Genomic DNA, 54,462 nt, shown 5'->3' with positions numbered 1-54,462 from the left:
CGGATAGGAGTGATGTCGATGTTCATGGCTTGCGCCTTGAGGTCATTGCTGATTCGCAGTTCCTGTGCGACATTGTAGACCTCTGTGCCAACCAAAAAATGATGAACGCGATTACCGCAAGGAGGATTTCTTTCATCCTAGCTGTCTCCAAGTAACTGGTTTAAGTAACTTTTAAATTATACATAAAAATATGTAAATGTCAATGGGCTACCTGCAGTATAGGCATTGCAAAAAAGCACTATTTCTTGTAGTATAGCGCCCACATATGGCAACAGAAACAACCAACACCGCACCATTTGCTGTGATCGCTACTGGCGGGAAGCAGTATGTCGTGCGCGAGGGCGATACTTTGCTGGTTGAACTCCTTGGTGAGCATCAGGAGGGCGACAAGATCGAGTTTGACTCTGTCCTCATGACTGACGACGGTTCATCAGCTAAGATCGGTACGCCAACTACTGGTACCAAGGTGAAGGCTACCTACCTGGGCGAGAAGAAGGGCAAGAAATTGACCATCGTTCGCTACAAGGCTAAGAGTAACCGCGACCGACGCATTGGTCATCGTCAGCACTACGCTGAGATCAAGATTGACTCTATTAAGTAAGTAGTCTACAAAACCTCCCACACGGGAGGTTTTTGTTATACTAATATCAAATGAGTATTGAATCAGGTTCAGAGAAGGGGTCAGATATATCTAGAGCGATAGATCACGCCTTTGAGAGAATATACAGAGACGTCGCGCTTCTGAAGCAGTTTGAGAATGAGCGAAGAGGTTTCTTGTTGTATCTAGAGGACCAGATCGTTGAGGCTGGTTATGATGGGACCGACGCAGAAAAGGTCGAAGCGTGGTGGGAGTTGCAACAAGGAACGCCGCCTGATGATTGGGTCTCGGTTGAGAACTCTCGCTTAACAGAGATCGTCCACAAACACATCATCATTTTCTTGGATGATTTTCTGGCGCGACATGGCTTGTAGTTAGGTGTGTGAGGCGCGGTTCTGGAGAGCGTTCTTGATGGTTTCTGGATCAGCGTATTCGAGCTCGCTGCCGGTAGAAAGGCCGCGACCAAGATAGGAGAGCTTCACTTCGGTGCCTTCGAGTACCGGATCAAGTACTGACTCGACGAAGCGAGCTGTATTCTCGCCGTCTGGATTGATCGAGAAGCCGAGAATGATCTCGGAGAGTCCTTCGGGGAGGCGAGTCTCCACGGTAGCTTTGAGCGCGCCGGCGCGGAGCTTGGTATTTTCGCCTTGGTTGAGGAGTGGTGCGGTGCCTCCGAGGATAAAATACAGTCCATCATACACGCCGGCGCGCTCAATCGCCTGCACATCGCTATCGCGCTCTACCACCAGGAGACGGTTGTGATCACGATTGGCTGAGGTGCAGATCGAGCAAGTATCGCCTTGCTGGGTAGCATAAAAGCGATGACAGCTCACACACTCTACGACACTGCCTTTAAGCTCTGCTACGAGTCGCGAGAGCTCTTTTGAGTCGGCTTCGGGCATGGTGAGCACATGAAACGCAAAACGCTTCGCTTGCCGCGCACCGACACCCGGGAAGGATTCAAAGAGGGAGATGAGCTTGTCGAGGTTGTTCATGAATGCCTATTGTATCAAAAAGGAAACAAAAAAGCCGCGTTTATATTGCGGCTTTTTCTGGTCATGAGCTGATAAGTTTTTGCACGTATTCAGAATATTCATCGGTGTATGGTTTGATATCTCCGTACAGCTTGAGTTTGAATTCGGTGATTCCGTGTTTTTTGATTTCTAGAGCGATTCGCAGGCAACTTAGCTGCAGCCCGCTTCTGTTTTGTTGAACATGCTTTTCTCTATCGTGGATGTACCAGAAAGTGAAGAGTCTGTTATCAAAAAGACCCTGATGTAAGGCAAAGACGTGAAAGGTAACCATCAGTCCTCCTGTCCGGATGTTCTAACTCCAAAACTCAAAGTATCACTAGTTTAATAATTGTCAACTAGAAATCATCGCCGCCACCTGGCGCTGCGGCGTGGTGTGTATCGAGGTTGAGAAAGCGGACGTGTTGGCCGTCGAAGTACAGCTCAGCCATGCCAACGGCACCGTTACGGTGCTTCTCGACGAGGATCTCGGCGATGTTTGGTCGCTCAGCTTCTTTGTCTTTGTTCATTTTGTCCTCGCGGTGGATGAACATCACCACGTCGGCGTCCTGTTCAATAGAACCAGAGTCACGGAGGTCAGAGAGACGTGGCTTACCGCCACGCTGCTCCACGGCACGCGAAAGCTGCGAGAGAGCGATGACCGGAATCTCCATTTCCTTCGCGAGTATCTTGAGTGAGCGGGAAATTTCAGTGATCTGTTGCACCATGCTGTCGGAGCCCTTCGTGAGAGTAGGGGACATGAGCTGGAGATAGTCCACGATGAGCATGTCGAGTCCGTGTTCGTTTTTGAGTCGGCGAGCAGCAGAACGCATCTTTACGATATTCATGGCCGCCTCGTCGATGATGTGGATCGGGGCTTTGGCAAGCTTGGTCATTGCTCCTTGCAGGGCTTCGTATTCTGAGTCATTGGAGAGGCGGCCAGTGCGGAGTTTCCATGAGTCTACTCCCGCCTCGGCTGCGAGCATACGATCGACGAGCTGCTGGTCGGACATTTCAAGCGAAAAGATACCGACTGATGCGCCGTGTAGAAGGGCAGCGTTGCGAGCCAGGTCGAGCGCAAATGTAGTCTTACCCATCGAAGGTCGGGCGGCCAGGATCACGAGGTCAGACTTCTGGAAGCCAGCGAGGAGATTATCAAGGGCGGTAAAGCCAGACGGAACACCGCGCTTGTCTTGCGGGTTTTCAGCCAGGTGCTCGAAGCGCTCCCAAGCCTCGGTCAGAGCGCTGCCGATCGGACGAAACTTCTGCGCTGATGGAGCCTGGGTAGCCTGAAAGATCTTTTTCTCTGCTTGGTCGAGTGCTTCGTCGACCGTCTCTGGATCGGAGTAGCCGATCTCGGCGATATCATCGGCAGCGTGAATGAGGTTGCGCAGCGTGGCTTTGTTCTGTACTTGGTTGGCGTAGTACATGGCGTTGCCAGCAGCAGGTACGGTTTCGATCAGTTCGGTGATGTATGATGCACCGCCGACTCGGTCGAGTTGGTTCATGTCTTTCAGCTTTGTGACGACCGACACCGTATCGATCGGATCACCGCCAGAAAAGATCGCTGAGATCGCCTGAAAGATCTTCGCGTGCTTGTCAGCATAGAAACTCTCCGGCCAAATGGTGACCGAGATGTCGTGCATCACGTCAGGTTTGAGAATAATCGCACCAAGGAGCGCCTTTTCAGCGTCGATGTTGCTTGGAGGTGTGCGCAGTGCTCGATTGTGCTCAACGGACATAGTAAGGGCATTCTATCACGCAACGTTGCTTGACTGCTCTGTATGCAAATTGTGCATAGTGTGGAAAGAGGGGATAAGTTGCGTGCTAGACTCGAAACATGAGTGTAACGGTCCTTGTTGTATTTTTCATAAATTCATATGTAATACCGTTTCTCACGTATGGTATTTGTTTACCACTTTTGCTTGCTTGGTTGTACAGATGGTGGAAGGATAAACAGCTTAAAAACAAATACCTGCTTTACTTTTTGATATCTTTTGTGATCGTTGTAGTGTGGTGGTTTGTGTTCAATGTATTCTTTATCAATTCCGTCACTCTCATTTAAATTATGAATGAAACCGTTTTAGTGTCACTCCTCTACATTGTTTCAATAATCATCTCCTGGGTTTTACCATTGCGCTTTGTTAAGGCAAGGTTCGTTCTCCTTCCACATCATTTGTTGCTACGTAGGCGACCAGCAGGTGCTCACCTGAAAACCGGACCACTCACTGTTGCTTTCTCAATTGTCATATGGGCTGTGCTCCAAATGCTGACGAGTACAACCTGCGATGTCTCCTGTATAGATTAGGTGCAGAAGATCTGTCTTGTGCACAGCCGTGTACGAAAAGAAGTAATTCGCGTGCTATTTTTAAAATTAAATAAGACATGAATCAAGCACTGAAGTCAGATAGTATGTCGAAGGGGAGGGTGGTCTGCTATGGTGTTGTCTTCTTCATGGAAGTGTTTTTTGCGGTGCTGTATGTATTTCTGCAAAAGACCCATGTTTCACATCAGTATTCAGGAGATGTCGGTGGGGTGCTCTGTTTGCCGAGTTACTTTTTCGTCTTTCAGTACTGGAAGGCATTCAACATGTTTGTAATTGTTGTCAGCCTGCTCTTTTTGTTTGCCGGATTGTATAAGTGGGCAAGAAAACAGCAATCAGTGCATTTGTTTAAAATGGCCTTTACTCCATTGTTCATATTGGCCTGTATCGGTATCGGTTATCTTATGTCTACGAGCACAGGTGGTGGTTGTTAGTTGTGTAAAAGCGCGGCGGCCCTTCGGGCCGCCGCGTTTTTATGTGATCTGTTACACTTTCGTCACCTTCGGGCCAAGCGGAGTATCTTCAAGTTCATAGCCTTCGAGCTTGAGCTTATCGCGGAGCGCATCGGCCATTTCCCAGTTGCGAGCGATGCGGGCGGCTTCGCGTTCGTCGATAAGGGCCTGAATTTTTTCTGGCAGATCGTCATGAGCAACGACGCCAAGTGAACGCTGGCCGTCATAGAGATCATCAGAAAGACCAATATCGAGTACTTCGTCCATTGACATGAGCGTGCCGCACTTTACTTTCGCATCGAGCTTCTTGTCGTTCACCATATCCCAGAGGGTCGCGATCGCACCTGGGGTGTCGAGGTCGTTGGCGAGGCAGGTGTCAAAGCGGTCGAGGTAGGTTTGGTCGGGTGTTGCTGTCTTTTGTTTGAATTCCTCGTATACATAGCGCTTCAAGCGGAAGAGTGCTTGCTTGGCAGCCTTGAGCGCTTCCCAGGAGAAGTTAGCAGGGGAGCGATAGTGCGCGGTGAGGAGCCAGTAGCGGTAATCATCACCCGAAAAGCCGCGGTCGCGTAAGTGTCGCATAGTGATGGAATTGCCAAGAGATTTTGCGATCTTGGTGCTATCAATCGTGATAAATGCATTGTGCATCCAGTACTTCACAAACTGCTTGCCGGTGGCGGCTTCACTCTGGCAGATCTCAGCGTTGTGGTGGACAGGGATGTGATCGATGCCACCAGTGTGGATATCGATCTGCTTACCAAGTGTGTCCATTGCCATGGCAGAACACTCAACGTGCCAGCCTGGGAAACCTTTGCCCCATTTGCTATCCCAACCAAGTTCACTTTTCTTCCAAACCGCGAAGTCAGCCGGATGCTTCTTTTCAGTATTCACTTCCACCCGAGCACCGCTTTTTAGTTTCTTGAGATTGATCTTGCCAAGTCGGCCATAGGTAGGGAATTTTGAGATATCAAAATACAATCCGTCACTTGTTTCATACGTAAAGCCTTTTTCATCAAGCGTCTTGATCAAACTGATCTGCTTGTTGACATACTCGCTGGCACGCGCCCAGGTATCTGGTGGCATGATGCGGAGTTCATCAAAATCATCTTTGAATGCCTTGATGTAGCGGTCAGACAACTGTCGCATGGCATCGAGTGTCACCGGGAGGCCTTCACGCTTGAGACCCTTCATCATTTTGTCTTCACCAGCATCACCGTCGTCAGTCAGGTGACCAAAGTCGGTGAAGTTGATCGTATGCTTCACAATATAGCCATTGCGGATCAAGACACGCTTGAGGATATCGGCAAATACATACGAGCGGAGATTACCTACATGCGCGTAGTCGTAGACGGTTGGCCCACAACTGTACATCTTTACTTCCTTGTCACTTAAAGGAACAAAGATCTCAGGCTCACCTGATTCGGTGTTATACAACGTGATGTCGCGCATGTGAACGGGGGTGTTACGGCCAAATAAACTAGAAAACATAAGCAAATATGTTTCCGTAGTGTATCAGAAAAGCTTTTATTCCGGTACCAGGTAAGTTTTAGACAGGGGTTGTTTTGGTTTGCCGAGCAGTCTGTGCGATAATGCTTGGAATGTCAGAAGAAGAGCTTTCTAACGCCACGTACAATACTGGGCCAGGCTGGAAGGTTGGTCTAGCGATCACGTTAGCTTTTGTGTTTGCCGCTGGTGCGTTTATTTCAGGTATTCAGTTAGGGAAGGGTTTGTCAGTCGGTGATACGCAGACGGCTGGTTTGTTTAGTTTCTTATCGCATGAGCCTGCTACTGAGACAACAGAGGGTGAGCCAGATCTCACAGAATTTTGGCGAGTGTGGGACTTACTTGAAGAGAAGTTTGTGTCAGGAAGTACTACCAAGGTGTCTGCGAAAGATCGAGTACAGGGTGCGATCGAAGGCTTAGTTGATTCATACGGCGATCCGTACACAGTGTACTTACCGCCAACCGAAGCAGAGGCATTCAATGAAAATATTTCAGGCAATTTCAGTGGTGTTGGAATGGAAGTTGGTTTGCGTAATGGATTCGTGACAGTGATTGCGCCACTTCCAGATACACCAGCTGAGCGAGCGGGAGTTTTGGCAGGGGATGTGGTTGTTGAGATCGATGGCAAGTCGACCGAAGATATGGGTGTTGATGCGGCGGTAAAACTGATCCGTGGTGAACGTGGCACCGAGGTGGTGCTTAAGATGTACCGTGAAGGCGAAATGGAATTCATTGAGATCCCGATCGTTCGTGACACGATCGATATTCCGACTGTGAAGACAGAACAGATCGATGATACGTTCATCATTGCACTCTACAGCTTCAATGCGATCGCTGAGGAACAAGTGTTTAACGCACTTCGTGAGTACCAAAAGAGTGGAGTTGAGAATCTAGTGCTCGATCTACGTGGTAATCCGGGTGGTTTCTTGCAGGGCGCTGTTGGTATTGCAAGTTACTTCTTGCCAGCAGGTAAGGTAGTGGTACGCGAGCAGGTCAGTTTTGGCACCGATGACGAAGTTTTCCGAAGTCGAGGTAAACAAGTACAACTCTTTGATCCTGAGCATCTCGTGGTATTGGTAGATAATGGCTCTGCGTCTGCGGCAGAGATCTTGGCTGGTGCGCTCCAAGATCATGGCGTAGCAACGGTGATGGGGTCGCAGACTTTTGGTAAAGGTTCTGTACAGGAGCTAGTGAAGCTTGATGAGGGTTCTTCGCTTAAGGTGACCATTGCCCGCTGGCTGACACCAAATGGCACCTCTATATCAGATGGTGGCCTTACTCCAAACATCGTGATCAATCGCACGCCAGCGCAGCGTCTCGCCGGCGAGGATCCTCAAAAAGATGCTGCTGTGCGGTTCCTCGCCGGCGAAGAGGTGGTCAGCGAGACCTACGAAGACCAAGTGGCTGCCGACAAGTCTGCCAGTTCAACAGAGACTGGAGAATAAAGGCTACTTTTGGTATGATGCCTGCACTATGTACAGTTTCGTACATCCTTTTGTAACTAATATAACCGTATGAAAGTAATTCTTCTTCAAGATGTAGCAAAGATCGGTCGTCGATCACAGATCGTAGAGGTGCCAGATGGGTACGCACTCAATCAGCTTATTCCAAAGCGTATGGCAGAGCCAGCAACCACAGCTAATCTTAAGCGAATTGAGCGACAACAGGCACAGGTCGCACAAGGAGTGGCGGCCGGAAGTGAGCGATTTGCAAAAGCACTTGAGGCACTTAGTGCGACTACGCTACAAGTGGCGGCTGATGCAAATGAGCAAGATCATCTCTTCCAGGCGGTGCATGAGAAAGAGATCGTCGCAGCTGCTGAGGCAGCGGGTGTCAGTATTGATGCTGCAATGATCACCATCAGTACACCGATCAAGGAGCTCGGGCAGCATACCGTTGGTCTTGCCACTGGTGCTGAAAAGGGAACATTTACCATTGAAGTAATTAAGAAGTAACATCATGAAGAACAGTCAGCTCTTTGAGCAAGCAAAGCCAGTGATCATCCTGTTGGTCGTATGTGCTGTGCTCGTCGGTGGTATTCTGTATTTGATGAACATGGGTACTAATTCGGCAGAGATCAAGCTTACTGGCGAAGATGAATTGTCAGCACCGCTTAAAGCTGAAGCGCTTAAGGCGTATGATGTAGATATTGATAATGATATGAATCCTGTTGCAGTTTTAAACACAAACATGGGGACGATCGAGATCGAACTCTTTGAAGATTACATGCCAATCACGGCTGGTAACTTTGCGAAGTTGGTAGAAGAAGGGTACTACGATGGTATCAAGTTCCACCGGGTGATCGATGGCTTTATGGTCCAGGGTGGTGACCCGATCACGAAGACGAATGAAGTGTTGCGATATGGTACTGGTGGACCAGGCTACGCGATCCCAGATGAACACATTAAGGGTGATCATCTCACCAATGTGCGCGGGACTATCTCAATGGCAAATAGTGGTCCAAACTCAGGTGGGAGTCAGTTCTTTATCAATCTCGTAGACAACACCAATCTCGACTTTGATAAACCGCCGCTAACCTCGAAGCATCCAGTATTTGGTCAGGTTGTGGCCGGTATGGATGTGGTTGATGCGATCGGACATGTGGAGACCAATATGAACGATCTACCGCTTGAAGATGTGGTGATCGAATCTGCTACGATCCGACGGAACTAAATAAAAAGAAAGGCCGGGCGCGAAGCGCCCGGCCTTTCTTTTTATGCAACTTACGCTGCCTGGAGTACGTCTACTGCCTTCTTAGTCTTGGTCTTGCCAGTGAAGTCAGTCTTTCGCATGTTTCGGAATGATACGACACCGTCGATCATTGCAAAGAGTGTGTGGTCTTTTCCAGCCTTTACACCCTTACCAGCTTCAATTTTGGTGCCGCGCTGGCGGACGATGATTTCGCCGGTCTTCACCATTTGACCGTCTGCGCGCTTCACTCCAAGGTATTTTGGTTGTGAATCGCGCAGGTTTTTGGCGGTTCCGCCAGCTTTTTTGGTTGCCATACGATTATTGAATAAATGGTATTATGTAACGGCGAAGAGTATACGATATATGAACGAAAAACTCAAGTCCTGGTTGGCCGATGATAGCCTTTATTTTGTAACACTTTTGATACTGGTGGGTATTGTTTCTTTTGGGTTAGGTCAGCGCTCGGTAGCAGGGGAGTTGCGGCCGGCTTCGCCGGCCGCGGGAGTTATCTTCTCTGAGGCACCTCCTATGACTGAGATTGTCACTGAATCTACTCAAAGCACCACCCAGGTGGTCGCGTCTCGTTCTGGCACTAAGTATCATTTGCTTGATTGTCCTGGAGTGGCGCAGATCAAGGAAGAAAATAAAGTGTATTTTGAATCTTTTGCACTTGCCGAGGCGGCCGGCTACACGCCGGCCGCCAACTGCCCGGGTCTGTAATAGAAAATGGCCGGATCCCTTTAGGGATCCGGCCGATGTGCTGTTACACCAGTCGTTCCAGATTGGCACGTGCTCGTGCCTCCAGATGCTGGAAGTATTCAGTCTGAAAGATCTTGTCTCGCGCGAGAAATCCAGCGGCCCATTTTGACCGACCAGCATCAAACTCATCACGCGTGTATACCGGCTGATGCTCTAGCCAGACGAGTTCGCTTGCACGGTCGAATTTCCCAGGTGTGTCACCGAGGCCGGCCAGGTCAAGGTCGATCATGAGAGCTGCAACCTTTTGACGATGTTGGTGCACAAGAGTTAACCGGTGATCAATAGTTGCCTCAATTGACTCTATAACGATACGTATGATCTCGTAATCTTGGCTACCTCGTCGAAAGCTAATATCATTTTGAGCCTGTAGTGCACTTGATATCTCATTAAAGCCTGGACTGCTTCTGCCTATTTTATACACGACATCGTGATACAAAATGGCCAGGCGGAGCGCCGTCATCTCGTCTGCTGACAGGTTGAGGTCTCGCAAGGATCGCAGGGCCTGGAGCAGGCTTGTGATGTGGTCCAAGGTATGATATTGACGCCACGGTTCAGAATATGCCAGCACCACTTGATGAAATGCTTCCTCAGAAATGAGGCGTAGCGCATCCTGCCCGACCAGGGAACGCAGTCGATGCCATGTGGTTGATTCGCAAGGGATCGAGTTTGGTAGTACAAATCGCATCTGTAAAGAACCTCCGTATTGGTGATGCTGTCAGAAGACTAGCATAAAAATCGACCAAAGGAAGGCGCCGGCCAACTTTGCTATACTATGTCCATGCTTATTTTAGACATTGAAGGCTCTGGCACAAACTACGAAAAACACTCGATCGTCTCTATTGGTGCAATTGATATGGACGATCCAACCAATCGCTTCTATGGCGAGTGTCGGATATGGGATGGGGCACATATTATGGAAGGTGCGCTTGAGGTGAACGGTTTTACTGAAGCTGAGGTGACCGATCCAAATAAAATGACCGAAGCTGAGTTGGTGCGAAACTTCATGGCTTGGTCAGAGCCGATCAAAGATCGGACGCTGACTGGCCAAAATGTGTCATTTGATCGCGATATGTTGAAGGCCGGAGTTGAGCGTGCGGGCATGAATTGGGACATGGCATATCGAACACTCGATACACATACCATGTGCTGGATGCATATGATCAAGGCTGGTTTTACGCCACCAATTGACAAAGAGCGAAAGCGAAGCGCGCTCAACCTAGACGCCGTCCTCAATTACTGCGGCATTCCAGCGGAGCCAGACCCACACAACGCACTCACCGGGGCGCTCTGCCACGCGGAGGTTACATCGCGTTTGTTATACGACAAGAAACTACTGCCAGAGTTTGATCAGTACGAGATACCTTGGTTGTAGAAGTCTGATTTTGTCCACTGCACGGGCCGCGGCTTCGCCGCGGCCCGTTTCATGGTGGTACAATACCAACATGTTTGGAAATAATAAACGGAACAAAACTAAAAAGGGAGCAGAGCAGTCACGTGTTGTAACTGAGCTGCTAGACCCAAAATGCGCTGATGGAGACGCGGTGCAATCATGGCGCGTGTTTCGCATTATGGCAGAGTTTGTGCAGGGCTTTGAGCTCTTACGTGAGCACGGCCTCGCTGCGACTTTCTGGGGCAGTGCGCGTACCAATCCTGAAGATAAGTACTACAAAGATGCTGAAGAGTTGGCTGCAAAGTTAGCAAAGAAAGGCTTCTCGATCATTTCAGGTGGCGGACCAGGTATCATGGAGGCGTCAAATGTCGGCGCCTTTAAGGTAGGCGGTAAGTCAGTTGGTCTTAATATCGAGCTTCCGTTTGAACAAAAGCTCAATCCGTATACCACCCAGTCACAAAGCTTTGAGTTCTTCTTTTCACGCAAAGTGATGCTCACGTTTGCATCAGAAGTGTATGTCTATTTTCCAGGTGGCTTCGGCACACTTGATGAATTCTTCGAAATCGTAACGCTCATCCAAACCAAAAAGATCGAACCGATCCCGGTTGTGCTCTACGGACGAGACTATTGGGAGCCGCTCATGCAGTTCTTCAAGAATGATCTTCTCAAAAAACATCAGACTATCAGCGCTGAGGATCTTCAGATCTTCCATATGGTTGATAGTGTTGATGAAGCGTTCAAGCATATTACGAATGAAGTTAAAAAGATTAAAAACGTCAGACAGATCTAACCATGTATTTTTCTTACTTTGACCGCGAGGCTGTGACACCTGTTGCGATAGACCGAGGAGTTAAGAAATTAAAAAAGTATCGCGCGCACGTACAAAGTGTAAAAGAGCATAACGACAGTGCAGCAAACGAGTATTCGCTCGTGCATGCACAGCAACCAGACTTGCACGACACGCTCGACACGATCAAGAAGCAGTTCAAGGGCATCCAACACCTGGTGCTGGTTGGTATCGGTGGGTCTGATCTTGGTACTAAAGCCATTCACGAAGCACTTGGTGAAGATAATGTGACACTGCATTCACTCGATACAATTTCTGTACACAACATGAGTATGCTACTTGCATCACTCAAGTCAGTTCGCTCGGCCAGTAAAGTTGCAGTTTGTGTGATCAGTAAATCTGGCAACACCGCTGAGACGCTGGTGAATGCTGGAGTGTTACTCGATGCACTAGAGCAAAAATTCAAGAAGGCGATCTACGCGCAAACAATTTTCATCGGCAATCCTGACACTGACTTCATGAAAACAGGGAAGCGGCTTGGTGTTACAACTGTCGCGATGCCGGAGATCGTTGGTGGTCGGTATTCGGTGGCGACAGAAGTTGGATTGGTACCGCTTGCGTTACTTGGACATGACACCGACGCCTTCATTTCTGGTGTGCTTGATGCGACAACCCTTGAGTTCGAGTCAGTGGTAGCGGAAAATGCTGCCAGAATCGCTGTGTATCTCAATAAGAACTATCGCAGTTACAACTTCTTCGCATTTGAACCGCGCCTCGCTACGCTCGGCGCCTGGTACCGCCAGCTCTTCGCAGAAAGTATTGGCAAAGAAAAAGATCGTAGTGGTAAGAAATTCACCAAAGGCGTGGTGCCAACCATCTCGACACCAACCGAGCTGCATTCAGTTGGACAACTATATCTCAGTGGATTTGCAGGAGTCTACACAGATTTTGTTACCTTTGACTACGATGATAATTACAGCGTGCCCAAAAAGGGTCTTGCCAAGCGGTACGGCAAGTTCGATATGCAGGAAGTCGCAACTGCGATATACGGCGGCGTCATTGGAGCGTATCAAGAGCGCGGTCTGTCACACCGAGCAACGATTTTCACTGAAGAGCTTCCGTATTCGCTTGGACTTTTCATGGGTATGCGGATGCTCGAAACTATGTATGTGGCAGAACTTCTGAATCTCAATGCCTTTGATCAACCAAACGTGGAGCTGTACAAGATCAAAACCCGTGGAATTCTCGGACTGTAAGATATGACTGAAGTGCACAATAAGATCATAGTTGTCGACGACAAGGATAATGAAATAGGGGTAATGGATATGATGGAGGCGAGAGCGGCCGGTCATATTCGCAGAGCTTCTCGAGTGTTTGTGTTCAATCAAGCCGGGCAGATCCTAGTGCAACGTCGTAGCGCAGAGGTACTCCACCCGTGTTTGCTTGATCAGTCGGTCGGAGGGCATGTCGATGAGGGCGAGACATATCTCGAAGCTGCAGTTCGTGAGATGACAGAAGAGCTCGGTATTTCAGATGTCCCACTCGATGAGATCGTAACGTCGTACCGTACAGAGTTTCATTTCAATGGTATTTACCGAACTGTAGTGGGTGATTCGGCTGAATTTACCTACAACAAGGATGAGGTTGATGAAGTGATCTGGTTTGATCCAGACGACCTGACTGCACACATGGAGCAGAATCCTGACGAATTCACCAGCTCATTTCCTGTCGTTTGGCGAGAACTTCGTGATAAAATTATCCCATGACTTACGTAGTATTTGATATCGGTGGCACCAAGACACGCGTGGCGGTTTCGAGTGACCTAGAAAAGCTTGATAAGAATGTTTCATTTAGTACGCCAAATGATTTTGAAAAAGGAGTAAAAAAGATCGCTGAAGCAGTCGCAGAGATGACTGATAAAAAACCAAAGGCGATCGCTGGTGGTATTCGTGGCCCACTCAATGAAGACAAGACAGGCATTCTTCATGATGGTGTGTTGACTAAGTGGGGAGGGAAGTCTGTGGCAGACGAGCTGATCGCGTACTTCGATGTGCCAGTAACACTAGAGAATGATGCTGCAATAGCTGGCGTTGGCGAAGCGGTATACGGCGCAGGTAAGGGGATGGAGATCGTTGCGTTTCATACGGTCAGTACGGGCGTAGGTGGAGTTAAGATCGAGAATGGGCAGATCGACTTGGCAAGTGTTGGGTTTGAACCAGGACATCAAGTGCTTGATATCGACCGCACTATTTTAGGTGAGGAAATCACACCAACGCTTGAAAATCTTGTTTCAGGGAACGCGGTTGAAGAACGATTTGGAGTAAAACCGTATGAGATCCCTCAAACAGACGTGCTCTGGGAAGAATTGGCAGAATACTTAGCACAAGGATTACGGAATACAATTTTGTATTGGTCGCCAGATGCGATTGTACTTGGTGGTTCGATGATCACCGGTGACCCACGGATCGAGATCGATGCGATCCGCAAATACACCGTTGAAGCACTCGATGGCTTTGTCGAAGCGCCACTTATCACTATGGCAAAGCTTGGCGACGAAGCTGGGCTCTACGGTGCAATGGGACTTCTCAAGCAAGCCAAGTAGGTGTACAGTACAGACACGTTATAAGCTTAATGCTTACATATGGAATTATTGACTATTGTTGTTATTGTCATTGTTCTTGCTGTCATCTTCTTGCGAGAAGTAAAGCAGTACGAACGAGGCGTGATGCTGACTATGGGTAGGTTTACCGGCATGAAAAACCCAGGTTGGCGGATCGTGGTGCCGGTTTTTCAAAGTTTGGAAAAAGTAGACTTACGCGTAAAGGCAGTTGATGTGCCTGATCAAAAGGTGATCACACGCGATAACGTTTCTGCCAGTATCAACGCTGTGATCTACTACAAAGTGGCAGATGCTGCTAAAGCAGTGCTTGAAGTAGAAAATTTCCGGTACGCTGTTTCGCAGCTCGCACAAACAACTATGCGTAATGTGGTGGGTAGCGCTGAGCTCGACGAAGTGCTAGCAGAGCGAGACAAACTTTCTGAACAGATCCGTACGATCATTGATACCGAGACGGATCAGTGGGGTATCAAGGTAGACAATGTAGAGTTGAAAGACTTTTTCTTGCCTGACGAGATGGAGCGAACCATTGCAAAGCAGGCTGAGGCTGAACGTGAACGTCGAGCGGTCATCATTAAGGCAGAAGGAGAAGTGGTTGCTGCTGAAAATATTACTAAAGCGGCTGCAATGCTCTCGAGTGCTCCAGGTGCACTACACTTGCGTACACTACAAACGCTCAATGATCTTTCATCAGATCAATCAAACACTGTCGTGTTTGCTACGCCGATCGAAGTATTGCGCGCAGTTGAGAGTATGAAGGATTGGCTTGAAGTGAGTACTGCAGAAAAAGCTGTAAAACAAGAGAAGTAGTTGGTATTAAGTGTTGTGAACGGGCGGCTCCCAAAGGGAGCCGCCCGTTCGTTGCATTTTTACAATTGTTCTGGCACTCTTCAAGATAGTGTTCTTACAACAAAACCAGTATCACGTGGAGGTGGTCTTATGGTTATGAATAGTCTTGGTGAAACAGATCAGTTTACCGTACCAGAGGACATATCAGATCCTCTGCTGACACTGCTTGGTGAATTGCGACTGCTCTCTTCGAGGGGAGGGAAGGCGGATGCGCGACGTGTATGTCCCATTGATGTACAGACGTTCGTCAAGATATTACCCTATCTGCGGACGCAAGCCACTCTGGCTGAGCTGTTGTGGGTCAATGTGATCATCAGTGAGCACGCTGCTGTTGGATCTGAGAACAAGCTGACAATGGAGCGTGCTGTTCTCGATCTGGCACTTAAACGAGCAGTAACGGCCGACGATAGGGAGCTGATTCACCGCCGCATGCCACCAGATCCGGCCTTACGCTCTCTTGAAGGGCAGATCGGTAGTGGGTTAGCCTCGTTTTGAGGCTCTAACAAAAGGCCCTGCGGGGCCTTTTTTATTCGTCAGAGATATAAATTGACAAAAACTGATAATTATGCTATTATATAAAAAATCCGCTGCGTATGCTATAGTTTTGCGGTTATCGGTGTCGCCCTGATCATTGATCGGCAGCGATTCTTCATACCGGTACTTAAAAGATAAGACCTTTGGCTTATTATATCGACTGTGATTCTCGCGTTGTTTACCGCAGCAACTGTCTCGACAGTAGCAGTAGAGGAAACAGCGTATGGACACATTGCAAGTACCGAGGATGTGGCAGTAGAGCAACAGGTTGCTACTGCTGGGCAGACTGAACAGATTGTCCGTGAATATTTTAGCGATATTCCGGTCATGATCGAAGTCGCTCGTTGTGAATCAACGTTCCGACACACTCTCGCAGATGGTTCGATCCTTCAGGGTCGAGTCGATCCCGCTGATACTGGGGTAATGCAAATCAACAAGCGTTACCACGAGTCTACAGCCGTTGCAATGGAATTGAATCTTGATGATATCTACGACAATATGGCGTACGCTCGTTATCTCTATGAGAAACAGGGTACCCAGCCGTGGAGTGCATCAATGCCATGTTGGGGCGGAGCTCTGGCGGCAAACTTCTAATACAAACCGGCCGGCCCCTTCGGGGCCGGCCGGTTTGTTTGTTGGTAAAAATGCTAATTTTGAAGGAGCTCGCGGTACAATTAGTTCATGCTTGAAGAACTCTTCTTTGAATTAGGTAAATCATGCTATGGTTGGTTTGGTTGTAGTTTCTCTTGGTATCTTTTAGTCGCAAGATTATTTTTGTGCGCGTCGTTTTTGTATTTTTGCTATACACTAGTTACTTATATTCATAAAAGGTTTAAAAAGATGTCAGTAAAGAAAAGAGGATTACTTGTATCGCTCCTTCTTATGCTCGTTGCATTTGTACTAAATATTATTACGAGCTATTTAGTCCAAGCAACTATATGAAATACTGGCTGATGAAAAGTGAACCGGATTGTTATTCGATCGACGATCTGAAACGAGAGAAGATAGGGATGTGGGACGGTGTCCGAAACTACCAAGTCCGCAATATGATGCGTGACGATATGAAGAAGGGTGACCTGGCGCTTTTTTACCATTCAAATGCTAAAGAGATCGGTGTCGCAGGGGTAATGGAAATTGTTAAAGAGGCCTACCCAGACCCGACGCAGTTTGATCCAAAAAGTGAACACCCAGACCCAAAGTCAGACCCTGAAAACCCTCGCTGGTTGTGTGTTGATGTACGATATAAGCGCACATTGCCTCGGATCGTGACCTTGGTCGAGATCAAGCAGCAGAAAAGTCTGTCTGATCTACCGCTTGTGCAGAAGGGTAGTCGCTTGTCTGTGATGGAAGTGAAAAAGTCGCATTTTGATCGGATTCTTAAGATGGCAGAAAAATAAGTATGGAACAACTAACACGAGTATTGCGTCGTCACCGACGACGCGTAGGGAAGAAGGGTGATGGTTTCGTTAAGTTGTTTATCTCAAAACGTCTGATCCAGGGTGCTGCCACGGCAATTCTTGGTATCTTTGTGCCGATCTTTCTATATGAAACTGCTGGAGAGCAATTTTATGTCGTTGGTATCTACTACGCAATATTGTCGCTGCTCTATGTGTTTCTGTTGGTGCCAGGGATGTTTATTGCCAACAGACTAGGATTCAGTCGCTCGTTGGTACTTGGTGGTATTTTTAGTGTCATTTTGTACAGCATGATGTATTTTCTTGATGCCGATAATATCTGGTACATTCTGCCACCGTTGGCACTAGTAATTGTTGGATTTCGGATCTTTCACTGGGTGCCGTATCACGTAGATTTCACTAAGTTTACTACCGATGGCGAACGGGGAAGGCAGGTGAGCTTATCCTTTGCGACTATAGCGTTTATGGGGGTGATCGGCCCGATTTTAGCAGGCTTTATCATCTCCAGAGCAGGCTATGATGCACTATTTGCTACTGCTGTGGCACTCTTGATCGCGGCTACTGTTTCGTATGCGTTTGTACCAGAGACTCGCACCAAGTATACGTGGAGCAATAAAAAGACGTGGAAGATGTTGTTTGCCAAAGAGACAAGAGGGCTCACAGTGGGTGAGTTCGCAAACGGTATGGAAGTGGTGGTGAGTACGTTAGTGTGGCCGATCTTTCTATATGAAATTTTAGATGGTGATGTATTCGAGATCGGGGCGGTCTCGACTATTGTAGTTGGCGCAACGATCGTCATTCAGTTGATGTTAGGTAAGCATCTTGATAAGGGGAGTGATTCAAAGGCGCGGACACTGAAGATCGGCAGCTCACTCTATGCGCTTGGATGGATATTCAAGATCTTCGTGCTTTCAGCTGCGCAGGTGTTCTTTGTTGGTTTGTACCACAATATTGTAAAGATCTTCACCAAGACGCCATTTCAGGCAATTCTCTATGATATGTCTGCTGAACAGGGAAGATACATAGATGAGTATACGGTCATGCGTGAAATGGCGGGACATTCTGGGCGCACGCTTGCGTTGCTGGCTGTTGCAGCTCTTTCTTTTTATATACCGATCGGTTGGACATTTGTTATTGCTGCGGTTGCTTCGATTGCGCTTAACATGGTATATCGGCTTGAGGTGCAAGGCTAACCCACAGTTTGTTGGTTGACTCTGATGAGATTCGTGTTACTTTTTGATCTGGCTGTACATTAATTTTTGTTCAAAAGATATAAGGGGGAGTGACTATATGTCACATGCGTTGTTAAAACAACAAGTAGAAGAAGAATTTGATCTCACGAGAGAATCAGAACAAGCTGAACAGATGCTTGAATTGTTGAGAGACAAGCTTTCTAGCAGAGCATCCGTCGGTATTTTTCATGACAAGATCTCTGTCGAGAAGAAGGACATCTTTGATTGTGGCGTCATCGAGGCAGGAATCGATGAGGTTTCTGGGAAGATATGGTTCACTTTCACTGGGAAGTGCGTGGAGAGTATCCAATGGGTGCTGCAGTCCGGTCCGAACACACACGGGAACGACTGGTATTTTGTTGCTAAAAAAGCAAAGTCACAGATGAGATTTCATCTTGTATTTGATTGAACTTCATCCCACAAACATGTCCTTGAACGGCGCTAGACGCCGTTCTTTTTATATTGACTAATTTTAAAAAAGTAGTACAGTTTTACTTAGCTTCTAACCTTGATCTTTTGGTGTATCCCATGAATGAAATGACTGAATCGATACAGCAGTCAACAGAGCCGTTGCAATTCGAATCGATCGACATGGCGATGGAATTTCTAGGCTTTCGCGACAGACACGTCCCAAGACAACTGATGGCTCGGGTAGAAGGCGAGCGTGGTGTTGCCTGGGTCTTAAGACCTGACACTTTCTCTCTTGAGCCAGGTCAGCAGAATGGCGTTGTACTTTTTAGGTGGCCGATAAGTGGTCCTACTCACGACTACCACCTGGTCGGGTCGATGGATGATCGTGCGGGTGTGGTGCAGCGCTTTAAGTTTTTTTGCGCGAAAACAAGTCAGAGGGTCTATGTGTCATTCCTGCCAAAACATGTACTTGCTGAGCTAAACAGCAAGAAAAGAGTGTAGCTACGGCTACACCTTTTTTGTTTGTGCAGTATAATCTAGCCACATGAAAATCGGTTTTTTTGATTCTGGACTCGGCGGACTGACAGTACTCAGGGCGGTAGTAAAGATGCTGCCAGAATACGACTACTCATTCTATGGTGATACTGCACACCTCCCGTACGGCGACAAAACTGAGCAAGAGATATATGAACTCACTAAGGAGGGGGTGCGTTATCTCTTTGAGGGTGGAGCAGTGCTAGTCATCATTGCGTGCAATACAGCTTCGGCAGAGACGGCGCGCCGACTCCAGAATGAGTTTCTGCCGGAGGAATACCCCGATCGCAAGATTCTCGGGATCATTGTGCCGACGATCGAGGAGCTGGAGTTCGGCGCGCCGACCACAGTAGCGCTGATTGGCACCAAACGAACCGTTGAGTCGGGTAAGTATCAGCTAGAACTCGATCATAAAGGAAACGGAAACACGAAGCTCGTGCAGATCGCGACGCCTGAGCTCGTACCACTCATTGAAATGAATGAACTTGAAGCTGCAGCCGTGCAGGCGATTTCGAGGCTAGAGGGGGAAGGAGGGGAGAGTGAGGTGGTTGTACTCGGGTGTACGCATTACACGCAGATCAAAGATGAGCTTCGAGCTCATTTTGGCAATAAGAAGCAGATCATTTCCCAGGATGAAATTATTCCAGAAAAATTGCAAAGCTATCTGGCTGCACATCCGGAGATAGAGTCTCGACTGACACGAGGGGGAGAGCGAACGATACATTTAACCGCACATCGGCCGGACTACGACCAGACTATGGGCCACTTCCTCGGTGGGGTGTATGTGGCAGAGGAATAGTAAGCTATTTCTTTTTATATTCCCTTACGTCGCACAATATATCTTTTGCGACATAATCAATATGGCAAATACGGCATATATTGCAATGCCGTATAACCCTTCTCTAGAGCCTATTTTGAATCTATGTATAGGTCTGTGTAGATATGAGCGTCCTTATGCAGCTTCAGTAGCTCAGCTGGCCGTTCATGCAGCTTTTTGGATTCAGTTACCAATGACTCCAGCATCTCAGCTTTGGATTCGCCAACTATGAACCCTAGGACCTGATCTACATGATCTAGGATCCAAGACGGAGTCAGCGAGGCTCTAGAATCGATTGTAAGGCCTTCGACGTGTACTGGGACGTAGGTAGAGTCGGGTCGGTAGATCTCTTGGAACACTTCTTCGGGCAACGGAAAAATTCCGGCTGTGTGCCCGTCTGGACCCATACCTAGGATCATGAATATTTTTGGATTCTGAAGCTGCGAAATTTTTTGCAAAAAAGTTTTTTCAATTCTAGCTGCAAAATCTTCCAAGGATTCGTTTTCCTCTGGAATGGTCTCTAGGAGCATGTGACTGACTGGATGGTTCGGATGCCGCGCGAGCAGTTGTAAGGTGTTGTTGATCTCAGGCTCCCTGCTCCCCCGTTCATCCCCCATCATGAATATTGTGCGACATTCAGGTTTATTCGAGTTACTTTCTGAAGTCTGGTCGACTGCCTGTAGGGATGCCCCCGCAGCAGAAATGTCATCTGCGAGGACCGGGCGATTCTCAGGTAGTCGACCAGGCGAACGTGTGATATTTATGTGCTCTACCACATCCAGCGCTGATCCGCCCGATAGCAAGCAGACCACGTCCCCGTCGTGTTCATTGATCGCTGTACTGATCGCCTGCCCCAGCTCCTTGGCTGGATTATCGCTGGTGTGGAGTTGCATGTTACTTCTCTTCTTTTTTAACAACTGCGTGGCCACCGAACTGATTCCGCATTGCTGAGAGTAAGGTGCCGATTCGTGATGGATTTCCTCGGGTCGCTTTGCGCTGTTCGACAGATGCTTCTAAAACTGGAGTCTTTCCTGCTTCAATAATGTATTCCATCTCCTCTTCTGTTTCGCCGCGTGGAACTTCTCCCGCAATTGCTTCGAGGTAGCCTTCAGTACGGTATGAGTCAGCCATCCAGTCCATGAGACTGCTGGTCACGATACTACCGTGTTGGTATGGATCGAGGACCTTTTGGATATCAATATCGAATTCTTCTTGACGGTCTTCAATGTAGCTGAGGCCTTCTGCAATCGCTCCCATCATGCCGTATTCGATGCCGTTGTGGACCATTTTTACAAAGTGACCAGCGCCGGTCTTACCGACATGTGCGTAGCCGTTTTCAATGGCGAGTGTAGTGAAGATCGGTTCGATCTCTGATACAACATCTTTTGGTCCGCCGACCATGAGAGCTGCGCCGTGGCGAGCACCGCGCATGCCACCGGAGGTGCCGCAGTCTACAAAATGAATATCGTCCTTAGCGAGCGCCTCGCCACGGCGCAGCGTATCTTTGAAGAATGAGTTACCGCCATCGATCACGATGTCTCCTGACTTGAGGAGAGGCTTCATTTCTGTGATCACCTCATCAACAAACTTCGATGGCACCATCAGCCACACGATCTTCTTCTCAGACATTTGTGCAAGTGTGTCAGTGAGGGTTGCTTGCACTTGTACACCTGCTTTAGCGGCCTCTTGGCGTGACGCTTCAGTGACATCAAAGCCATGCACAACAAAACCCTCTGCAACCAAATGTGCAGTCATGGCGAGTCCCATACGCCCAAGTCCAATGAAAATGAGTTCTTTCTCCATAGAAAAGTGTTACAGAATAATCGTCTGGTCCGGCCCAGTACTTCCTTTTGTATACGTATAGAGTGGCAGATCCTGCCACATGTCGATGATCGGTGTGATGTACTTCCAAGCAGCGAGCACTTCCTCGGTGCGCGTAAAGAGTGTTTGGTCACCGATGATCGAATCGTAGAGCACCTTCTCGTATGAGTTCTTGATCTCGACATCTCCTTTTTCGCAGACAAAGCGTAGATTACGGTCTTCGAGCTGAAACCCGAGACCTGGTTCTTTGGCATTGAGATTGATCTCGATCACTTGCTCGGGTGAGATGGTGAGCTTCACTACGTTACCCTTACTAAGACAGCTTTGCGTTTCAAACATGCCACTTGCGACATCTTTAAACTGTACGGTAATAGACACCTCCGCTTGATCAAGCGCTTTCCCAGAGCGGATGTAAAACGGCACGCCTTCCCACTCTGGCAGATTTACTTCTGCTCGTAGCTCGAAGTAGGTTTCGGTTTCTGAAGTATCTGGGATGTGTTCGTGAGTCTTGTAGTCGTCGTATTGGGCGCGAAGGACGGAGAGTTCGAGCTGGCTCTGATCGATCGGAACCAAGGCTTCAAGCACCTCGGTGCGGGCATCACGAATAGACTTCACCGTGAATTCTGCAGGTTCACGCATGGCGGTAAGGGCAAGCAGTTGAAGGAGATGATTCTGTCCAACATCGCGTAGTGCCCCGACGCCCTCGTAGAAATTGGTACGGTCTCCCACGTCAAGAGTCTCTGTCATGGTGATAGTGACTGATTCGATTGCGTCTTTATTCCAAGGTGCCTTAAGTAGTGTATTAGCAAAACGGAATGAAAGAATGTTTTGGACAGCCTCCTTCGCTAGATAATGATCGATGCGGAAGATTTGATCTTCGCGGTAGAGATCAGCAAGTTCTGCATCGAGTGCTTGAGCGGTTTCAAGGTTGTGGCCAAATGGCTTTTCTACCAAAATGTGCGTCCACTTTCCTTCGGCTTCTTCAGCTACGCCACTTCCCTTCAGATCGCGAAAGATCTGTCCGTAGAATTTTGGTGGTACTGCCAGGTAGAAAAGCCGGTTCGCCCTTCCCTCTTGTTCATCAAAATCACCCAGTGCTTTATGAAGTGATCCGTAGGTTGATTCTTCGTCGAATGAACCGCTGACATATGATACTCGATCACAAAAGTCTTTAAGGGTGCGGTGCTTCCCTTCTTTTGGTGTGACATGCTTCGTGAGCGCTTGCTGCACGAAAGTACGATAGTCTTCATCACTACGCTCGCTACGAGCAAGTCCAATAATATGAAAATTTACTGGAAGCATATCACGCAGATACAAGTCAAAAAGCGCCGGAAGCAACTTGCGCTGACTTAGATCTCCGCCACCACCTAAAATAACGATCTGCGTTGCTGAAGTGTCTGACATGTGTGTAACTATATCGCAATACAGAGACTTACTCAAAAAGAGTAAGTGTAGGTTCTAATATAAAAAAGGCCCCAGAAGCCCGCGCTTGGCGCGGGCTTCCATTCGGGTAAGTTCCTACGATGCACTGCATCGCACTTATATTTTACAGTTATTCCACAGAGTTATCCACTGAAATGTGCCAAGTTATCCCCAGTTTATAAAAACAGCCCTCAAATTATCTGAAGAAGGCTGCTCGTTTAGTTTATTTCAGGAAAAAGAAGACTAGGACGCTCAGTCCCCACATGGCATTTAGATCTTTGGTGACGTATACACCTACCGCAACCGCAATAGAAACGGCTGCACCAACCACTGCTTTCATCGTGTGTTCAGACATCTGCTCACCTCAACTAGTGCGTACTACCGAAAACGAATGTATCACGTTTTGAGATAAAATACAGCAGTTTAGTACGCTGGCAAATAGAGCATTGGATCTATGTATGCCTCGGTGGCGGCGACTGGTGTGGTGGCAGCGCCACAGCTCGTGACGGTCTTGATCTCATTGAACTTGCGGACACTTACACCGTCTTTGGCGTACACGGTGAAGTGAAGGTGTGGACCGGTTGAGTAGCCGGTGTTGCCTGAGTACCCAATGACCTCACCAGTGCTTACACGTTGACCAGGGCTCACAGCGATCACGTCTTGGTGAGCGTAGAGCGTGGTGAGTCCGTTGGCGTGATCGATAAGTGTCCACTTGCCCCACGAATAACAGCCAGGCACCGCGTCGGTGTTTCCGGTAGCTCGGACGGTACCGCTGAGTGGAGCTTTGATCGGCGTGCCGCGTGGTACGCCAAAGTCGACGCCTGGGTGGTAGGCTCGTCCGCCGTAGACGCTGGCGTTGCGTGCTGCAAACTCAGTTCCACCAAAGTACTGCGTGATGATGATGTTATCGAGCGGCCAGCTGAACACCGCAGTTCCAGGAGTTGGGATGGTGTTTGGGTCGAGGATAAACTGGAGCTTGGATTCGAATTCACGCATTTCTGCTTCGATCTCCTTTCGGGCTTGCTCCTTGCTGGCGAGCAGTTGCTGATAATTGCGTTCTTCACTCTTGGTCACCTCAAGGAGGTCAGCTTGTTCGCGTTTGTTGTTCTCGAGGACCATGTTTTGGTCAGTGTATTGGTTCTTCAGAGAACTCAGTCGGTCTCGCTTGGCTTGATTGTCATCACGCTGTTCCTCAAGCAGTGCCTTGAAGGTATCGAGCTCAGCGACCTTGCCCGCCATCGTATCGCGAAGGCTTTCGTGTGCTTCATAGCTGCTCCAAAACTCAGATAGTCGGTCATGTTGGAGGAGAAGTTCGATCAAACTATCTTCGCTTGCTTTGTATTCGGTGCGAATGATTGAAGCGATGGCTTTTTCGCTGGCGTTGATGTCTTTCTGAGTACGGTCGATCTCGAGGACGATTTTATTGATCTCAAGGTCAGTTGAGGTGATGAGATTCTCGGTCTTGGTGATCTCTGCGTTCACCTTCTTGCGTTCGAGTTCGAGCTGGCTGATGGCATTTTGGAGAGTCTTCTTCTCTGCTCCAACCTCCTTGAGTTGTGATTCAAACTGTGCGATCTCAGCTTCGATCTCAGCGAGACGGTTACTACGACTATCGATCTCGCGGCGGAGTTTATCTATCTCTGATTCAGCAAAAACATTCGGTGGTTGTACCAACAACAATTGCGGGATGAGGATCCCAAGTAAAAAGGCTACGAACAGGCGTTTTGGCATTACGCCTTAATTTTATCACAAGCTTCGGTGATGCGTGAAATGGTCTCGGCTTGTCCAAGTATGAACGCGAGAGTGAATGGGTCTGGTGAGCGTTCCTTTCCAGAAAGTGCTACTCGTAGTGGCCAAAGCACTTCCCCTTTTCCGGTTTCTTCTGCGTACGACCAAACACCCTCCTTCACAGTATCTAAGGTTGAAAAATCAGCTTGCGTAAGTAGCTCTGCAGCCTTCTCAAGACGTGGGAGTGCTTCGTCGATCGAAGGATCATTTTTCCATTTGAGAATAGCTCCGTCGTATTCTGGAGTGCTCTTCAGCCAGTCATACTCCCCTGCTGCTGCCGCTTCGTTTATCTCAGCGATGTTGTGTGTGCGCTCGAGGATGGTCTCGGTGAGTTTCTCTTGCCTAGCTTCAGCATACACGCCAGATAGTTCGGTCGGAATAGTGGTGCGTTTGATGTACGCAGACTTTTCTGCAGCTGAGAGCTTCTTGATGTGTTCTTTGTTCATCCACTTCAGCTTTTCTTCATTGAAGGCACCGCCAGAGCGATGGATCTTTTCGAGTGAAAAAGCCGCGGTGAGTTCGTCAGTGTTGTAGAAAAGCTCCTGGTCGCCGCCCGGATTCCAGCCAATGAGTGCCAAGAAGTTGCACATTGCCTCAGGCAAATAGCCATCTTTCTTGTAGTCGAGCAGGTCTTTGGCGCCGTCTCGTTTGCTGAGCTTCTTCTTACCGTCAGGGCCCATGATCGGTGGTAGGGTCACAAAGACCGGCCACGGGATCTCAAGCGCATCATAGATGCTGAGGAATTTTGGTGTGCTGGCAATGAATTCTTCACCGCGCATCACGTGCGTAACTCCCATTTCGAGATCGTCGATGATGTGCGCAAAGTTATAGGTTGGGTACCCGTCGGCTTTGATGAGAATGATATCATCGAGCATTTCTTCTCCAGCTGAGAGTTTGCCGCGGACCACATCGTGCCACTCGTAGCGTTTGAGCTCGGGTACTTTTAAGCGTAGCGGTTTCGTACCGTCCCAAGCTTCGAAGGTGTCTGGGCGGTGGTGGCGCATGAGAAACGGCCGCTTTTCGGTTTCGGCCTGCTCACGAAAAGCGGCCGTTTCTTCCGCGGTGTACGGATCTGGGTACGCTAGTCCTTTTTCAACGAGCTTTTCAGCGTATTTCTTATAGATATCGAGGCGGTCTGATTGTAAACAAGAGCCAAAGGGTCCTGGTTTGTCTGGTCCGTAGTCCCAGTTGATACCAAGCCATGCGAGTGAGTCTTGGATGTGCTGAATCGATCCCTCCACTTCGCGGTTTTTGTCAGTGTCTTCAATACGTAATATAAACGTACCCTGGTGCTTGCGGGCATAGAGATACGCGTAGAGTGCAGTGCGAACACCGCCGATGTGTAGAAAACCAGTTGGTGACGGCGCAAAGCGTGTCACGACGGGTTTAGAAGTATTATGATCCATGTTCTGTTCCGATTGAAATGAGTATATTGGCGATCTTGAGTGCTGCGTTATCGACAAACATTCCCTTGGCTGCCTGACTCATTGCGGCAGCTTTTGCTGGGTCACTGATAATAGTGTGAATTTCGTTTGCAAGCAAGTGCTCAGTGATGTTGTGTTCTTCCATCACTACTGCTGCGCCGCTACGACCGTAGGCGTAGGCGTTTGAGCGCTGGTCTCGACTAACATCTTCAGGGATCGGGATGACGATCGATGGCTTGGCGTGGTACGCGATCTCAAAGAGTGTGGTGCTGCCGGCGCGAGTGATAATGAGCGAAGCGGCTGCCATGAGTGCCGAAACAGTTTCTGGCGGGATGAGTCCTTCGAGGTAGTAGCTGTCTTCCAGACCGGTTCCTGTCAGCAGACTCTGGGCTGCAAGACGCATTTCGTCGAGATTGGCTTGGCCGGTCTGGTGGAAGATCCGATAGTGTGGCAACAGATCCTTGAGTAGGCGCAAGACGATATTATTGATGCGCTCTGCGCCGCTAGAGCCGCCGGTGATGTAGATCAGAGGTTTGTCGTTTGGAATACCCAGCTGTGAAAAAGGATCGGTTGGAATGTTTTTGATCTCTGGGCGCATTGGGATGCCGACGAGCGCAGTTTTTTCCTGCGGAAAAAACTGCGCGGCGTCATCGTACGCAACACCAATGTAACGTGCCTGTTTCATAGCGAGCTTATTCGCACGACCCGGGATCGCGTCCGATTCATGGATTACGACTGGTATGCGTAGGAACTTTGCTGCCACGAGAATAGGTACACTCGTGTAGCCACCTTTACTGAAGATCACGTCTGGATAGATGACGTAGAGTTTCCAAATGGCAACAAACACGCCAAAGAAATTACGAAATAGATCAAAGAAGTTTTGGATCGAGAAGTAGCGGCGCAGTTTACCTGCTGGACACTTTACCCACTTGATATCGTATTTTGTCAGCGCTGCTTCGTCATATGGTGATGGGCCAAAGTAAAAGAGCTCCGGCTGTGCATCGGAATGATTGAGTTCATATGCAACGGCAACGAGTGGATAGAAGTGTCCTCCGGATCCTCCACCAACAAAACCAATTCTCATACACCCAAGTGTAGCATGCTCAGTTTCGCAAAGTTCGATATTTCGACACGTTCAACACGATTCCGAGCGATGCGAGTGTGGCCATGAGTGCGGTACCGCCGTGGCTGATGAACGGGAGTGGTAGGCCTGAAAGCGGCGCAAGCGCAACCATGGCGCCAATATTCAAAAATGCTTGAGCAATGATAATGGTCATGAAACCAACTACCAGTAAGGTGCCAAAAATATCCTTCGCCTGGGTGGCGATCCGGTAGCCACGCAAGGTGAGAAATATGAGGGCGACGATAAGTAACATAGTCCCAAGAAAGCCAAATTCTTCTGCGTATACAGCAAAGATCGAGTCGCCAATTGGCTCCGGTAAGTACTGGAATTTCTGGATGCTTTGCCCGTATCCCCTACCAGTCAAACCACCGGATCCAACTGCAATGAGTGACTGTTGGATCTGATACCCGCTTCCAAGCGGGTCAGCGTCTGGATTCATAAAGGTGGTGAAACGATCCATGATGTATGGTCGCATGCTAGCAACCACCGCGAGCATCATGACACCGCCAAGAATGATGAGTGCGATATCTTGCCATTTGGCGCCAGCCGCCAGATACATTGCCATCCCTGCGAAAGCCATGATGAGGAAGGTGTCGGTGTCTGGCTGTAGTAGCATGACTGCTCCGACCACGCCGACGATCGCACCAAACGGCACAAGCCCAAAGCGCCAGTTGGTGATCTTGTGGTGAATACCAGAAAACCAGGTCGCAAGGTACACCACAAAACCGATCTTAAGGAACTCTGAAGGCTGGACCGTGGTGAAACCGAGGTCTAGCCAGCGCGTAGCGCCTGCGTGGGTCATGCCGATGCCAGGAATGAATACAGCGAGTGTCGCGAGCAGTGAGACCACAAAAAGATAAAAAGCGTACTTACGCCAGTTGCGATAGTAGACGTTGCTGATGAGGAGTAAGGTAATGCCGCCACCAACTATCCCAAAGAGAAATTGACTGAGTGCTACTGAGCCGAAGGTGGCACCATCGCGAGCCATAAGCCCGAGCGATGCAGATGAAAAAATAAGAAAACCGCCGGCTACCATGAGGCCGATCAGTATAAGTAGTACAGTATCGACAGACTTGGGTTTATTGCTCATGCCAAACTTGCGATGATCACTCCAATAACAGCGCAGAAGATACTGATGATCCAGTAGCGCATGGTCACTTTTGCTGACGGCCAGCCGATCGCTTCGAAGTGGTGGTGTAGTGGTGCAATACGGAAGAGCTTCTTGCCGGTGGTCTTTCTATATGTGATCTGTAATACGTTTGAGCAGACGGTAGCAATGAGGGGTAGACCGATGATCAAGAGCAGGCTGATACCGTTTCCGTCTCCAAGCGAGTCGGTCATAAATACCACTGCGGCGAGTGAGAGGGTGAGCGCCATTGAGCCAGTCTCAGTCATCCAGAAACGCGCTGGCGGCACGTTGAACCATAAAAACGCCATGATACCGCCGACGACTGTTGCGCAAAATACTGCCAGTTCAAATTGTTCTTGGATGACTGCTACCCCAGTATAGGCAGCAAAGATCGAAGCAAATACTCCACCCGAGAGGCCGTCAATGCCGTCGATCACGCCACTTGCGTAGAGCATAAGGGTAAGGAGAACAAAAAATGGGATGATGAGTATACCAAGCTCGAGACTGCCATCAAACGGGATGTTGATGCTTTCGACACCATTTTTGGCGTAGAACCACCAACCAGAGAAGCTCGCGAGCGCAGTGATCATGAGTAAGCGTGCGCGCAGTCGGAGGCCTTGACCACCGTGGGTTACATCGTAGAAATCGTTCAAAAAACCAATGAATGCGCCAGCGATCAGCATTGCAGCTGGGATGAGAGTTTGCTCTTGGCTCAAATAGTTTAGTTCAGCCAGAAATGTGTCTGGAAAGAGTACTGAGAGTACGTATGTACCAAACAGCGTGATGATCGCGCTGCTCCAAATGACAATGCCGCCCATGCGCGGCGTCTTGGTCTCCTCCCCTCCTTTGAGTCGATTGAACTCAGTTGCCTCCTGGCCACTCATGGCCACTTTGCCGCCCTGTTTCTTCCAGACGCGGAATTTGTACAGGTAGTGTGTCACTAAAGGTGTGATCAAAATACCGACCGTAAAGGAGGTTAGTGCAGGAATAAGGACGTTAAGTAAAAGAGAATCCATAATAATTATTGTACACCCACTGATTCTTGGACGGCTTTTACAAGGGTGAGCACGTCAGTAAAGCGTTCATCTCGAGTTGAGCCAAGGACAGTAATGATAATCGGACGGTTAAGTCCAGCATCAAACGCAATGGTCAGGTTGCCACCAGCTAGGTCGGTGTAGCCTGTCTTTGAACCGAGGAGATTCGGGACGTCAAGAACGATCTCGTTGGTGTTGTGTGCCTCGTGATACGCTCCGGCGGTGTTGTACACGAGAGTTTCTGCCTGCTTGGTTGGTGCGATGAGGTCTGGGTAGTGTGTGATGATGTATTCCATCAAGAAAGTAACATCACGAGCCGAGCCGGTGGCGCCGGGTTCAGTCTCTGAAATATCGAGCCCGGTTGTACTCTTGAATTCGAGTGTTTCAAGACCGAGTTCTGCTGCGCGGATGTTCATGCCGGCGATGAATTGGTTGGTTGGGTCATTATCGCCAAGAAGATTACCGACGCTCGCAGCAAGTGCGTACGCGGCATCATTAGAAGAAGAGATAAGTGCGAGCTCCTGGAGATCTTTGATCTCAAGCTCTTCGCCTGCAAACAAGCCGCTACTCCCTTCTTGGCGGATCGCGTTCAGCGAGACCACTGCAGCTTCATTGTCAGCAATGAGCTCATGTGCGAGAAGCGTCGTCATGAGTTTGGTGATCGACGCTAGCGGGAGTGGTTCACTGGCGTTTTTGTTGTAGAGCGCTCGCTGTCCGGTGACGTCCCAGACATAGGCAGCGGTAGCGCGGAGTTCAACATCCTCGATCTTTTGTGGTGGCAATGTTTGTTGCTTGATCTCAATGATCGGAGGGGGTGGGGTTTGGGTCACTGTTGGTTGTTGGCTATTGTCGCCAACTACATAGAGTGTGCCAAAGATGCCTGTCAACACAAAAGCAAGTACACCTAACTGTGCAACAATCGGAAAATGATTCTTGGTGCTCGGCGCATCATCGACAGTTTCGATCAGTTGTGGGAATTGGTCGTTCATGTTTCGGCGGTGTCAAATGCATCAATGGCGCCCATGAATTGTGAATAATTTGGTAGTGCGCGCTTGTCAGTTATACCAAGGTGTTGAAGTAGATTGGGGCTGATGCTGAAACGGTAGCCTTGTCCGGTGACTGAGTCGCGGGTGATAAGTCCTCGAGTAAGGAGGTTTCGAAGGATAAATGATGAATTCACGCCACGAATGCGGTCGATCTCACTGCGCGAGACTGGTTCTCTGTACAAGATGATCGCGAGGGTTTCGGCACCAGCTTTGCCGATGTCACCGGTGAGGTCTTGTTTACGGAGTGATTCGATGAACTCTGAGAGTTCCGGCGCGGTTACGAGTTGGATCTGATCGTCAGTCTCGATGAGTCGTGTAGCGCCGCTTTGCAGCCGTTCTTTCAGAACGGCCAAAGCGGCGCCAAATTCCTCCTCCCCCACCGCAAAAAGCTTCATGAGTTTTTGCTTGCTTTGAGGCGCTGCTTTATAAAAAAGCAGCGCCTCGATGAGAATATCCAAGGACATGCTGTCATAATAGCATGAAAAATATGGATTTTCAGGGGTGGTTGTGCGCAAAAGGCCGGTGCCGAAGGCACCGGCCTTTTTGCTTTTCTAGTAGTACCGCGGCGTATCCGCTCGCTCGAGTTCCATATGAATATCGTTAAATCTTCCTTCTTGCGTAATGAGGATGTTGCCCTGCTTGAAGAGTTCTAAGATCGCCAAAAAGCCAACGATCACATTCTTGTGCTCAGTCTCTCCGGCTCTGATCTCAGAGAACTTAGTTCTCATCTGTTGCTCGATCCGTCGTTGGAGTCGTTCCATCATGTCTTCAAGTGAGACAGTCGGACGGACCTTGGCGGTTGGTTTTGGTTCGTTCTTCGGTAGTCCGGCTAGCACCTCCTGCATGGCTACATTAAGTGAACTAACATTACAGTAGACGTCAGGCACAAAGAGTGGTTCGCGTGGTGGCACGTACTCTGGTTCGTACATATTGGTCTTGCCGAAGTACAGCTGCAGTTCAAGACTGGCGTCACGATAGAGCTGGTAGAGTTTCAGTCGTTGCTCAAGGTCATCAATACTAGCCTCCTCTTCAGAAGTGAGATCAAGGACCGGCAAGAGTGATTTTGATTTAATGAGGAGAAGTGTAGCGGCCAGAGTGATGAACTGGGCAGTGTTCGGGAGCGAGAGTTCCTGCATGGCGCTCACTGTCTGCATGTATTCGTCGGTCACAGAAGCGAGTGAAATGTCATTGATCAACAGCTTTCGTTTTTCAACGAGTTCAATGAGGAGTTCCATCGGACCTTCAAAGGTCTCTGTTTTAATAGCAAAAGCCGTTGTGGTGGTCACGCTACTAGTGTAGCACGTCAGTCTATGCCACATACTGGGTAATTGACTAAAGCATTAAGAGTGGTATATTTAGGGTAAGTTATTGAGCTACTCCAAGTGGCAGAATAGAAACCTAGATCTTTGACCTAACAAAAGGAGGTGCTTTATGAGCACTGAAAAAAGTACACAAGCACTCAATATTCTGCAGAGTTGCTATGGAGAAAACGGCGTTTGGGCGTCACCACACCGGTATCGGTACCAGTGTTGGACCAGGGATCTGGCGTTGGCTATCTTGCCGGCGCTGATTCGCTTTGGTGGCGAGCGTGGAGCTGGGCTTGCGCGGCGTCACCTCGAGGCACTGTCGGTCCGGATCCGTGAAGACGGTCGTGTGCCGATCTTGTTTGCCGATGATCTGTGGAAGATGCTCGGTGTCAAGGTAGAGGAAGCGGTCGATCGGCACAAGATCGGCTTTCCGCTCCGGCGCATGATCGAGGAAGGTGGCGAGGAAGGGTTGTATAACCTGACTCCCGGCACCAAGGACTCCGAGATCATGTACATCGTGGCGATGCTCGAGTATGCAAATCTGACTGGTGATCACACGTTGTTGATCAGATTCTATGGTCAGATCTTCCACGCGTACTGGTACGTCAAAGAGCACTTGCTCCGTGACGGGCTGGTGGTAGGTTGCGATTGGCGCGACACCATGGAGAAGGAGCTTGGCGACAAGACGCTTCTGACCAACAACAGTCTGTGGTACCACGCATTGTCCATGTTGGCGGAGTTTAGTACCGATTTGAATGGTGTTTGGCACAATGATGCTGAAGCTGCTTCACTCATCTACGGCGAGCAGTTTGCAGCGGAAGCAGCAGCTCTCAAAGACCTGATAAACGAGCGATTCTTCGTGAACGGTGCGTATCAGGATCGGCCTGAGGTGTTGCATATCGATCCGCTCGGGACATCGCTGGCGGTGCTGTATGGCATTGTGCCGCCGGAGCGGTATCTGGCTGTGGTGTCTGCACTCATGAATGTAAACACAAGCTACGGAGTGACCATCAGTTGCAGACATAATCCGCAGACCGAAGCGGAGGCCCTGGTGATCGAAGAGACTAACGGCGTGGTCGTATGGCCATTCATTGTTGGCTTCACTGTCATGGCACTGGCTCACATGGGAGAGTTTGGTCTCGCCCGGAATCAGTTTGCCAAACTTGAAAGCCACAGCGGCTTCTATGAGTACTACAATCCAGCCAATGGCTTTGCCATGGGTTCGGCTGATCAGTTGTGGAGCGCGGTCTTGTACCTGCGGGCAGCGGCTGCCATCGGTGAGCTGTCGCTAGAGCAGCAGGCAAGCTGAAGCTTTTTCCTTCTTTTGCAACAAAAGGTCCTGGAATGACCCAGGGCCTTTTTTAATATTCTTCTACAAATTTCACAAGCAGTCTGACTGGTTCACCAGTAGCACCTTTTGCGAGTTTATCGCTTGGGATACTGGTCATGCGTGGAGCGATGTCGAGGTGGGCCCATGGTGTCTTCTTGGGGGCAAAATGTGCTAGGAAGATACCGCCCTCAATACAACCACCGTAGCGGGAGAAGTTGCTCGCGATGTTGCTTAGGTCTGCGCGGTAGGTCTTGAGCATGGCTTTGTATTCGTCCCAGAGTGGGAGTGGCCACATGAGATCGCCAGCGTCTTCGCCGAGCTCGACGATCTGATCTGCCAAAGCTTTGTCTTTGGTGAGGACTGCCGAGGTGTGTTGACCGAGCGCGGCAAGCGAAGCTCCAGTCAGTGTCGCGGCGTCGAGCATAACGCGTGGCGAGTAGTACTTTTCGGCGTAGGTCATTGCATCAGCCAGTACCAGGCGACCTTCGGCGTCGGTGTGGAGGATCTCTACGGTCTTACCACTCATCGAAGTGGCAATGTCGCCAGCCCGCATACTATCGCGTGAGATGGAGTTTTCAGCGGCTGCTATTACTGCAATGACATTCTTCTTCACACCAAGCTTTGCGATCGCTCGCATGGTGCCGATCATGGCTGCGCCACCAGACATGTCCATGTGCATTTCGTGCATAAAGCCACCCGGCTTTACGTTGAGGCCCCCACTGTCGTAGGTGATGCCTTTGCCGATGAGGGCAATTGGCGCCTTGCTTTTATCTTTCTTGGTTGGCTTCCCGGCGCCCCAGTATTCCATCACGATCAAGCATGGCCCGTCAGCTGCACCCTTTCCAACTGCTTCAAGTAGCCCCATCCCCTCTTTTTTGATGGCTGCCATATTGAGGATCTTTACTGAAACCTTTGTCCCCTTCACCGCTTCTTTGGCTGCCTTGGCCAGCTCACTTGGGGTCATGTGTTCGCCAGTGGTGTTGGCGATGTCGCGAGTGAAGTTGGCTGACTGGCCGATCACCTGGCCGGCGGAAAAGCTTCGCTTTTCCGCCGCACTCATCCCACCACACACTAAAATCTCCTTGAGCCCCTTCTCTGACTTTTTGCGCGTCTTGTACTTGGTGAATTCGTAGTGTGCGAGCTCGAGGTTTTCAGCAATAGTGCGCACGACCCACTCGTCTCCGTACTCAGTTAGTTTTGGAAATGGAGAATTAGAAAATTGCACCGCGATGTGTTCGAGCTGATGCGCTTTTGCTGCCTGCACCACTGATCGTACTACTGTACGAAATGTACGTTGGTCTACATTCTTCCACTTTCCCACTCCCATACGGTACTCGAGCGAACCGTCAGCCGCTTTTACCAAACGATGCCAGCTTGGCTTGTCCTCAGTCAGAATAATGTGGGTGTATTTTTTTGGAATGTCAGCCAGGGTCTTTGGCGATGTGGTGATTTTAGTCATGGAGGAAGTATAACAAAAGCGGCAGAAGCTGAAAGCTTTCTGCCGCTGGTCACTTTTAAAGTCTAGGTAAGCAACTGCTTCAGTCACACAATAGCGAAACATCCGCAGCGACAATGTCAGGAGCGAGGACGTTGAGTCTTTGTGCGATTGATGCAGTTGTGTTGAGTTTTAGATTTCTGCACTCTCGCTCACATCCTTTGATGTAAAGGTATCAATACGGTTGATGTCGCGTGGGAAGAGGGTGGCTTCCTTTACGTTGTGTACACCACAGAATTTCTGTGTGAGACGCTCAAGCCCCATGCCCCAGCCGCCGTGTGGCGGAATGCCGTACTTGAAGGCTTGGAAGTAGAAGTCGAAGTTGCTCGCGTCCATCTTCTTCGCAGCGAGTTTATCTTTCAGTGTCTCAAGGCTGTGGATACGCTGTCCGCCGGTAGTCACCTCTACCCCGCGGAAGAGTAGGTCGAAGCTCTTGGTGAAGCCTGGGTCATTTTCATCTTCGTACGTGTAGAATGGTCGTTTGCTGACTGGATAGTGTGTGATGAAAATGAAGTCACTACCAAGCTCGCTTGCAGCGTACTCGCAAAGCCAGCGCTCGTCTTCTGGTTCTAGGTCTGGCTCCCCTACCTTATCTTTACCAGTTTTTTCCTTGATTAGTTCCTGTGCTTCGCGCAGCTTGTAGTGCGGGAAGAGGTCTTCTTCAGGTAGCTTCGGCAACTCCATACCGAGGATCTCGAGTTCAGCAGCGTTTACTTTCCCGATTTCTGTGCTGATGTATTTCATCAAGCCGGTTTCCATCCGCATAAGATCCGTGTGATCCTTGATGAATCCCATTTCCATATCGAGTGACGTGTACTCGCTGAGGTGTCGGGTCGTTGCGCTCTTTTCGGCGCGGAAGGCGGTGGCGTAGGTGAAGACCCGCTCGAACACTCCCACCATGATCTGCTTGTACAGTTGCGGGCTGGTAGCGAGTGAGGCTTTTACGCCCTTGAAGTAGTCGACCTTGAAGACCTCCGCCCCTCCTTCGGCATCGCCACCAACGATCTTTGGGGCTTGGAATTCAGTAAAGCCTTGACTCCGCATGTACTCACCGTACGCGCGGGTGATGGTGGCTTGGATCTTGAAGATCGCGCGGTCGTGTGGTCGGCGTAGGGTAAGCGGCCGGTTGTCGAGAATAGTCTCGAGGTTGAGTTCCGCACTCATATCAAACGGCATCGCTTCTGAAAGGTTGAGCACCTCGATGCTCGTGATTTCGAGTTCGATGTCGCCATTTGGTACCTTATCGTTTACTCCCTTTTCTGGGCGCTTGTTGACGATGCCGGTCACGGCGAGTGGGCTTTCTTCGCTTACGGTCTTGGCGACCTCGAGTACTTCAGGTTTACCGAAGACCACACCCTGGATCACACTTGATCGGTCGCGGAAGTCGAAGAAGGCCATCTTGCCCTGCTGACGCACGGTACTGACAACACAGTTAATAAGTGTTTCTTCCCCCACTTTTTCGTGTAGGTCGGAAATAAGTGTTCGTTCCATATGATTTGTGTGTAGGGGAGGAAAAGAAAACCGCCCCTACGAAAGTATTAGTAACTAATAGTTTCGTAGGGGCGAATCTCTTGTGAGTCGCGGTGCCACCCTACTTCATCCTCAGGTGAGGACCTTAGTTTTCGACCAGTGCGATATCGGGCACAAACCGGAGAGGTCTACTCTGTGGCGGGATTTTTTAAAAGACCTTTTAAAAAATCCCGCCACGTTTCTTCTCCCACCTCCACAGTGTCAGCTGCTTCAATGGCTTATTGAAAGAATATCCTGAAGCTTACTTTACGTCAACAAAAAAGTCTCGCGACGCGAGACTTACAGGTCAGTTCTGTTTAGATCTTGACTTCGATCAAGTATACGGTGTTCTCGACCCAGCTTCCTTCACCCAATGGTGCCGGTCCCGGGTTTCTACTGATTACCGAGCAGTCCAGGGGTCTCTCCAGCAGCAAGGTATTCTGCAGGATGTCGAGAAAGTGTTCGGCAGTAAGTCGCGAAGGGCCGACGCCGTCCTGACTCGCCTGAAACACCATCGTATCTGGCGCTTCGTAGACATGCAGTCGCGCGACTTCAAAATCGTGCCGCATCGCCACCAGTTGTACTTGTTCTTCAACCGAAAGGTCGGTTGTATTCCCGTGCATAGCTTCCTCCTCGGCAGCTGTGTGTTCTGGCGAAGACTATACCATTGTATAGTCACTAGTCAATGCCAATCGCCTTTCTCACTGTCTTCAACGTCTGACCAGAGACAGCTCTTGCTTTTTCTGCACCAGCTTGGAGCACAGCACGAACATCATCGTCACTGATGCTAGCTCGCTTCTCACGCATTGGAGCGATCAAAGCTTCGAGGTCCGCAGCGAGCAGTTTTTTCAGGTCACCGTATCGCCCCTTATGCTCCTCGTAGATCGGGTCGAGTTCCTTGGCACTCTTCAGAAGTCGGTGGATCGCGTAGACATTCTCAGGTCGATCTCCAGCAGAGTCAGTTACGATACTCATGACAGCCTTTTCTATCTCTTCCTTAGTGCCAAAAAGCGGAACGGTATTACCGTAGCTCTTGCTCATTTTCTGACCATCGGTTCCTGGTACTACGCCAACTCCTTCCAGGATCATTTCAGCTGGCTCTTTCAGAATATCGCCATACGCACGATTAAACTTCCCTACTGCTTCACGAGTGTATTCAATATGCTGTCGTTGGTCTTCGCCGACGGGTACGACATCGGTATTGTAGAGAGCTATGTCAGCGGCTTGGAGCATCGGGTAGGTGAAAAGGCCTGCATTCGGTTCAATTCCCTTTGCTACCTTGTCTTTGTATGAATGAGCTTGCATAAGGAACGGCACTGTGACCATACAGTCCATCACCCAACCAAGCTCAGTGTGATCTTGGTTGTCAGATTGACAAAAGATCACTGCTTTTTCAGGATCAACTCCTACTGCGAGGTAGTCACGTACAACATTAAGGATGTTTGCGCGAAGCGCCTCAGGGTCTCGTAAGCTGGTGAGGGCGTGGTAGTCGGCTACCATCAAGTAGCTTTCATAGTCTTCGTAAATATCCAAAAAGGGTTTAAGAGCACCAAAGTAGTTACCAATATGTAGATTGCCTGAAGCTTGCAGGCCAGTAAGTAGTCGCTTCTTTCCAGTAGTCATATCGCTCATAGTAGCAGAAAACTGCTCCAAAACAATGAATTATAGTGCGAGCGGAAGCTCAAAGGTAAAGCGTGACCCCTTTCCTTCTCCGTCTGAGTGGGCGGTGATGTCGCCTCTCATTGCTTGTGCCATTTTGAGTGCTACGTATAAGCCAAGTCCAGTGCCGTGAATGTTAACTGCATTGGCATTATGCGCTCGCTCAAACTTTTGGAAGATCGTATGTTGTGTTTCCTGACTCATGCCAATACCCGTATCGATGATATCGACATAGATGCGTTTTTTAGCGACGTTGTCTCGCACGAGCACTTCGACGGTCCCCTTCTCAGTGTACTTGATCGAGTTGGTGATGAGGTTTTGAACGATCTGGACTGTTTTACCAAGATCGGCATTGACCACACCGCGACTATGAAGGTTGGTTTTGAAGTACAATACCAGACCTCGTTTGATCGCGCTGGCACGGAGGTCGTCGCACACATGCTCGGTTTCATCGCGAAGGTTGAAATCAGCCATGTTGTACTTCATGTTTCCTGCTTCAATGCGAGACACGTTGAGGTAGTCTTCGATCGCCATAACCATCAGTCGAGACGACTGCTCAATGCGCGAAAGTGGCTCGAGAGCTTTCTTTGGGATGTTTCCATAGTCGCCATCAATGAGTAGCGACGCGTATCCGCGGATCGCCGTGAGTGGGCTACGCAGCTGGTGTGATGCGATCGACACAAACTCAGACTTCTGCTTATCCAGCACCTTGAGTCTGGTGTTTGCCTTCTCAAGTCTTTTGGTGAGGTCTTCAAGCTCTTGGCGCTGCTTGATCTCTTTCTTTACACTTCGCATCAACAAGATACCGATAAGACCGGTAATGACCAAGGTAAATGAAGTCAGCAGCTTTGCTGTCATGGTCTCGACGTACGTGAATTGTGAGCCAACAAGAATAACCAATGAGACGACTAGTGCAACCGATGCACTAAGGCCAACATTGAAGGTTTTGAAACGGACAATGAGGACGCCCATCATAGTCATGAACACTGCCATGCCGAACATGCCGTAGAACTCCAAACTAGAGTCTTCGAACACCCCGAGTCCAGCCAGGTAGGTTGCTAAAAAAGACATAGTAAAGAAGCTAAACAGGAAGAACTCGATGCCAATACCCATAAGAATGATCTGTTTGCGGAATTCAACCGCAGCGCTTCGATAGTGTTTTAAGAGGAGTATTGCGATCCAGAACATTGCGAGTACGCCAAGCGCAGTGTAATAGAACTTGTACAGTTCACCTTCGTAGCCAAATGAATCACAATACGTGAGATTGAAACCGCTGACGCTGAGATCGGTGTGTGCAAAAAGTAGTACTGGCGCTAAGAGAGCCGCAAAGACAGCTTTGAGCTTGGTTGACACATCTGACTTTTGTAAGAAAACATAGATGAAGTAGACGGAAAATATTGAGATGAATGCTTGCAAAATGCCAAATGCAGGCCAGATGAACAGGATAAAGTCACCATGGACGTTCGTCCATGCGATCAAGCTAAAGAAAGTGTAGAGCGAGAAACAAACCGCGATCAGGAGGAGGAGTTTGTTCAGGAGTAGTTTTCGTGCGTTCAAGAATACAAAGAGGCCAACTAAGAGTGCGATGATAGAAGTTGGAATATGCGAGTAGTAGAGCAACCCAGGTAGATCAGGAGCAAAGAAGAAATATGAAGGTTCTGGGTATAAGTAACAGTTCATAGGCTAATTGATCGGGTAACGAATCTCGCTTGTGTCGGGCGCTAGTTCCTCACCGTCACACAGCCCCACGTCTTCTAGAGGATCACAGTAAATAACGACACAGCTATCTAGCTCGTCTTCAGTGCAGTAGTCAGCTTCAGGACAATCGATGATTGAATCACCGCAGTGGGTGTAGAGCTCTGTGGCGTGTCGCTCCACCTCAGTGTAGTAAAAGACCAGATCGGTCGGACACTCTGCAATATCATCAACCTCTTCCTCGCAACCAACGAAACAGCTTTCGGTAGCAGGGTCACAAAAACCTTCGTATGAGACCATATGGTCGTGCAGTACCATAAAGCGATAATACGAAGCTCCCGCCGCTAGGATAAGGAGCGGTACGAGAACATATGACAAAAGATGGTCTTTAAGGTGCTGCATGTTTATTCACCGCGACATGCTTCACTTGATAGTATACCAAAGCCATTCAGGTGACTTTGGATCGTGCGTGCATAATGCTAACTGGTGAGCAGTAGATATGTACCGATACCAGTGATCAGGATAGCGATCAATTTCTGTAAGATGTATTTTGATTCGATCTTCTCGGTTCCTAATCTTGGGAAGAAAATGGTGAGTAAGATGCCGATCGCTAGCACGAAGATAGGTTGGAATGATTGAGTGAGCAGCACAAGTGCGATCGGTGCCATCAGGAAGGCAAAGGCCATTACTGCGTTACCGAGCATGTAGAGTACTTCGTTGGTGACGTTGATCGAAAGAATGGCAGCTGAGTTTTTGTGCACCGCGGTCAAAAAGTGATTGCGGTAGCTTGGTATGAATAGGAGGAAGAAAATACCAACGATCACGAGCATGGTGTTCTCCCAAAAGAGCGACACCCAGACGTTTTCTTCTATAGCCACTGCCTTGAAGATCACTGATCCAAGAGCCCAACACAACGACGCGCCAAGCATGTAGTAGACCGTCTTACGGCGCAGTTTGAATTTATTTTCACTGTCGATCTCAACCGCAATGATGCTTGTTCCGAGAATGACGATCGCCATAGCAATAAGCTGCATCTGATTTAAAACCTCACCGAGGATGAAGTAACCAAGAATATAGCCAAAAACTGGCACGAGCTGATAAAACACGATCACGATCGAGGCTTCATCGTCTTCGAGTGCTTTTAGGTAGAACCAAAGCAAGAGAATGTTAAGTAACCCTACCGTACAGAGCGTGAGCGTGTTTACCCAGCCAAGTGAAAACGCACTCGAACTCCCATGGAAGTAGATCTCGCCAATATACACAAATGGCACGATCAAGATCGACAAAACTGATGAAAAGATCATCAGCGTCCCTACCCCACCTTCTTTGAAGTATTTTTCAAGGAGAAGTTTGTCGATATGATTTGTCGTCGCATACAAGAGCGGACCGATGAGAGCGAAGAAAAACCAAGTCATGTTGTAAGTGTAGCAGTTAGAAGATAGTGGCTATTTGATCCATCCCCAGTCTTTGAGCTGCTGCCGATCTTCGCGAACAAACTTGTCGCCAATGTCAGTGCGGTAAAACATCTCGGGGATGATAATTTTCTTGATGATGTCGTACGCTTTTTGCTGTGCTTCTTCGACAGTCTCTCCGTGGCCAGTCGCGTAGAGTGCATAGCCGTGTTTCCCAGATAGATAGTAGCGCTCTTGACCGTCGTCACTGACGGTGCGTGAGACCTCCTCAAAGTGAACGTGTTCCATATCTTCTTTGCTGAAGTTGTCTTTGAAGAATACAGAGACACCCTGACATGTCTCAATATTTGAGTCGCCAAAGATCTCTGGCGCAAACGGAAATGGTGGAATGACAACCGACACCACGATGCCGTAGTCAGTCTTGTACTGTAGATCGTATGGTTGGCCGTCAGCGATCGCTTTCATGAAATCTCCCCATGGTGATTCGTGGAGTTCACACTGGAGCTCAGTCGAAGGAGTACCAAAGCGCATGGTCGCCTCAAGCGGCCAGACACCCTCGGCATTGACGATACAGTCGATGTCGATGTCACCCTTGTAGTTTATTTCTTGAAGGTATGGCTTGAGTTTTGCGAGTGTTTCTTGGTACAGAGGCAATGTCTCGTCGTTCTCATACCAAATGACGGTCCCCATTTCGGCAGTGAGCGGGCCGATGTCGCCATTACAGAGCGGCTTATGTTCGAGATTGACCTCGATCGGGCCAACCCAGTCGTTACCGTTGAAATAGCGGCCAACACCGATCTCGATCCCTTCTGCACGCTGCTGGATATGTACGGGAGAGATGTTCTTCTCGCGGTAGATCTTAAGCATGTCAAAAACATCTTGGCCATCTTGGCGCTGCCCGACATAGTTCAACATACCGATATGACTGCTTTGCTTAAGTACCCACTTCTTCGAACCATTTTGTTCACGGATGAACCGTTCTGCTTCATCGGCTGTTTCAAAATTATAGGCGCGCAAAGTCTTAATGCCGTGCGCTTCGAGTACGTCATGAAAATGAAGACGGTCGATCTCAAGCTTATCGCTCTTCGAATCCCCGCCAAATACACTGTAGCCAGCTTCACGCAAACGGTCTTGTTCACCTGCAAACGTAACATCATCGAACACGATCAGGCCATCTTTCCCAACCCAGTCGAGTTCGTCTTCCCAGGATTCAACACGCTCAACGATCCCGTCGAAACAGTCTTGGCGATCTTCGTGGTCGATATATAACTTTACGTCGTGCCCTTCCTTGATAAGTTGGTGTACGACTGCTGAGCCGATCAGTTCTCCGGAAATAAATAAGACTTTCATGGTGATTCAGAATTTAGTAGATATCGTGTTCAGGATACTTGGTGCCTCGTGCGATCACTTGCACGTCAGCATTTTGTAGTTTGAAGTGTTCAGTAAAACGCTGCTGCAAGATATCAGTTGGTAGCGTGTCATTGCAGGTGTAGACATCGATAGAAACAAAGCCCCTATTTGGGAATGTGTGGATCGCAATATGGCTTTCTGCCACCATTACAAAACCACTGATCCCTCCTGGGTCTTTCTTGTTGTTTGGACCGACTTCTACCACGACCGGGTCGTGAATAGTGTGCATGCCAACCTCTGCTGGCAAGCGCTCAAGCAGGTCTTGGAGGTCACTGCTGCTCGTGAGTGTTTCTTTAGCGGCACCGTATCCATCCAGGATGAAATGGATGCCGAATTGTATTCCTTCAGCTTCTACGTTAATCATAATGTTGTATTAAAACAGTAACACAAAAATGCAACTTTTTCAAGGGTAGGTGTGGATTTTGGCCTAAAATATTGATTTTTTGCAGAAATATGCTATAATGTAAACATAAGTTACTTAAGACATCGGGAGGTGTCGAATGCAAGTTCCTAGCAAAAGTTTGCTCTTGGTTGTCCGGTTGTGGCTCATGGTCAAACGGCCGTGGACCGCGTACTGGACCGCGTACTGGGACCAGCGCTACGTTGGTCAGTATAAGCCGCGGAAGACGGTTGAAAAAGAGATCAAACATTGGTGGCAACGGTATAATACCGTTGGTGACTACTACTACACCATGTTTGGTACGCTCGTGATCCTGGTCTCCGATCTGGGAGACTGGCGTTACAACTACGTCATTAAGTATCACGAAAAGACCGAGGTTCCGCAGGCTTGGCACGCTGGAATTACGTTCCGCGAAGTCGACGAGTTTGACCTCGCGTACGAAGCCAAGCGTGCCCCGGGAGACACCTCGGAAGCCGGTGATGATCCCGACTGTCCCTACTATGCGTTCCATCAGGACGCTATGGAGAAGGAGCGGGATCTCACTCGGAGACTCGATGTGGACCCGGACGACGTCCAGGAAAAGATCGACGAGCTCATGACTGCTCGCGAATCGTGGGGTTTGGATTGAGAAAAACCTTTTACGAATAGCAAAGCGCGACCACCGGTCGCGCTTTTTCTTTTGCTTGCTCAGACTATGTAGAGAATGACCAGTGGGACTAGTAGCCACCAGAAGAAATATTGCTCCGGACCAAAGAGTGACTGAAGTGGTGTGCCAGGAGTGAGGAATTCGGTCACTGGCAGTACGTGGAAGCTAAAGATCATAACCAGCATCGTGGCACTTAATGCGAGAAGTAATTTCTTCCCCATGCTTTCGAAGCGTTCTTCCCTGAATTCATCCGGCATGACTCGCCAGCAAAGTGCGGTGGTCATAAAGGTAATGATCGCAAAGAGCACCAAATGTGCGATAGCAGTTTGCGCACCGCCCTCGATATTTTTGAAAATAGCATCGTAGTTCGGGAACTCGAGCGTGATCAAAAGTGCGAGATAAAGTCCAAAAATCACATTGATTGTCGCTTGTCTTCCCTTGAAGACGGCAAAGACAATAAACAATGCAAACACACCAATAAAGTAAGCAAACTCATAGATAAAGTTGAGTATGTGTCCCCAATCCATATTTCTAATTATAGGTTCGACAATGCTTCATAACACAACTTATTCACAGTTGGTCAATGGCGTATTTGGTGGCGTCTTGGAGGTGTTTGAAGCGGTCGTTCATGAGTTTTATGCCACCAAACCATCTCGTGACACAAATGATGCAATCAGTCACATTCTCTTTTTGCATGATGCGCAGTATGACCATTCCGGCACCTACTTCCCCATCGTCCTTCTTGGTCTCGTAGATTGCGCCTTCATGACTGATGCGCGCGGCCCAACTGTTGTGGGTGGCCTTGGCGTATTTCTTTTTACTTTTGAGTTGTTTTAAGAAGTTTTCGATGTCTTCGCGGTTTGTCACCCTGCCCATACTTACAGAGTAGCGACTGCCTCGGTCCTCTATGATATTTTCAAAGAGCATAAAACTAGAGTGTGGAGTGCGGCTATCGCCGAAGTCGAGTCGATTGGTGTGCAGATCCATGTTGACGGGTATTAGCTCCTAGCATACTGTGAGTTGTAGAGTCGTTCAACAAATTATAGAGGGTGCGACAGATGGATATTGAATTCGGTTCCTTCATGATCGGTGTCTCAGTGACTCTGTTGGCCGTGCAAGCGATTCGATTTGCGTGCAGTGCGTGTACTGATAAAAATCTTGTCGCTGGTGGTTTGGCCGTCTTGCTTGCAGCGGTCATTACAACCATTCTCTCAAACAGTAGCGAGATCTTGCAGCTCTACGATCGTCAGGCGAATGCACAGCCGGTAGTCTGGCCGGTGGTTGCGCAAGGCAAGTAAGGTTCAATGTAAATGGAAAACGGCCCGCGAGACGAATGTCTCGCGGGCCGAAATTAACTCCGCTGCTTGTAATACTCCCTCATGAGTCCGATGGTGTGTTCAGTTGCTTCAGAATCAGTCATGCCCGTGTTTGCAAGCAGTTTGTTTTTGTACACAAACGCACGCTGTTGCCGAGCTGCCGTTTCGCTGCGCTGTTTGGCACTGAGTTCAAAGCCAGTGCTGGCAATTTCGTTTTCTTGATCTCTGGTGAGTGGATAGTTCTCGTAATCTTCCGGCGATACCGGAAAGGTTTCTTCCCAAGTCTTCATAAAATACTCCCAGTACGTGACTAGAAGTATCTTAAAGAAAGTATTTTAAATATGCAATTAGATACCCTCTTCTTTCAATTCCTCTACTAGCTTTCGTGCTTTGCGCGAGAGCTTTTTTGGTGTTTCGACTGAGATCTTGACCATGAAGTCGCCACGTCCACGATCGAGCGGTACACCCTTGTCTTTGATACGGATGAGTTCGCCGTGGGTGACGCCGGCTGGGATCTTGATATCAACGGTTCCGTCGAGGGTTTGTACGGTGTAGGTTGCACCAAGGAGTGCGTCAGTGAGTTTGATTGGAAGCTTGGTGGTGAGCGTGCTGCCATCACGCTTGATGGTCGCATGTTGTTCGACGTGTACCTTTATGTATAGGTCGCCGGGCTCGCCGTGCGGCATTGCTTCGCCGCGGCCAGTCATGCGGATGACTTCGCCATTTTGAATACCAGCTGGGACCTTGATCGAGATCTCTTCCTCAGTGCGCGCGACTCCTGCGCCAGCACAATGCGGACAACGTTCTTTTGGAATCTGACCAGTACCATGACAGGTTGAACATTCTCGAACAGTCGTAAAAGCACCCATGATACTCTGGCGATTCTCGTGGATCTTACCCTGTCCACCACACGTGCTACAGGTCTCTGTGCCACTTCCCTTCTTGGCACCTGAACCATCGCAGTGCGTACAAGTGTTGTTCTTGGTGATGAGGACCTTGCGGGTCACACCGAAGACTGATTCTTCAAAGGTGAGGTTGATATCAATTGAGACATCACGTCCGCGCTGGCGAGTACTCCGACCGCCACCGAAGCCAAAGCTTGAGAAGAGGTCATTGATATCGAATTCAACCCCCTGCCCGCCAAATCCTTGCTGGAACTGTGAAAAGTCGAACCCAGCGCCGCCAAATGGATTGCCACCACCAGCGCCGTTGAATGACTGACCGTATGTGTCGTACTCGGCCTTTTTCTTTTCGTCACCAAGAACCGCGTAGGCTTCGGTGATCTCTTTGTACTTCTCTTCGTCACCGGTCTTTTTGTCTGGGTGGTACTGTGAAGCGAGCTTACGAAAAGCTTTTTTTACTTCGTCCTTTGAGGCGCCTTTCTGGAGGCCTAGAATTTGGTAGTAATCTTTCATGGTGTGTGATTTGTATGGCGGACAATTATCTTGGTCGATACTCGACTCGCACGCTCCTTGCGCGCCCCAGCCAAACCCTCCCGCGCATAGTCGCTACTCGCTGAGTATCGACGCAAGATGCTTGTCTGTGGTGTTGCAAACGAGCTTTAGGGTGGCGGGGACGCGAAGCGTCCCCGCCACTAAAAACTCACTAGTCCTTCTTTTCGTCGTCCTTCACTTCTTCTGCGTCATGTACGATTGGTTCGTCATCTGACTTCTTTTCTTCCCCGCCTTCAGCACTGTTCTTTTGTGCTTCTTCAGCGGCCTTCTGCATCACTTCGCCGATCTTCTGGAGTGAAGTCGAGAGGGCTTCAGTTGCAGTATTGATCGCATCTTTGTCATCCTTTTCCTTTACTTCCTGGACAGCTTTGATCTTGTCGCTGATCTCAGTTTTTACATCTTCTGGAATGTCTTTTTCATGATCCTTCATCGCCTTTTCAGCGGTGTAGATCATTTGTTCAGCGTTATTGCGCACATCGATGAGTTCCTTCTTCTTGGCGTCTTCTCCAGCATGATCTTCCGCTTCCTTCTTCATACGTTCGATGTCGTCTTCTGAGAGTCCTGAAGTCGCTTCAATGCGGATTGATTGTTCTTTGCCGGTAGACTTGTCTTTTGCGGTTACATTAAGTACGCCGTTACTATCGACATCGAAGGTTACTTCCACTTGTGGGACACCGCGTGGTGCTGGTGGAATACCATCGAGTACAAACTTACCAAGCGATTTGTTGTCAGCGGACATTGGTCGTTCACCTTGGGTGATGTGGATCTCAGTTGAGGTTTGGTTGTCAGCTGCGGTTGAGAACACTTGTGACTTCTTGGTTGGGATGTGGGTGTTCTTCTCGATCAGCTTGGTTGCGACGCCGCCCATCGTTTCGATTGATAGTGACAGTGGGATCACGTCGACGAGGGTAATGTCCTGTACGTCACCCTGGAAGATACCTGCCTGGATTGCTGCACCGAGCGCTACCACTTCGTCTGGGTTGATGGTGCGGTTTGGTTCCTTGCCGAAGAGTTCCTGTACGGCCTTCTGAATCGCTGGCATACGAGTCTGTCCACCAACGAGAATGATCTCGTTGATCTCTTCCTTACTGAAGCTTGATGCTTCGAGTGCGCGCTTAGTGATCTCGATTGATTTCTCGATGTATGAGCCAGCCAGTTCTTCGAGCTTCGCACGGGTAAGTTTCACATCCATGTGAAGTGGTCCGTCTGAACCTTGTGAAATGAATGGAATGTTGATGTCAGTTTCGGTGGTTGATGAAAGTTCGAGCTTGGCCTTTTCTGCAGCTTCATCGAGACGCTGGAGTGCAAGCTTGTCCTTACCAAGGTCAACGCCGTTAGTCTTCTTGAATTCATCGATAAGGAAACGCACGATCGACTGATCGATGTCGCGACCACCCATGTGGGCGTCACCGTCGGTAGACTGTACTTCTACCACGTCGTCACCTACTTCAAGCACAGTCACGTCGAACGTTCCACCACCGAAGTCGTAGACAACGATCTTCTCGTCCTTCTTCTTATTAAAACCGTATGCGAGCGCGGCTGCGGTTGGTTCGTTGATAATGCGCTTTACTTCAAGACCAGCGATCTTACCCGCGTCTTGCGTTGCTTTACGCTGTGAGTCGTCGAAGTAGGCTGGAACCGTGATAACAGCCTCAGTGATCTTCTCGCCGAGCTTGGCTTCAGCATCTTGCTTTAGCTTCGTGAGGATCATCGCAGATACTTCTTCTGGGCGGTAGTCCTTACCATCCATCACGACAATTGCGCCACCGTCTGCTCCCTTTTTGATCTCGTATGGGACGACTTCCTTGTCCTTCTGCACCGCTGCGTCTTCGTAGTCGTGGCCCATGAAACGCTTGATACCGTAGATCGTATTGGTTGGGTTGGTCACTGCTTGACGCTTTGCGATCTGGCCAACGAGACGTTCATTGGTCTTTGAGATCGCGACGATCGATGGTGTCGTGCGTGTTCCTTCGCTGTTTTCAACAATGCTTGGCTCACCAGCTTCAATCACAGCCATTGCTGAGTTAGTGGTTCCCAAGTCAATTCCTAGAATCTTTGCCATATGTACTTTGTTACCTAAATTTCAATTTAATCATCTAATGTTCCTGTGGTGACACGGGCTGGGCGGATCAGTTCTGTCTTGCCGTCTTGTGTCATCTCATACCCTCTTTGTACGACCGAAACGACCGTATCTTGCAATTTCGTATCGTCAACCTTTTCGGTCCCGATGGCTTCGTGTCGGTTTGGGTCAAAGTGCTCACCGGTTGGGTCCACTGCTTTGACGCCGTAGGCGCTGAGGATCCCCATGAGTTGCATGTGGATGCCTTCGACACCCTTACGCCACGCTTCGTCAGCCTTCTCCCAGGCAGCTTTATCATTCATCGCCATTTGGAAGCTGTCGCAGAGCGGGAGCATTTCCTCGACGTGCTGCATCCGGGCTCGGACACGGTCGCGGGTGCGTTCTTCTTCGAGTCGCTTGCGGACGTTGAGGAATTCCGCCTTGGCGCGCTGCAGGTCGTCTTGCAGCTGCTTTTTGTCATCTTCTAATTGAGCAATTTTGGTCTTCAATTTCTTGATCTTATCCTTACCTTGCTCTTCTTCTTCTGCTAATTCAGTTTCTTCAAATCCAGTTTCTTCGTTGGTGGTTTCTACCTCAATATCTGTGTCTTCATTGTTTTCATGCACCATACGTCGCGCATTATAAATCGAAAAAAGTTGCGTGTAAAGACGTGTGAGCGATTGTGACACAGGCAACAAAAAGCCGCGCCAATAAATTGGCGCGGCGGTGTCTTTAGGAACTTGTTATCTGATCGCACACAGTGCCGGCAAGATCTTTTCGGCGCTCATGTAGAGCGTTTTTCCGTTGTCGTCGATATCTTCATCGTCATCCTTGTGCTCGTCGAAGATGTACCCGACGGCCCAGATGATGCTGATGTAGACAACGAGCGGCAAGCTCTTGTTCTTGTAGAGCGTTTGGGCAGACTCGGCGGTTTCGAAGGCGGTGTCGAGGATGCTGTCGAGGTCATTTGCCTCGTACGGTTTCTTCAGCATCCTGAGTGCAGTCATGATGTCTGCGTAAATTTCCGCAGACATTTCTTCCATGCGCACTCCTGGCATGTCGTCGAAGGACTTGCTGGCAGATTCATCGCCGCCTATGGCCTTGAGAAGCGCCCGAGCTCGTTCGTTGAATGCCTCTTGGCCTTCAGCGAGCGTTGCTTCGCGGGCTCTGGTCTCGCGGATCAAGTCGCCGAACGAATCGACAGCGCTCGTGAGTCCGCTCACGCTGCCGGCGATATATGCAGCAAACTCCTCCATGTTTCTGGGTAGAGCCGAAACCTCCAACTGACTCCGAAGAGATTTTACTGTTGTTTGCAGAGCTGCTTCCTTAGCGGAAGCGGTGTGTCTGAACTCGTTGAATTCTTCATTGAGTCTTTTCAGATCTTTTTCAGTCACTGACTGAGTTACTCTCTCCTCTGCTTGACTGTTGTATTCAATGGACCACCAAATGATGACAGCAATGATCATTACAAAAGGGAAGATCATTGCCCTTGCAGTGAAGGTGGTATCAATTACAGTGCTTGGCAGCAGTGTGCGTATGCTCGAGATAATGTCAGCATCAAAAACTGCCACTGCCATGAATGCAGCCACGATAATGATGCCGAATTGAATGAAGCGAGCCAGAAGATGTCCAACGAGTTTGGTCATTTGTCTACTCCTTGTCTTGGTACAAAAAACAGGCTTTATGCCTGTAACCTGTTTAGAAATATACTGTAATAATGTGTTTTGTCAATACTATTGAGAATCAAAAAGGCCGGGCGCTTGCGCCCGGCCGCTGTTCAGTCGTACATCTGTTCGACCTGCTCGAGGAATTCGTAGATGTAATCAGTGTTGCCGACTTGCTTTTCATGGTAGGTCACTGAGGGGTACTTGCCAGAGATGTCGGCCAGTTGCCACAGTTCCCCGCCGAAGAACCCATCGTAGTGAAAACTGTGGAGCAGGATCGGTAGCTCTGCATCTCTCGTAGTCACGAGTTCAATGACTACGCTCCCATCATCGACTGGCATTTCCATGTCGGTGATCACCACATCGAACTTGTCGATGTTGAAACTTGGGTCGCGCAGGACGCTGCCGTCTCCATAGACTGTCACGGAGTGTCCTTCTTCTTCAAGCTCTATTTGCAGCAGCCTTTGCCACGAAAAGTCATCTTCAAACAGTAGTATGTTCAATCTTCACCTCCTGTGGTGTGTCTGCGTACTACTGGTCGATACAGTACGATAGTCTGATTCAATGTCAATAGGCTAATCCCATTAGCGTAGACAAAACCAGAGACCATATTTGGACGAGAGATTTTCCGGCCAGTAAGATCGCTGCGACGTAACAAAGTTTTGCGGTACGTCGGTTTTCTGATTGGTGCGCGTGTTTAAACAGTACAAAGCTAAGGACGCCATAGGAGAGGTAGACTATGCCTGTAAGTACTAAGACGGGAAGAAAAACGACTGAGCCAAGAACATAGTACCCAAAAAAGTGGAAGGCTAGAGAAGTAATGAGCTCTACGCTAATTGTGACTATGAAAGTTAGTAAAGTAAATTCGAGTGTAGTGAACTTTGAAGTTGTCGCCATTGGTTGTGCCGGTGGTGTGAATACGGACGGGCTGGTCGGGATATGAGCTGGTGGCGGAACAGGGGCAGTGCTCTCAGTAGCATGTGGAAAGAGGTAGTCGAACGCAGCTGTGATGTCTGGTTCGGACCATCCTACTTGCAGTAGCTTATTGGCAGTTGCTTCGACCGAATTTCCTTTTGCAAGTTCTGCTTCAATATAATCGACGAGTTCTTTCTTAGGCATGTTCTGAATATTGTATCAGAACCGATGACTATTCTCTTGGTGTTGTCACAATTTTGAGTATTGCGTCAAAATCATCCTGAGCAGTAGTTTTATTTCGTTTCTCATAGTTGCAGATCGTACAGCGGTGCGTGATGGTGTATACATCTCCTTTTGTTTCAACTCGTATTGGCTCCATAAGCCCTTGGCAGGAAGCGGCTCGGTCGCCGGGATTTACATCTACATGTTTACTCCAGAGACATTTTGGACAGTGATTGGTGTATCCGTTCCCTTCCACAAAAAAGCCGCACTTTTCACAAGTGAAGTCTTCTTTGGTGCGTGTGAACTTTTTACTACTCATTTCATGTATAAAATCACACAACTGGCTCTATTGCTAGAGTACACAAAAAGCCCCAGAGGGGCTTTTTGTAATAAGATTTTTGAAAGCTTATCGCTTTGTCCTCCTATTCCCTTGCCTAGACGGCATCGGGAATTCCTGACTGGCGTCAGGACCAGAGTAAACGATAAGTCTTTATCGTTTACTCCAAGCTGGTCGCTTACGAGCCTTGCGGAGACCAAACTTCTTACGTTCAACAGAACGCGGGTCTCGCATGAGGAAGCCTTCAGCTTTGAGGGCGCTTCGGCGGTCAGCCTTTTCCTTCACGAGGGCGCGAGCAATACCGAGTCGGATCGCTTCAGCCTGAGCTGAGATACCGCCACCAAGCACCTTTGCAGTGATGGTGTAATCCTGGATCCCAGCGTCTTTCGTGTCGAGTACTGACTGGATATCCTTCTGGTGTGAAAGATTCTGGAAGTACTCAGCGACTGGCTTGTCGTTTACGATGATCTCAGTCTTTGAAGCTGGGGTAAGTCGTACGCGAGCGGTGGCAGTCTTACGACGTCCGATTCCTTCTACGTACACGGTTTTAGTTGCAGACATACGATTATTCAGAAACGATTAGTTGCTTCATAAGACGATCCTGGTGGGTGTTCTTTGGAAGCATGCCACGAACAGTGCGGCGTACTACTTCAGCGTAGCCAAGACGTTCACCGAGGTGTTCCAAGGTTTCAGTCTTGCGTCCGCCTGGGTAGCCAGAATAGCTCTGATAGATCTCCCCCTTCTTCTTTTCAGGGATGTCCATCTTGCTGACATTCTGGATCTCTACTCGCACATCTTCAATAATGTGCTTGGCGAAGGTTGCTTGGTCCTTGCCCATGAGCACGGTAGCGGCTTCAGTCGCGATCTTTCCAAGACGCTTTCCTGCTGCATCGATGGTGTGAATGCGAGTGGTGTTTTCAGTAGTTGTCATACGCAAAATTATGAGACGAACTCAATGATCGCTTCATCGCGTCCTGGTGAAGTTCGACCAAGTTTCACAACGCGGGTGTAGCCTCCATTTCGATCAGCCATCTTTGGCGCGATCTCAGTGAAGAGCTTCTTGATAATGGTCTCGCTAGGTTCGCCGAGCTTTGAAGCTGCGAGGCGGCGAGCAGAAACGCTGTCTTTCTTAGCGTTTGTAATGAGACGCTCAATGTTTGGCTGGAGCTCTTTCGCTTTCGCAAGGGTTGTCTTGATCTGACCGTCACGAATGAGAGACACCGCCAAGCCGCGGACGAGCGCGGTGCGCTGACTGCGGGTTCGGCTGAGCGTGCGGGTGTTATTAGCGTGTCGCATAGGCGTTATTCTTCAAGCTTCAGACCCATCTTCCCAAGGAGCTCTTGAATTTCATCAAGTCCCTTTGGTCCGATGCCGTCTAGAGCAAGGATGTCATTTGTCTTCTTACGCACGAGGCCTCCGATAGTGCGGATAGACGCTTCTTCGAGAGCCTGTAGTGTGCGGCTGGTAAGGTCAAGTGTTTCAATGCGAGTCTTCAGAACTTCCTGATCTGGAGCTTCTGAAGCTTCAGCTTCTTTTTCAACCACCGGTGCTGCAGCGGTCGTGACTTCTTCTTGGAAGCCAATGATCGACTTAAGCTGGTGGATCATGATCTCGATAGACTTCTCCAGCGCCTCACGGGCTGAGTATGTTCCGTCTGTCTCAATGATGACGCGCAAGCGGTTGTAGTCCGTTCGGTCACCAACACGCATGTTTTCTACTTCGTAGTTAGCGCGTCGGATCGGAGTAAAGACTGCGTCCATTGCAATAGTGCCGATCTCTACTTTGTCCTTCTGATGCACCTCGCGTGGCACGTAACCGAGGCCACGCTCCACTGTCATTTCAATAACGAGCTCAGTGCTCTTGTTAGTGATCTCAGCGATCTGCTGGTCTCCATTAAGGACTTCAACTTGTGAAGGACACTCAATATCAGCAGCGGTCACGACACCAGTTCCCTTCTTCTTGAGTGCAATGGTCATTGGCTCATCGCTGTGCAGGTTGAGACGAACACGGCGTAGGTTGAGGAGGATAGTGATCACGTCCTCCTTCACTCCGCTGAGTGTAGAGAATTCGTGTTCAACACCATCGATCTTCACCTGTGTGATCGCTGCTCCTGGCAGTGACGAAAGGATGATGCGTCGTAGTGAATTACCGAGTGTGTGGCCATACCCTGGATAGAGGCCGTCGATCTCAAAGATACCGCGGTTATCTTCTTCAGATACCACACGTGGCTTTGATGGGAGTGTTACATTTGTTTCCAACATAATCTTGAATGAAATTATTTTTGTAATCCTCTCAATCCTTATCGACTGTAGTATTCCATTACTTGCTCAGGGTCGAACAGACTCTCGGCTGGATTGTAAACTGCTGCAGACTTCATGGTGCCTTCCATTTTCTTTACGTCGAACGTGACCCAAGCTGGCACACCCGCTGCTTCGTGGGTTTCGCTTAGGTTCACAAAGAGTCCGGTCTGACGGCTACCCTCACGGATAGACACGACATCGCCAACCTTAACTCGGTGTGAAGGAATGGTCATCTTCTTGCCGTTCACACAGATGTGTCCATGTGACACGATCTGGCGAGCGAGACGGCGAGTCTTAGCAAGACCCATGCGGTAGATCACGTTATCAAGACGTGATTCTAGACGATCCATAAGAAGTGCCACTGGCTGGTGACTCTTCTCAACTGCTTCGTCAACGTAGCGACGAAGCTGCTTTTCAGAGATGCCGTAGGTAAAGCGCATCTTCTGCTTTTCGATGAGCTGACGCTTGTAGTCAGACATCTGCCCTGGGCGACGTCCACGGCGAGCGTTTGTGCCACGAGCGAGTGAGAGTTCGAACTTTGCAGACTGGGTCTTTTCAAAGATAGGAGCCCCGAGGCGCTTGGCGATTTTGAATTTTGGTCCAATTTTCATAGGCAAATTACTATA

65 protein-coding genes (2 of these 65 running past the window's edge) are annotated in these 54,462 nt (G+C 49.1%); 23 read left to right on the top strand and 42 right to left on the bottom strand.

What is annotated here, in order from left to right; all coding sequences use genetic code 11:
- Positions 1 to 95 carry the 5' portion of a hypothetical protein gene (locus H6786_01710; GenBank protein MCB9816088.1) on the bottom strand. Its footprint begins 43 nt before the window's first position, so only the first 95 of its 138 coding nucleotides appear in the window; the start codon lies at positions 93 to 95; its stop codon lies beyond the left edge, outside the window.
- 170 nt (positions 96 to 265) lie between these two features.
- Here H6786_01710 and rplU point away from each other — a divergent pair, with 170 nt between their 5' ends.
- Positions 266 to 601, top strand: a complete 336-nt coding sequence (rplU, locus tag H6786_01705) for a 50S ribosomal protein L21 (GenBank protein MCB9816087.1) — start codon at positions 266 to 268, stop codon at positions 599 to 601.
- Between the two features lie 50 nt (positions 602 to 651).
- Positions 652 to 972: a hypothetical protein gene (locus tag H6786_01700; GenBank protein MCB9816086.1), complete on the top strand. Its 321-nt coding sequence runs from the start codon at positions 652 to 654 to the stop codon at positions 970 to 972.
- On the opposite strand, the gene recR is transcribed toward H6786_01700, so the two are convergent.
- Together recR and dnaB are read right to left on the bottom strand one after the other, a co-directional pair.
- Entirely contained in the window at positions 973 to 1,593 is a 621-nt protein-coding gene (recR, locus tag H6786_01695) for a recombination protein RecR (protein MCB9816085.1), read from the bottom strand.
- Positions 1,594 to 1,967: 374 nt separating this feature from the next.
- Positions 1,968 to 3,350 carry a replicative DNA helicase gene (dnaB, locus tag H6786_01690; protein ID MCB9816084.1) on the bottom strand — a complete coding sequence of 461 codons (1,383 nt, stop codon included), beginning with the start codon at positions 3,348 to 3,350 and terminating at the stop codon, positions 1,968 to 1,970.
- A 643-nt stretch (positions 3,351 to 3,993) separates the two neighbouring features.
- On the opposite strand from dnaB, the gene H6786_01685 reads away from it, so the two are divergent.
- Positions 3,994 to 4,365 (top strand): hypothetical protein, encoded by a 372-nt coding sequence (locus tag H6786_01685; GenBank protein ID MCB9816083.1) that lies wholly within the window; start codon positions 3,994 to 3,996, stop codon positions 4,363 to 4,365.
- Between the two features lie 51 nt (positions 4,366 to 4,416).
- On the opposite strand, the gene H6786_01680 is transcribed toward H6786_01685, so the two are convergent.
- On the bottom strand, positions 4,417 to 5,829 hold the full coding sequence (locus H6786_01680; GenBank protein MCB9816082.1) for a cysteine--tRNA ligase: 1,413 nt from the start codon (positions 5,827 to 5,829) through the stop codon (positions 4,417 to 4,419).
- 149 nt (positions 5,830 to 5,978) lie between these two features.
- Here H6786_01680 and H6786_01675 point away from each other — a divergent pair, with 149 nt between their 5' ends.
- The 3 genes from H6786_01675 (at position 5,979) to H6786_01665 (ending at position 8,556) form a co-directional block, all read left to right on the top strand.
- Positions 5,979 to 7,328: a S41 family peptidase gene (locus tag H6786_01675; protein ID MCB9816081.1), complete on the top strand. Its 1,350-nt coding sequence runs from the start codon at positions 5,979 to 5,981 to the stop codon at positions 7,326 to 7,328.
- Between the two features lie 69 nt (positions 7,329 to 7,397).
- Positions 7,398 to 7,838, top strand: a complete 441-nt coding sequence (gene rplI / locus H6786_01670) for a 50S ribosomal protein L9 (GenBank protein ID MCB9816080.1) — start codon at positions 7,398 to 7,400, stop codon at positions 7,836 to 7,838.
- Positions 7,839 to 8,043: 205 nt separating this feature from the next.
- On the top strand, positions 8,044 to 8,556 hold the full coding sequence (locus tag H6786_01665) for a peptidylprolyl isomerase (protein MCB9816079.1): 513 nt from the start codon (positions 8,044 to 8,046) through the stop codon (positions 8,554 to 8,556).
- Positions 8,557 to 8,606: 50 nt separating this feature from the next.
- Here the strand turns inward: H6786_01665 and rpmA are convergent, their stop codons facing one another.
- Positions 8,607 to 8,888, bottom strand: a complete 282-nt coding sequence (gene rpmA / locus H6786_01660) for a 50S ribosomal protein L27 (GenBank protein MCB9816078.1) — start codon at positions 8,886 to 8,888, stop codon at positions 8,607 to 8,609.
- Between the two features lie 49 nt (positions 8,889 to 8,937).
- On the opposite strand from rpmA, the gene H6786_01655 reads away from it, so the two are divergent.
- Positions 8,938 to 9,294: a hypothetical protein gene (locus tag H6786_01655; protein ID MCB9816077.1), complete on the top strand. Its 357-nt coding sequence runs from the start codon at positions 8,938 to 8,940 to the stop codon at positions 9,292 to 9,294.
- A 43-nt stretch (positions 9,295 to 9,337) separates the two neighbouring features.
- On the opposite strand, the gene H6786_01650 is transcribed toward H6786_01655, so the two are convergent.
- Positions 9,338 to 10,018 (bottom strand): hypothetical protein, encoded by a 681-nt coding sequence (locus tag H6786_01650; protein ID MCB9816076.1) that lies wholly within the window; start codon positions 10,016 to 10,018, stop codon positions 9,338 to 9,340.
- 93 nt (positions 10,019 to 10,111) lie between these two features.
- Between H6786_01650 and H6786_01645 the strand changes: the two genes are divergently transcribed.
- The 13 genes from H6786_01645 to H6786_01585 all read left to right on the top strand — a co-directional run bounded on the left by H6786_01645 (position 10,112) and on the right by H6786_01585 (position 19,901).
- A complete protein-coding gene (locus H6786_01645; GenBank protein ID MCB9816075.1) occupies positions 10,112 to 10,705 on the top strand; it encodes a 3'-5' exonuclease in 594 nt (197 codons plus the stop codon).
- Positions 10,706 to 10,775: 70 nt separating this feature from the next.
- Complete coding sequence (locus tag H6786_01640; GenBank protein MCB9816074.1) at positions 10,776 to 11,513, top strand: TIGR00730 family Rossman fold protein; 738 nt, start codon at positions 10,776 to 10,778, stop codon at positions 11,511 to 11,513.
- Positions 11,514 to 11,515: 2 nt separating this feature from the next.
- Positions 11,516 to 12,766 (top strand): hypothetical protein, encoded by a 1,251-nt coding sequence (locus H6786_01635; GenBank protein ID MCB9816073.1) that lies wholly within the window; start codon positions 11,516 to 11,518, stop codon positions 12,764 to 12,766.
- 3 nt (positions 12,767 to 12,769) lie between these two features.
- A complete protein-coding gene (locus H6786_01630) occupies positions 12,770 to 13,276 on the top strand; it encodes an NUDIX domain-containing protein (protein MCB9816072.1) in 507 nt (168 codons plus the stop codon).
- A complete protein-coding gene (locus tag H6786_01625) occupies positions 13,273 to 14,112 on the top strand; it encodes an ROK family protein (protein MCB9816071.1) in 840 nt (279 codons plus the stop codon). Before H6786_01630 ends, H6786_01625 begins: the two co-directional genes overlap by 4 nt.
- A gap of 39 nt (positions 14,113 to 14,151) precedes the next feature.
- Positions 14,152 to 14,937, top strand: a complete 786-nt coding sequence (locus H6786_01620; GenBank protein MCB9816070.1) for a slipin family protein — start codon at positions 14,152 to 14,154, stop codon at positions 14,935 to 14,937.
- Positions 14,938 to 15,072: 135 nt separating this feature from the next.
- Positions 15,073 to 15,471: a hypothetical protein gene (locus H6786_01615; protein ID MCB9816069.1), complete on the top strand. Its 399-nt coding sequence runs from the start codon at positions 15,073 to 15,075 to the stop codon at positions 15,469 to 15,471.
- A 201-nt stretch (positions 15,472 to 15,672) separates the two neighbouring features.
- Positions 15,673 to 16,104, top strand: a complete 432-nt coding sequence (locus H6786_01610; protein MCB9816068.1) for a hypothetical protein — start codon at positions 15,673 to 15,675, stop codon at positions 16,102 to 16,104.
- A 344-nt stretch (positions 16,105 to 16,448) separates the two neighbouring features.
- Entirely contained in the window at positions 16,449 to 16,907 is a 459-nt protein-coding gene (locus H6786_01605; GenBank protein MCB9816067.1) for an EVE domain-containing protein, read from the top strand.
- A gap of 2 nt (positions 16,908 to 16,909) precedes the next feature.
- Complete coding sequence (locus H6786_01600) at positions 16,910 to 18,118, top strand: MFS transporter (GenBank protein MCB9816066.1); 1,209 nt, start codon at positions 16,910 to 16,912, stop codon at positions 18,116 to 18,118.
- 97 nt (positions 18,119 to 18,215) lie between these two features.
- Complete coding sequence (locus H6786_01595) at positions 18,216 to 18,566, top strand: hypothetical protein (protein MCB9816065.1); 351 nt, start codon at positions 18,216 to 18,218, stop codon at positions 18,564 to 18,566.
- Positions 18,567 to 18,685: 119 nt separating this feature from the next.
- The gene (locus tag H6786_01590; protein ID MCB9816064.1) at positions 18,686 to 19,069 is read left to right on the top strand and encodes a hypothetical protein; all 384 of its coding nucleotides are present in this window, start codon (positions 18,686 to 18,688) and stop codon (positions 19,067 to 19,069) included.
- A 43-nt stretch (positions 19,070 to 19,112) separates the two neighbouring features.
- Entirely contained in the window at positions 19,113 to 19,901 is a 789-nt protein-coding gene (locus H6786_01585) for an aspartate/glutamate racemase family protein (protein MCB9816063.1), read from the top strand.
- 110 nt (positions 19,902 to 20,011) lie between these two features.
- Here H6786_01585 and H6786_01580 read toward each other — a convergent pair whose 3' ends face one another.
- The 11 genes from H6786_01580 to H6786_01530 form a co-directional block, all read right to left on the bottom strand.
- A complete protein-coding gene (locus tag H6786_01580) occupies positions 20,012 to 20,812 on the bottom strand; it encodes a 6-phosphogluconolactonase (protein MCB9816062.1) in 801 nt (266 codons plus the stop codon).
- Between the two features lies 1 nt (position 20,813).
- On the bottom strand, positions 20,814 to 21,722 hold the full coding sequence (gnd, locus tag H6786_01575; GenBank protein ID MCB9816061.1) for a decarboxylating 6-phosphogluconate dehydrogenase: 909 nt from the start codon (positions 21,720 to 21,722) through the stop codon (positions 20,814 to 20,816).
- 9 nt (positions 21,723 to 21,731) lie between these two features.
- Positions 21,732 to 23,144 (bottom strand): glucose-6-phosphate dehydrogenase, encoded by a 1,413-nt coding sequence (gene zwf / locus H6786_01570; protein MCB9816060.1) that lies wholly within the window; start codon positions 23,142 to 23,144, stop codon positions 21,732 to 21,734.
- A 441-nt stretch (positions 23,145 to 23,585) separates the two neighbouring features.
- Positions 23,586 to 24,893: a peptidoglycan DD-metalloendopeptidase family protein gene (locus H6786_01565; GenBank protein MCB9816059.1), complete on the bottom strand. Its 1,308-nt coding sequence runs from the start codon at positions 24,891 to 24,893 to the stop codon at positions 23,586 to 23,588.
- Entirely contained in the window at positions 24,893 to 26,356 is a 1,464-nt protein-coding gene (locus tag H6786_01560) for a glutamate--tRNA ligase (GenBank protein MCB9816058.1), read from the bottom strand. The genes H6786_01565 and H6786_01560 overlap by 1 nt, the downstream gene beginning before the upstream one ends.
- Complete coding sequence (locus H6786_01555) at positions 26,346 to 27,458, bottom strand: UDP-N-acetylglucosamine--N-acetylmuramyl-(pentapeptide) pyrophosphoryl-undecaprenol N-acetylglucosamine transferase (protein ID MCB9816057.1); 1,113 nt, start codon at positions 27,456 to 27,458, stop codon at positions 26,346 to 26,348. Before H6786_01555 ends, H6786_01560 begins: the two co-directional genes overlap by 11 nt.
- A 19-nt stretch (positions 27,459 to 27,477) precedes the next feature.
- On the bottom strand, positions 27,478 to 28,587 hold the full coding sequence (locus H6786_01550; protein ID MCB9816056.1) for a cell division protein FtsW: 1,110 nt from the start codon (positions 28,585 to 28,587) through the stop codon (positions 27,478 to 27,480).
- Positions 28,584 to 29,642, bottom strand: coding sequence for a hypothetical protein (locus tag H6786_01545; protein MCB9816055.1), 1,059 nt, complete (start codon positions 29,640 to 29,642; stop codon positions 28,584 to 28,586). The genes H6786_01550 and H6786_01545 overlap by 4 nt, the downstream gene beginning before the upstream one ends.
- 5 nt (positions 29,643 to 29,647) lie before the next feature.
- Positions 29,648 to 30,649: a D-alanyl-D-alanine carboxypeptidase gene (locus H6786_01540; GenBank protein ID MCB9816054.1), complete on the bottom strand. Its 1,002-nt coding sequence runs from the start codon at positions 30,647 to 30,649 to the stop codon at positions 29,648 to 29,650.
- Entirely contained in the window at positions 30,646 to 31,170 is a 525-nt protein-coding gene (locus tag H6786_01535) for an SMC-Scp complex subunit ScpB (GenBank protein MCB9816053.1), read from the bottom strand. The genes H6786_01540 and H6786_01535 overlap by 4 nt, the downstream gene beginning before the upstream one ends.
- Positions 31,171 to 31,257: 87 nt before the next feature.
- The gene (locus H6786_01530) at positions 31,258 to 31,992 is read right to left on the bottom strand and encodes a segregation/condensation protein A (GenBank protein MCB9816052.1); all 735 of its coding nucleotides are present in this window, start codon (positions 31,990 to 31,992) and stop codon (positions 31,258 to 31,260) included.
- A gap of 145 nt (positions 31,993 to 32,137) precedes the next feature.
- On the opposite strand from H6786_01530, the gene H6786_01525 reads away from it, so the two are divergent.
- A complete protein-coding gene (locus tag H6786_01525; GenBank protein MCB9816051.1) occupies positions 32,138 to 33,322 on the top strand; it encodes a hypothetical protein in 1,185 nt (394 codons plus the stop codon).
- 52 nt (positions 33,323 to 33,374) lie between these two features.
- On the opposite strand, the gene H6786_01520 is transcribed toward H6786_01525, so the two are convergent.
- The 9 genes from H6786_01520 to speD form a co-directional block, all read right to left on the bottom strand.
- Entirely contained in the window at positions 33,375 to 34,802 is a 1,428-nt protein-coding gene (locus tag H6786_01520) for a leucyl aminopeptidase family protein (protein MCB9816050.1), read from the bottom strand.
- 168 nt (positions 34,803 to 34,970) lie between these two features.
- Positions 34,971 to 36,329 (bottom strand): aspartate--tRNA(Asn) ligase, encoded by a 1,359-nt coding sequence (gene aspS, locus H6786_01515; protein ID MCB9816049.1) that lies wholly within the window; start codon positions 36,327 to 36,329, stop codon positions 34,971 to 34,973.
- Positions 36,330 to 36,664: 335 nt separating this feature from the next.
- Complete coding sequence (locus H6786_01510) at positions 36,665 to 36,970, bottom strand: hypothetical protein (GenBank protein MCB9816048.1); 306 nt, start codon at positions 36,968 to 36,970, stop codon at positions 36,665 to 36,667.
- 55 nt (positions 36,971 to 37,025) lie between these two features.
- Complete coding sequence (gene trpS / locus H6786_01505) at positions 37,026 to 37,970, bottom strand: tryptophan--tRNA ligase (GenBank protein MCB9816047.1); 945 nt, start codon at positions 37,968 to 37,970, stop codon at positions 37,026 to 37,028.
- Positions 37,971 to 38,009: 39 nt separating this feature from the next.
- Complete coding sequence (locus H6786_01500) at positions 38,010 to 39,686, bottom strand: hypothetical protein (protein ID MCB9816046.1); 1,677 nt, start codon at positions 39,684 to 39,686, stop codon at positions 38,010 to 38,012.
- A gap of 3 nt (positions 39,687 to 39,689) precedes the next feature.
- Complete coding sequence (locus H6786_01495) at positions 39,690 to 40,103, bottom strand: hypothetical protein (GenBank protein MCB9816045.1); 414 nt, start codon at positions 40,101 to 40,103, stop codon at positions 39,690 to 39,692.
- A gap of 77 nt (positions 40,104 to 40,180) precedes the next feature.
- Positions 40,181 to 41,116 (bottom strand): EamA family transporter, encoded by a 936-nt coding sequence (locus H6786_01490; protein MCB9816044.1) that lies wholly within the window; start codon positions 41,114 to 41,116, stop codon positions 40,181 to 40,183.
- 30 nt (positions 41,117 to 41,146) lie between these two features.
- Positions 41,147 to 42,463 carry a hypothetical protein gene (locus tag H6786_01485; GenBank protein ID MCB9816043.1) on the bottom strand — a complete coding sequence of 439 codons (1,317 nt, stop codon included), beginning with the start codon at positions 42,461 to 42,463 and terminating at the stop codon, positions 41,147 to 41,149.
- Positions 42,464 to 42,476: 13 nt separating this feature from the next.
- The gene (gene speD, locus H6786_01480; GenBank protein ID MCB9816042.1) at positions 42,477 to 42,887 is read right to left on the bottom strand and encodes an adenosylmethionine decarboxylase; all 411 of its coding nucleotides are present in this window, start codon (positions 42,885 to 42,887) and stop codon (positions 42,477 to 42,479) included.
- Positions 42,888 to 43,023: 136 nt separating this feature from the next.
- Between speD and H6786_01475 the strand changes: the two genes are divergently transcribed.
- Positions 43,024 to 43,551 (top strand): hypothetical protein, encoded by a 528-nt coding sequence (locus tag H6786_01475; GenBank protein MCB9816041.1) that lies wholly within the window; start codon positions 43,024 to 43,026, stop codon positions 43,549 to 43,551.
- A gap of 59 nt (positions 43,552 to 43,610) precedes the next feature.
- On the opposite strand, the gene H6786_01470 is transcribed toward H6786_01475, so the two are convergent.
- A complete protein-coding gene (locus tag H6786_01470) occupies positions 43,611 to 44,096 on the bottom strand; it encodes a hypothetical protein (GenBank protein ID MCB9816040.1) in 486 nt (161 codons plus the stop codon).
- A 43-nt stretch (positions 44,097 to 44,139) separates the two neighbouring features.
- On the bottom strand, positions 44,140 to 44,496 hold the full coding sequence (locus tag H6786_01465) for a YigZ family protein (protein MCB9816039.1): 357 nt from the start codon (positions 44,494 to 44,496) through the stop codon (positions 44,140 to 44,142).
- Between the two features lie 131 nt (positions 44,497 to 44,627).
- Here H6786_01465 and H6786_01460 point away from each other — a divergent pair, with 131 nt between their 5' ends.
- Entirely contained in the window at positions 44,628 to 44,867 is a 240-nt protein-coding gene (locus H6786_01460; GenBank protein MCB9816038.1) for a hypothetical protein, read from the top strand.
- A 53-nt stretch (positions 44,868 to 44,920) separates the two neighbouring features.
- Here H6786_01460 and H6786_01455 read toward each other — a convergent pair whose 3' ends face one another.
- The 14 genes from H6786_01455 to rpsK all read right to left on the bottom strand — a co-directional run.
- Positions 44,921 to 45,175: a hypothetical protein gene (locus H6786_01455; GenBank protein MCB9816037.1), complete on the bottom strand. Its 255-nt coding sequence runs from the start codon at positions 45,173 to 45,175 to the stop codon at positions 44,921 to 44,923.
- Positions 45,176 to 45,232: 57 nt separating this feature from the next.
- Entirely contained in the window at positions 45,233 to 46,300 is a 1,068-nt protein-coding gene (dnaJ, locus tag H6786_01450; protein ID MCB9816036.1) for a molecular chaperone DnaJ, read from the bottom strand.
- A gap of 190 nt (positions 46,301 to 46,490) precedes the next feature.
- Positions 46,491 to 48,401 carry a molecular chaperone DnaK gene (dnaK, locus tag H6786_01445; protein ID MCB9816035.1) on the bottom strand — a complete coding sequence of 637 codons (1,911 nt, stop codon included), beginning with the start codon at positions 48,399 to 48,401 and terminating at the stop codon, positions 46,491 to 46,493.
- Positions 48,402 to 48,427: 26 nt separating this feature from the next.
- Entirely contained in the window at positions 48,428 to 49,027 is a 600-nt protein-coding gene (locus H6786_01440) for a nucleotide exchange factor GrpE (GenBank protein ID MCB9816034.1), read from the bottom strand.
- A 114-nt stretch (positions 49,028 to 49,141) separates the two neighbouring features.
- Entirely contained in the window at positions 49,142 to 50,044 is a 903-nt protein-coding gene (locus H6786_01435; GenBank protein MCB9816033.1) for a hypothetical protein, read from the bottom strand.
- Between the two features lie 131 nt (positions 50,045 to 50,175).
- A complete protein-coding gene (locus tag H6786_01430; protein ID MCB9816032.1) occupies positions 50,176 to 50,565 on the bottom strand; it encodes a response regulator in 390 nt (129 codons plus the stop codon).
- A gap of 64 nt (positions 50,566 to 50,629) precedes the next feature.
- Complete coding sequence (locus H6786_01425; GenBank protein MCB9816031.1) at positions 50,630 to 51,181, bottom strand: hypothetical protein; 552 nt, start codon at positions 51,179 to 51,181, stop codon at positions 50,630 to 50,632.
- Between the two features lie 28 nt (positions 51,182 to 51,209).
- Positions 51,210 to 51,518, bottom strand: a complete 309-nt coding sequence (locus H6786_01420; GenBank protein MCB9816030.1) for an RNHCP domain-containing protein — start codon at positions 51,516 to 51,518, stop codon at positions 51,210 to 51,212.
- Between the two features lie 171 nt (positions 51,519 to 51,689).
- Positions 51,690 to 52,097, bottom strand: coding sequence for a 30S ribosomal protein S9 (gene rpsI / locus H6786_01415; GenBank protein MCB9816029.1), 408 nt, complete (start codon positions 52,095 to 52,097; stop codon positions 51,690 to 51,692).
- Positions 52,098 to 52,101: 4 nt separating this feature from the next.
- The gene (locus H6786_01410; GenBank protein MCB9816028.1) at positions 52,102 to 52,467 is read right to left on the bottom strand and encodes an uL13 family ribosomal protein; all 366 of its coding nucleotides are present in this window, start codon (positions 52,465 to 52,467) and stop codon (positions 52,102 to 52,104) included.
- An 8-nt stretch (positions 52,468 to 52,475) separates the two neighbouring features.
- Entirely contained in the window at positions 52,476 to 52,832 is a 357-nt protein-coding gene (rplQ, locus tag H6786_01405) for a 50S ribosomal protein L17 (protein MCB9816027.1), read from the bottom strand.
- 5 nt (positions 52,833 to 52,837) lie between these two features.
- The gene (locus tag H6786_01400; GenBank protein MCB9816026.1) at positions 52,838 to 53,797 is read right to left on the bottom strand and encodes a DNA-directed RNA polymerase subunit alpha; all 960 of its coding nucleotides are present in this window, start codon (positions 53,795 to 53,797) and stop codon (positions 52,838 to 52,840) included.
- Positions 53,798 to 53,835: 38 nt separating this feature from the next.
- Positions 53,836 to 54,447, bottom strand: a complete 612-nt coding sequence (gene rpsD, locus H6786_01395; protein ID MCB9816025.1) for a 30S ribosomal protein S4 — start codon at positions 54,445 to 54,447, stop codon at positions 53,836 to 53,838.
- A gap of 10 nt (positions 54,448 to 54,457) precedes the next feature.
- Positions 54,458 to 54,462, bottom strand: the 3' end of a protein-coding gene (gene rpsK / locus H6786_01390) for a 30S ribosomal protein S11 (GenBank protein ID MCB9816024.1). It continues 409 nt past the right edge of the window; 5 of the gene's 414 nt are visible here — the last part of the coding sequence; the start codon falls outside the window, past its right edge; its stop codon occupies positions 54,458 to 54,460.

The sequence above is a fragment of the Candidatus Nomurabacteria bacterium genome (genome assembly GCA_020632075.1).
In the GTDB taxonomy this organism is placed as follows: Bacteria; Patescibacteriota; Minisyncoccia; order Phycocordibacterales; family UBA918; genus OLB19.
This window is presented reverse-complemented; position numbering and strand designations above follow the sequence as displayed.

Excerpts from the sequence above, each read along its gene's own strand:
- H6786_01665 (MCB9816079.1), top strand. The coding sequence starts at position 8,044 with ATGAATCCTGTTGCAGTTTTAAACACAAACATGGGGACGATCGAGATC.
- rplU (MCB9816087.1), top strand. The coding sequence starts at position 266 with ATGGCAACAGAAACAACCAACACCGCACCATTTGCTGTGATCGCTACT.
- H6786_01510 (MCB9816048.1), bottom strand. The coding sequence starts at position 36,970 with ATGCACGGGAATACAACCGACCTTTCGGTTGAAGAACAAGTACAACTG.
- rplQ (MCB9816027.1), bottom strand. The coding sequence starts at position 52,832 with ATGCGACACGCTAATAACACCCGCACGCTCAGCCGAACCCGCAGTCAG.
- H6786_01630 (MCB9816072.1), top strand. The coding sequence starts at position 12,770 with ATGACTGAAGTGCACAATAAGATCATAGTTGTCGACGACAAGGATAAT.
- zwf (MCB9816060.1), bottom strand. The coding sequence starts at position 23,144 with ATGTCAGACACTTCAGCAACGCAGATCGTTATTTTAGGTGGTGGCGGA.
- H6786_01655 (MCB9816077.1), top strand. The coding sequence starts at position 8,938 with ATGAACGAAAAACTCAAGTCCTGGTTGGCCGATGATAGCCTTTATTTT.
- H6786_01555 (MCB9816057.1), bottom strand. The coding sequence starts at position 27,458 with ATGAGAATTGGTTTTGTTGGTGGAGGATCCGGAGGACACTTCTATCCA.
- H6786_01490 (MCB9816044.1), bottom strand. The coding sequence starts at position 41,116 with ATGACTTGGTTTTTCTTCGCTCTCATCGGTCCGCTCTTGTATGCGACG.
- rpsI (MCB9816029.1), bottom strand. The coding sequence starts at position 52,097 with ATGTCTGCAACTAAAACCGTGTACGTAGAAGGAATCGGACGTCGTAAG.
- H6786_01540 (MCB9816054.1), bottom strand. The coding sequence starts at position 30,649 with ATGAACGACCAATTCCCACAACTGATCGAAACTGTCGATGATGCGCCG.
- H6786_01645 (MCB9816075.1), top strand. The coding sequence starts at position 10,112 with ATGCTTATTTTAGACATTGAAGGCTCTGGCACAAACTACGAAAAACAC.
- H6786_01685 (MCB9816083.1), top strand. The coding sequence starts at position 3,994 with ATGAATCAAGCACTGAAGTCAGATAGTATGTCGAAGGGGAGGGTGGTC.
- H6786_01625 (MCB9816071.1), top strand. The coding sequence starts at position 13,273 with ATGACTTACGTAGTATTTGATATCGGTGGCACCAAGACACGCGTGGCG.
- speD (MCB9816042.1), bottom strand. The coding sequence starts at position 42,887 with ATGATTAACGTAGAAGCTGAAGGAATACAATTCGGCATCCATTTCATC.
- H6786_01525 (MCB9816051.1), top strand. The coding sequence starts at position 32,138 with ATGAGCACTGAAAAAAGTACACAAGCACTCAATATTCTGCAGAGTTGC.
- H6786_01485 (MCB9816043.1), bottom strand. The coding sequence starts at position 42,463 with ATGAAAGTCTTATTTATTTCCGGAGAACTGATCGGCTCAGCAGTCGTA.
- H6786_01475 (MCB9816041.1), top strand. The coding sequence starts at position 43,024 with ATGCAAGTTCCTAGCAAAAGTTTGCTCTTGGTTGTCCGGTTGTGGCTC.
- H6786_01600 (MCB9816066.1), top strand. The coding sequence starts at position 16,910 with ATGGAACAACTAACACGAGTATTGCGTCGTCACCGACGACGCGTAGGG.
- H6786_01455 (MCB9816037.1), bottom strand. The coding sequence starts at position 45,175 with ATGAAGACTTGGGAAGAAACCTTTCCGGTATCGCCGGAAGATTACGAG.
- rpsD (MCB9816025.1), bottom strand. The coding sequence starts at position 54,447 with ATGAAAATTGGACCAAAATTCAAAATCGCCAAGCGCCTCGGGGCTCCT.
- H6786_01565 (MCB9816059.1), bottom strand. The coding sequence starts at position 24,893 with ATGCCAAAACGCCTGTTCGTAGCCTTTTTACTTGGGATCCTCATCCCG.
- H6786_01400 (MCB9816026.1), bottom strand. The coding sequence starts at position 53,797 with ATGTTGGAAACAAATGTAACACTCCCATCAAAGCCACGTGTGGTATCT.
- H6786_01635 (MCB9816073.1), top strand. The coding sequence starts at position 11,516 with ATGTATTTTTCTTACTTTGACCGCGAGGCTGTGACACCTGTTGCGATA.
- H6786_01495 (MCB9816045.1), bottom strand. The coding sequence starts at position 40,103 with ATGCAGCACCTTAAAGACCATCTTTTGTCATATGTTCTCGTACCGCTC.
- trpS (MCB9816047.1), bottom strand. The coding sequence starts at position 37,970 with ATGACTACTGGAAAGAAGCGACTACTTACTGGCCTGCAAGCTTCAGGC.
- H6786_01680 (MCB9816082.1), bottom strand. The coding sequence starts at position 5,829 with ATGCGCGACATCACGTTGTATAACACCGAATCAGGTGAGCCTGAGATC.
- H6786_01615 (MCB9816069.1), top strand. The coding sequence starts at position 15,073 with ATGAATAGTCTTGGTGAAACAGATCAGTTTACCGTACCAGAGGACATA.
- H6786_01585 (MCB9816063.1), top strand. The coding sequence starts at position 19,113 with ATGAAAATCGGTTTTTTTGATTCTGGACTCGGCGGACTGACAGTACTC.
- recR (MCB9816085.1), bottom strand. The coding sequence starts at position 1,593 with ATGAACAACCTCGACAAGCTCATCTCCCTCTTTGAATCCTTCCCGGGT.
- aspS (MCB9816049.1), bottom strand. The coding sequence starts at position 36,329 with ATGGAACGAACACTTATTTCCGACCTACACGAAAAAGTGGGGGAAGAA.
- dnaB (MCB9816084.1), bottom strand. The coding sequence starts at position 3,350 with ATGTCCGTTGAGCACAATCGAGCACTGCGCACACCTCCAAGCAACATC.
- H6786_01605 (MCB9816067.1), top strand. The coding sequence starts at position 16,449 with ATGAAATACTGGCTGATGAAAAGTGAACCGGATTGTTATTCGATCGAC.
- H6786_01650 (MCB9816076.1), bottom strand. The coding sequence starts at position 10,018 with ATGCGATTTGTACTACCAAACTCGATCCCTTGCGAATCAACCACATGG.
- H6786_01470 (MCB9816040.1), bottom strand. The coding sequence starts at position 44,096 with ATGGATTGGGGACACATACTCAACTTTATCTATGAGTTTGCTTACTTT.
- H6786_01500 (MCB9816046.1), bottom strand. The coding sequence starts at position 39,686 with ATGAACTGTTACTTATACCCAGAACCTTCATATTTCTTCTTTGCTCCT.
- dnaJ (MCB9816036.1), bottom strand. The coding sequence starts at position 46,300 with ATGAAAGATTACTACCAAATTCTAGGCCTCCAGAAAGGCGCCTCAAAG.
- H6786_01520 (MCB9816050.1), bottom strand. The coding sequence starts at position 34,802 with ATGACTAAAATCACCACATCGCCAAAGACCCTGGCTGACATTCCAAAA.
- H6786_01410 (MCB9816028.1), bottom strand. The coding sequence starts at position 52,467 with ATGACAACTACTGAAAACACCACTCGCATTCACACCATCGATGCAGCA.
- H6786_01560 (MCB9816058.1), bottom strand. The coding sequence starts at position 26,356 with ATGGATCATAATACTTCTAAACCCGTCGTGACACGCTTTGCGCCGTCA.
- H6786_01535 (MCB9816053.1), bottom strand. The coding sequence starts at position 31,170 with ATGTCCTTGGATATTCTCATCGAGGCGCTGCTTTTTTATAAAGCAGCG.
- dnaK (MCB9816035.1), bottom strand. The coding sequence starts at position 48,401 with ATGGCAAAGATTCTAGGAATTGACTTGGGAACCACTAACTCAGCAATG.
- H6786_01675 (MCB9816081.1), top strand. The coding sequence starts at position 5,979 with ATGTCAGAAGAAGAGCTTTCTAACGCCACGTACAATACTGGGCCAGGC.
- H6786_01640 (MCB9816074.1), top strand. The coding sequence starts at position 10,776 with ATGTTTGGAAATAATAAACGGAACAAAACTAAAAAGGGAGCAGAGCAG.
- H6786_01425 (MCB9816031.1), bottom strand. The coding sequence starts at position 51,181 with ATGCCTAAGAAAGAACTCGTCGATTATATTGAAGCAGAACTTGCAAAA.
- H6786_01435 (MCB9816033.1), bottom strand. The coding sequence starts at position 50,044 with ATGACCAAACTCGTTGGACATCTTCTGGCTCGCTTCATTCAATTCGGC.
- H6786_01580 (MCB9816062.1), bottom strand. The coding sequence starts at position 20,812 with ATGCAACTCCACACCAGCGATAATCCAGCCAAGGAGCTGGGGCAGGCG.
- H6786_01590 (MCB9816064.1), top strand. The coding sequence starts at position 18,686 with ATGAATGAAATGACTGAATCGATACAGCAGTCAACAGAGCCGTTGCAA.
- H6786_01700 (MCB9816086.1), top strand. The coding sequence starts at position 652 with ATGAGTATTGAATCAGGTTCAGAGAAGGGGTCAGATATATCTAGAGCG.
- H6786_01440 (MCB9816034.1), bottom strand. The coding sequence starts at position 49,027 with ATGGTGCATGAAAACAATGAAGACACAGATATTGAGGTAGAAACCACC.
- H6786_01595 (MCB9816065.1), top strand. The coding sequence starts at position 18,216 with ATGTCACATGCGTTGTTAAAACAACAAGTAGAAGAAGAATTTGATCTC.
- H6786_01545 (MCB9816055.1), bottom strand. The coding sequence starts at position 29,642 with ATGGATTCTCTTTTACTTAACGTCCTTATTCCTGCACTAACCTCCTTT.
- rpmA (MCB9816078.1), bottom strand. The coding sequence starts at position 8,888 with ATGGCAACCAAAAAAGCTGGCGGAACCGCCAAAAACCTGCGCGATTCA.
- H6786_01460 (MCB9816038.1), top strand. The coding sequence starts at position 44,628 with ATGGATATTGAATTCGGTTCCTTCATGATCGGTGTCTCAGTGACTCTG.
- H6786_01620 (MCB9816070.1), top strand. The coding sequence starts at position 14,152 with ATGGAATTATTGACTATTGTTGTTATTGTCATTGTTCTTGCTGTCATC.
- H6786_01550 (MCB9816056.1), bottom strand. The coding sequence starts at position 28,587 with ATGAGCAATAAACCCAAGTCTGTCGATACTGTACTACTTATACTGATC.
- H6786_01465 (MCB9816039.1), bottom strand. The coding sequence starts at position 44,496 with ATGCTCTTTGAAAATATCATAGAGGACCGAGGCAGTCGCTACTCTGTA.
- gnd (MCB9816061.1), bottom strand. The coding sequence starts at position 21,722 with ATGGAGAAAGAACTCATTTTCATTGGACTTGGGCGTATGGGACTCGCC.
- H6786_01420 (MCB9816030.1), bottom strand. The coding sequence starts at position 51,518 with ATGAGTAGTAAAAAGTTCACACGCACCAAAGAAGACTTCACTTGTGAA.
- rplI (MCB9816080.1), top strand. The coding sequence starts at position 7,398 with ATGAAAGTAATTCTTCTTCAAGATGTAGCAAAGATCGGTCGTCGATCA.